The organism is Kitasatospora sp. NPDC059646, assembly GCF_042734615.1.
Lineage (GTDB): Bacteria > Actinomycetota > Actinomycetes > Streptomycetales > Streptomycetaceae > Kitasatospora.
The window spans coordinates 1-45,936 of record NZ_JBHWDS010000063.1 but is presented as its reverse complement, the minus strand read 5'-3'; the positions used below and the strand labels follow the sequence as shown (position 1 = coordinate 45,936).

Below are 45,936 nucleotides of genomic sequence, written 5' to 3'. Positions count from 1 at the left end.
TCGCCGTCAACAAGGACCCCGAAGCCCCCATCTTCGAACTCGTCGACTACGGCGTCGTCGGAGACCTCTTCACCGTCCTCCCCCAGCTCACCGACGAGGTCAAGGCCCGCAAGGGCTGACCTGTCGTCGCTGGACAGCGGTCCGGCCCCCGGGAGTCCTCCCGGGGGCCGGACCCGTCTCCGCACCGGCCGCGGGTCAGCGGCCGGCCAGGGTGCGGACGAAGCGGTTGGCGTCGACGGTGCCGAGGCCGGACGCCAGGTCGTAGCCCTTGACCGCCTGGTAGCCGGTCACCGCGTCCCACGAGTTGTCGCCCTCGGTGACGTCGGTGATGCCGCTCCACTGCGGGGGCAGCGCGGCCAGCGCGTACAGGCGCGGGTTGAGCTGGCCGAGGCGGTGCCCGGCGAGCTGGTCGGCGAGCGCCACGATGCCCGAGAAGATCGGGGTGGCCTCGCTGGTGCCGCCGGTGAGGTGCCAGCCGACCCGGGTCGGGTCGTAGGACTCGTACGTCCAGGCGGCGCCGTCCACGGCCGCGCTCATCGAGATGTCCGGGGTGCCGCGGTGGTTGCCGGTCACGCCGGCCACGCCCGCCTGGTACCAGGGGCGCTCGAAGACGCCGGAGACGCCGCCGCCGGCCGCGCCGTAGTCGTCGTGCCAGACCTTGTCCGGGGCGGTGCGGCGGCCGTCGTTGTCCAGGGTCAGCTGGGTGCCGCCGACCGAGGTGACCAGCGGGTCGGCGGACGGCCAGGAGTTGACCCGGTACGGGTACAGGTCGGTGCCGTTCTCCATCGCGTCGGTGGCGCCGTTGTCGCCGGACGCGGCGAGCACCGTCACGTCCTTGGCGGCGGCGAACCGGAAGGCGTACCGCAGGCCCTCGACGGACTTGAAGTCGCCCTTGTCGAAGCCCGGGAAGGTGTTCTCGGTCGCGCCGAAGCTCTGCGAGATCACGTCCACGTCGCGGTGCTGCATGATCGCCTTCTCGGCGTCCATCATCTCCGGCAGGCCGGTGACGCCCTCGGTCTCGGCGACGCCGGTCTCCACCAGGACGATGTGCGCGTCCGGGGCGATCGCGTGCGCGTACTCGACGTCGAGGGTGGTCTCGCCCGCCCAGCCGGTGTGCTCCTCGTTGGTCGGGTCGAACGGCGGGACGTCGCCCCACTTGACCACCTCGACCTGGGTGTCCGGGATGCCCCACTGCTTGTCGAACACCTCCAGGTCGTGCTGGATCGTCGGCGAGCCGAAGGAGTCCACGATCACGATGGTGCGGCCCTTGCCCGTGACGCCCTCCCGGTACAGCGGGTTCAGGTCGTAGGCCTGGCGGTACTGCAGCGGCGAGTAGCAGTGGATGCCGATCTGCGCCACGCAGTCCGACGTCGATATCGGCGCGACCCGGCCGACCGCGTCGATGTGCCCGGCCGAGGCGGGGCGCAGGTGGAACGCGGCCGGCAGGCGCAGGTCGGTCGCCGTGCGGGCGGTCGCGGTGGCGCCGGTCAGGGCGGTGGCACCGACGGCGAGCAGCGCGGCGGCCCGCAGCGCGTTGGAGCGTCGGGGACCCGCGGTGGCGGGGTGCATGCCCAAGGAGACTCCTCGAAGAGACGGTTCCCGGCACGACCGGCCGGGCGACCCCCATCCCATCGGCACCGGCGGGGAGCGGCCATAGTCCGAGACGGGCGGTGGGGATGGTTCCGGTCGGCCACCGGATTCGGTAAAGGAACCGGAGTGGTTCGGTAACGCCCCAGCTCAGCACGGTCGCTGACGGGCCGCCAGGGGAGGGTGTCGCGGTGTACTCCGCCCGCCCCGGCTCGTAGAGTCGGGCGGCATGGGACTGCTGACGGCATTGGACGGCGTGTACGGGGACCGCGCGGACGCGGTGGTGGCGGACGGCCGGGCGCTGTCCCGGGAGGAGTTGCTGCGCGCCGCCGGCGCGGTCGCCGAACGGGCCGCCGGCGCACCCGCGTTGGCGGTGCTGGCCCGGCCCGAGCCGGAGACCGTGGCGGCCGTGGTCGGCGGGCTGCTGGCCGGCGTCCCCGTGGTGCCGGTGCCGCCCGACTCCGGGCCGCTGGAGCGCGCGCACATCCTGCGCGACAGCGGGGCCACCCTGCTGGCGGGCACCCGGTTGCCGGAGGACGACGGCGGCCCGGCGGCCCTGCCGGTCCGGCTCACCGACCGCGCCTCCGGCCCCTGGCGGCCCGCCGCCGAGGACCCCGACCGGACGGCGTTCGTGCTGTACACCTCCGGCACCACCGGCGCCCCCAAGGGCGCGCTGATCCCGCGCCGGGCCGTCGCCGCCGGACTCGACGGCCTTGCCGACGCCTGGCAGTGGAGCGCCGACGACGTCCTCGTGCACGGCCTGCCGCTGTTCCACGTGCACGGCCTGGTGCTCGGGGTGCTCGGCGCGCTGCGCACCGGCAGCAGGCTGGTGCACACCGGCCGGCCCACCCCCGCCGGGTACGCCGCCGCCGGCGGCAGCCTGTACTTCGGCGTGCCCACCGTGTGGTCGCGGATCGCCGCCGACACCGACGCCGCCCGCGCCCTCGCCGCCGCCCGGCTGCTGGTGTCCGGCAGCGCCCCGCTGCCCGTCCCGGTCTTCGAACGGCTGCGCGCGCTCACCGGCCAGGCCCCCGCCGAGCGGTACGGCATGACCGAGACGCTGATCACCGTCGCCACCCGGGCCGACGGCGAACGGCGGCCCGGCGCGGTCGGCGTGCCGCTGCCCGGCGTGCGCACCCGCCTGATCGGCGAGGACGGGCAGCCCGCGCCGCACGACGGGGAGAGCGTCGGCGACCTGCAGGTCCAGGGCCCCACCCTGTTCGACGGCTACCTCGGCCGGCCCGACGCCACCGCCGGGTCGTGGACCGCCGACGGCTGGTTCCGCACCGGTGACGTCGCCGTGATCGGCCCCGACGGGTTCCACCGGATCGTCGGGCGCGCCTCCGTCGACCTGATCAAGAGCGGCGGCTACCGGATCGGCGCCGGCGAGGTCGAGGCCGCGCTGCGCGACCACCCGGACGTCGCCGACGCCGCCGTCGTGGGCGCCCCCGACGACGACCTCGGACAGGCTGTGGTCGCCTACGTGGTGGCCCGGCAGCCCGAGCTGACGGGCCCTCAGCTGATCGACTTCGTGGCGGGCCGGCTCTCGGTGCACAAGCGCCCCCGGCGGGTCGTGCTGGTCGACGACCTGCCCCGCAACGCCATGGGCAAGGTGCTGAAGAAGCAGCTGCTCGAACCGGACGCGTAAGCCGCTCCTTTCAGGAGCCCGGGGAGTGGGTACCACAGGGGTGGCGTGGGGGCCGGTGCCCCGCGCTGCCCGGCACACCCGCCGGGCCTGTGCGGAGGGGCAGGGGATGCTGTGATCGTCTGGGTCAATGGGGCATTCGGTGCGGGAAAGACGAGCACCTGCCGGGAGCTGACCGGGCTGCTGCCCGGAAGCGTGCTGTTCGAGCCGGACACCGTCGCGGCGCTGCTGCGCGCGACGCTGCCGGCGGAGCACCTCGCCGGGGTGACGGACCTCCAGGACCTGCCGGCCTGGCGGCGGCTGGTCGCCGAGACCGCCGCCGCGCTGTCCTGCGAGGCGGCCGGCCCCGTCCTGGTCCCGATGACGCTGCTGCGCCAGGAGTACCGCGACGAGATCTTCGGCTCGCTGGCCGGCCGCGGCCTGCCCGTCCACCACGTCGTCCTGGACCCGGTCGAAACGATCCTGCGGGCCAGGATCGCCACCCGCGAGGACGTCCCCGGCGACGCCGACGCCGCCGGCCGGCGGCAGCGCGGCCGGGAGATGCTGCCCGCGTACCTGACCGCCCGCGGCTGGCTGGCCGGCGACGCCCGCATGATCGACAACGGGGTGCTGAGCCCCCGTCAGACCGCGGAGCGGATCGCCGAACTGGTGCGCTGCGGCGCCGCGCGCTGCCCCATCGTGCGCACCGAGGGCGGGGACGGCGACACCGTCGCCGCCGCCGTGCTGCTCTTCGACGACCGCGACCGGGTGCTGCTCGTCGACCCCGCGTACAAGCCGCACTGGGAGTTCCCCGGCGGCGTCGTCGAACGCGGCGAGTCGCCGACCGCCGCCGCCGTCCGCGAGGCCGCCGAGGAACTCGGCCTGCGGCTGCGCCCCGAGGGGCTGCGGCTGCTCGCCGTCGACTGGGAGGCCGGGCAGGGCCGGGGCCGCGGCGGCCTGCGGCTGGTCTACGACGGCGGACGGCTCGGCCCGTCCGAGGTGCTGCGGCTGCGGCTGCCCGCCGGGGAGCTCCGCGACTGGCACTTCGCGACCCTGCGGGAGGCCGCGGACATGCTCCCCGAAGCCCGGATGCGGCGCCTGCTCGCCGCCCTGGAGGCGCGCGGCGAGGGCGAGTTGCGCTACCTGGAGGGCGGCCGCCCGGCGGCCACCGGGGCGGCGCCCGCGCGCTGACGCGCCCGGCTGCCGGCCCGCGCGGCCGTGGCCTGCGAGCATGGGCGCATGCCGTTCACGCTCAGTCATGCCGCGGCCGCGCTGCCCGTGCTGCGCCGGGCCCGCCGGAGGGGCGCGCTGGTGGCGGCCGGGCTGGTCGCCGGGTCGATGGCGCCCGACGTGCCGTTCTTCGCCGAGTCGGTGCTGCCCGGGGCGTACCGGCACGGCGCCCTGACGCACCGCTGGTGGGCCGCCGGGACGGTCGACGTGGCGATCGGCGCGGGGCTGGTGGCCGGCTGGTACGGGATGTGGCGGCGGCCGCTCGCGGCCGCCGTGCCCGGGGCGTGGACCGAGGTGGCGCCGGCCGGCCGGCCCGGCGCGGGCGAACTCGCCCTGACCGCGGCGGCGCTGGCCGCGGGCGCGGCCGGCCACCTGGGGTGGGACGCGTTCACGCACCACGGGCGGGCCGGCGTCCGGGCGCTGCCCATGCTGGAGCGGCGGGTGGCCGGCGTTCCGCTGTACACCGGCCTGCAGTACGGCAGTTCGCTGCTCGGGCTGGCGGCGCTGGCCCGGTACGCCGGGCCGTGGCGGGCGGCGGACCGGCGGGTCGCGGCGCTGCTGGCCGCCGCGGTGCTGGCGGGGGCGGCCGAGCGGGTGCGGCGCGGCGAGCGCGGCGCCGTCGACGAGGCGTGCTTCGGCGGCGGCGCGGGGCTGGCGGTCGGGGCGACGGTGCTGGGTGCGGCGTGGAGCCGGCCCCGGCCGGGCGGATAGTCTCTGCGGCTGCGTCCCGCGCGGTGCGCGGGGGCGTCGGTACGGACGGGGACGGGTGATGGAACAGAAGTTGGCGCTGGTCTCGGAGGCGCGGCGGGCCGTGCTGCGGATGGACGAGACCGAGCGGCCGCGGCTGGTGCTGCTGGCCGTGGGGGGAAGCGTCGTCCGGCTGATGGCGGCGCTCGGGCCGCTGCTCGGGCCGATGCTGCTGCAGGCGTACTACCTGGTGGTGACGGACCGTTCGGTGTACGTGATGAGCGGGCCGCGGAACGCCGGCGGGCCGCGCAAGCTGCTGCACGTGGCGCCGCTCGCCGAGGCGGCCGGGCTGGTCGCCAAGGTCGAGCACGGCACCGGCTGGAACTCGCTGTGGCTGCGGCTGCCCGGGCGCCGGCGGCCGCTGCGGACGAAGGTGTCGTTCCAGTCGCGGGCCGAACTCGACCGGTTCCTGGCGAAGTTCTGAGCGCCCCGGGAGCGTCCTCGGCAGCGGGGCCGCCGCCCGGGCGGGGTGTCCGGGCGGCCGACGCCGGCCGGCTACGCGCCGGGCGCGGGCAGGTACCCGTGGTCGGAGAGGTGGGCGCCGATCATGCGGTACACGGCCGGGTCGTCCGGGGTGAGGGCGGCGAGGCCGTCGACGTAGCGGTTGTACATGCAGAACGCGGACGCGATCAGCACGGTGTCGTGGATGGTGTCGTCGTCCGCGCCGAGGGCCCGCGCGGCGGCGATGTCCTGCTCGGTGACGGACAGTCCGCTCTCGGCGACCTTGCCGGCGATCTCCAGCAGCGCCCGCATCAGGTCGGAGACGGGGGCGGTCGCCAGGTCGGTCTGGACGGCCTCGACCAGGTCGAAGCCGCCGTCGAGGCGGTGCGCGGCGGTGGCGCCGTGCGCGGCCGCGCAGTAGCGGGTGCAGTTGAGGGAGGAGACGTAGGCGGCGATCAGTTCGCGTTCGCCGACGGACAGCGGGGATTCGCCGCGCAGGAGTTGTTCGGCGAGTTCGCTCAGCCGGAGGCCGGACGCGGGGTTGAAGGCGAGCAGGCCCCGGATTCCGGGGTGGGGTGCGGGGAGCGCGATGTGCGGCATGCCCATTACTGAACCGGTTCGGGACGCCCTTGGCAAGGCCTTGACCTGCGGTTGTGCCGTCACAGCCGGTAGGCGGCGGGCCGGTTCGCGGAGCACCGGCGCACGGCGGAGGGCGCAGGTTCGCGGAGTGCCGCCCGGCGGGGGCGGGTCCTGGCTGTCGGCGGGGGCGGGGAGATTAGGATGGGCGACCGTGACTGACACCGGTAGCACTCAGGACCTGGACCCCGTCGAGCCGGTCGCGGCCCCTGCCGACGACACCGGTGACGGGGCGTCGGAAGCGGCCCCGGACGGGGCGTCGGCGGAACGCGCGGGGACGGCCGACGCCCCGGCCGGCGACGTCGACGCGGACGCCGAGGCCGACGCCGAGCGGTCCGCGCTGCTCGACGGGGTGTGGGACGTGGTCGTGGTCGGCGCCGGACCGGCCGGGGCCTCCGCGGCGTACGCCGCGGCCGGCCGGGGCCGGCGGGTGCTGCTGCTCGACAAGGCCGAGCACCCCCGCTACAAGACCTGCGGCGGCGGCATCATCGGCCCGTCCCGCGACTCGCTGCCGGCGGACTTCAAACTCCCGCTCCAGGACCGGATTTCGGCCGTCACCTTCGCGCTGAACGGCAAGTGGACGCGCACCCGGCGCTCGAAGCGGATGCTGTTCGGCGTGGTCAACCGGGACGAGTTCGACCTGCGCCTGGTGCAGGCCGCCGAGCAGGCCGGCGCGGTGCTGGTCACCGGCGTCACCGCGACCGGCGTCGAGCAGCAGGGCGGCGACAGCCGCACCGTGTTCGTGACGCTGGCCGGCGGCGGGCGGGTCGAGGCGCGGGCCGTGGTCGGGGCGGACGGCTCCGCGAGCCGGATCGGCCGTCACGTCGGCGTCTCCTTCGACCAGATCGACCTGGGCCTGGAGGCGGAGATCCCCGTCCCCGAGGCCGTGTCCCGCGAGTGGGCGGGCCGGATCCACCTGGACTGGGGGCCGCTGCCCGGCTCGTACGGGTGGGTGTTCCCGAAGACCGACTCCGGGACGCTGACGGTCGGCGTCATCTCGGCGCGCGGGCAGGGCGAACTGACGAAGCAGTACCTGGCGGACTACATCCGGCGGCTCGGGCTCTCCGGGTTCACGCCGCTGGTCGAGTCCGGCCACCTGACGCGCTGCCGGGCCGAGGACTCGCCGCTGTCGCGCGGCCGGGTGCTGGTCGCCGGCGACGCGGCCGGACTGCTGGAGCCGTGGACCCGCGAGGGCATCTCGTACGCCCTGCGGTCGGGCCGGCTGGCCGGCGAGTGGGCGGTGCAGGTCGCCGAGGCGTCGGGTGCGGCGGACGTGCGGCGGCAGGCGCTGAACTACTCCTTCGCCATCAAGGCGGGCCTGGGCGTCGAGATGCGGGCCGGCAAGATCATGCTCGCCTCGTTCGAGAAGCGCCCGCACCTGTTCCACGCGGCGGTCTCGCTGGTCACCCCCGCGTGGCGGGCCTTCGCCCGCACCACGCAGGGCCACACGACCTTCGCGCAGATCATGCGCGACCACCGCGCGGCCCGGAAGCTGGCGTCGGTCGCCGGCCGCTGACCGCGCGGGCCGCGGCGCGCACGCACGGACCCGCCCGGGGAGGGAGCTCCCTCCCCGGGCGGGTCCGTTGTCGTGCGGGGCGCGGGGGTTGGGCTTCGGGGGGCTCCCCGCGCCCCTGACGGGGGGTTACTTCAGGCCGGTGTCCAGGGCGTTCATCAGGGTGCCGGTCGGGGTGTCGCCGGACATCTCCCAGACCATGGCGCCCAGCAGGTTCTTGGACTTCAGCCAGGCGGTCTTCTGGGCGATGGACCAGGCGTCGTCGAAGGTCCACCACTGGCCGCCGTTGCCGGTGTAGCCGTACGTGGAGACCGAGACCGGGTCGTGGTAGACGGTCAGGTTCGGCACCGAGGTGATCAGGTTGTGGTAGCCGCGCGTCCCGGCCTCCTCGGCGAACTGGCCGGGTGCGGCGCCGCCCGCGGCCTGCCAGGCGCCGTGGGCGCCGCCGTCGGTGACGTTCTGCCAGCCGCGGCCGTAGAACGGGAAGCCGATGGTGAGCTTGCGCGGGTTGACCCCGGCGTCGAGGTAGGTGCTGACGGCGTTCTCGATCGAGAAGTGGAACGGGTACGGGTCGGCGGGGTCGGTGCGGAGGTTGGCCTGCTGGCCGGTGCGGTTCGGCTCCCAGGAGTTGTCGCTGCCGGAGCCGTGGAAGTCGTAGCCCTGGACGTTGGCGATGTCGAGGTACTGGAAGATCTGCGAGAGGTCCCAGCCCTGGGCGATCTTGGCGGGGTCGGCGGGGGTGAAGGCGGTGAGCAGCTTGTGCGGGCCGCCGAGGGCGTCGAGCTGGCGGCGGAACTCGGCGAGCAGGAGCGTCAGGTTGGCCTTGTCGGCGGTGGACCAGTGGTTGCCGGGGTGGCCGTCGGCGGAGCCGGGCCACTCCCAGTCGAGGTCGATGCCGTCGAAGATGCCGGCGCCGGTGCCGGGGCCGCCCGCGCCGTTGTAGGAGGGCAGGTTGCCCTTGATCCAGATGTCGATGCAGGAGGAGACGAGCTTCTTGCGGGAGGCGTCGGTGGCGGCCGCGTCGGAGAAGTACTTGGAGTAGGTCCAGCCGCCGAGCGAGACCACGACCTTGAGGTTCGGGTACTTGGCCTTGAGCTTCTTGAGCTGGTTGAGGTTGCCGCGCAGCGGCGACCAGCCGTCGTCGGCGACGCCGTCCACGGACTGGGCGGCGCTCATCGGGCGGGCGTAGTCGGCGTCCGCGTCGCCCGCGCCGGTGCCCTGGTCGGGGTCCTGCGGGTTGGCGGTGGTGCCCTTGGTGACGCCGGCCAGGCAGGTCAGGTTGACCGGGTCGATGTTCTCGAAGGCGTAGTTGATGACGTCGAGCTTGGCGGCGCTGCCGGAGGTGTCGAGGTTCTTGACGAAGTACTGGCGGCCGTAGATGCCCCACTGCACGAAGTAGCCGACCCGGGAGTACTTGCCGGGTCCGGCGAGGTCGCCGGTGCTGACGGTGAGGGCGTTGGAGGCGGGGGAGTCGTTGTCGGCGGCGTCCCGGGCCTTGACGGTGAAGGTGTACGGGGTGGCGGGGGAGAGCTGCCCGACGGTGGCGGCGGTGCCGGTGACGGTCTGTACGAGGGCGCCGCCCCGGTAGACGTCGTACGCGGCGACCCGCTTGTTGTCGGTGGCGGCATCCCAGGCCAGGGCGACGCTGGTGGAGGTGACGCCGGTGGAGCGCAGGTTGCCGGGCGCGGTGGGCGGGACGGTGTCGGTGGCCGGGTCGACGGTGGAGAGGAACACCGGCGGGCTGAGCGGGCCGGTGTTGCCGCGGGTGTCCTTGGCGCGGACGTTCAGGGTGTAGGTGGTGGCCGGGGCGAGGCCGGTGAGCGTGGTGGACAGGCCGGTGGCGGAGCCGAGGACCGTCGAGCCGTTGAGGACGTCGTAGGAGGCGACCGGGAAGTCGCCCCGGGCGGCGGCCGTCCAGCTCAGCGCGAGGGTGTGCGCGGTGGCGTCGACCAGCGCGGGGGCGCCGGGCGCGGTCGGCGGGACGTCCGGGGTGCCGTCGCACTTGTCGCCGTTGACGCGGCAGTTGAGCGGTGCGGCGATCGGGCCGTTGCCGATGAACCAGAAGCTGTACGGCTCGGTGGAGCCGTTCGGCTGCACGGTCGCGTTGTAGTAGGCGTTGGTGGCGACCACGTGGCTGCCGGTGGTGGTGGCGGTGCCGTTGTAGCTGCCGGTCATGGTGACGCCGGACGGCAGGTCGAACTCCAGCGTCCACCCGGTGACGGCGGTGGCGTTCGGGTTCTTGACCACGAACGTGCCCTTCCACCAGGACCCGTAGTTGTCGCTGGTGAAGGTGGCGGTGAGCTTGGCCGCGGCGTGCGCGGGGGTGGCGGCGAGCAGGGCGATCGGCAGTGCGAGTGCGGCGAGCAGGGCCAGCAGGCGGGCCCTGAGCCATTGCCTGGAGCGGACGTGCATCGGTACTCCCTGTCTGGTGTGGGGGATTCCGTACAGGGGTGCCTGGAGCCGGCAAGAGGAGGGTAAGTGGACTGGACCAACTCGTCAACAGGTCTATACCGGACGGGGGTTGACGTCGCGGGGCGGGCATGATCCAGGACTGTCGGCGGCGGCTGGCAGGATGCCCGGCATGGGACTCGATGTGGTGGTGGGCGCGCTGATCGGCGCCGAGGAGGACACGGCGGACTGGTTCCGCGCCGAGTGCGCGACGATCCGCGCGGTGCTGGAGCGCGAGGGCCTGCCGACCTGGCAGGAGCCGGTGCAGGGGCAGCAGTTCGGCGAACGGGTGTGGGGCTACTCGGGGCTGCACACGCTGCGCCGCCTCGCCGCCCACCTGGCCGCGCACGGGCGGCTGCCCGAGCCGCTGGCGGACGGCGAACGGGCCTCCGAGGACCCGCAGTTGCGGAGCGCGTACGTCGACGTGCCGGACGACCCGCCGGGCCCGTTCGACCACCTGATCCACCACTCGGACTGCGAGGGCTACTACGTGCCGGTGGACTTCGGGCCGGTGCTGGTCGACGAGGAGCTGTCGGGCGGCGCGCTCGGCTCCTCGATGCGCCTGCTGGCCGAGCTGCGGGCGCTGGCCGAGGCGCTCGGTCTGCCGGAGGGGCTGGACCCGGACGGCCCGGAGGTCGAGGAGGCGCTCGACGGGACCGGCACGGGGTCGGCGCCCTGGCAGCGGTACGGCACCGAGTCGTTCATCTGCCTCCAGCTGATGCGGGCGGCCCGGCACTCGGTGGAGACCGGCGCGGTCATGGCGTTCTGCTGACGCCGCGTCAGGGGCCGAGCAGCTGCTCGGCGAGCGGGCTGCGGGCGTACAGCACCAGGCGGCCGTGCCGGGCGCGGGTGACCAGGCGGGTGGCGTGCAGCACCGACAGGTGCTGGCTGACGGCGCCCGCGGTGACGCCCAGCCGGCGGGCCAGCTCGGTGGTGGCGGTGGGCTCCCGGAGCAGCGCGAGCAGGCGGGCCTTGGGCGCGCCGAGCAGCTGCTCCAGGGCCTGCGGCGCGGGCGGCGGGTCGGCCGGCCCGTTCAGGTTGCCCTGGCCGCGCGCCACGTAGCTGATCGACGGGGTGCGGTCCGGGCCGATCGCGGTGATCGCGCCGCGCGCGAAGCAGGTCGGCAGCAGGGCCAGTCCGCGCCGGTCGACCGCGATGTCCAGGTCGCCCTCGCCCCAGTTCCGTTCGATCGTCAGCACCCCGTCCGACCAGCTGAGGCGGTGGTCGAGGTCGGCGAACAGCCCGGCCGCGCCGCGTTCGGCCAGCACCCGGGAGCGGTGCACGATGTCCGCGTGCAGCACCGAGCGGGCGCGCGGCCACCAGGCGGGCTCCAGCACCCGCGTCCAGTACTGCTCCAGGGCGTCCGCGATCCGCCGCACCAGCTCCGCGGGCCGGTCGTCGAAGGCCGCCAGCAGCGGGGGGACCGCCCGGTCGTGCGGGAGGAAGGTCACCTCCAACTCGCGCCGCAGCCGGGCCGGTTCGAAGGCGCGGACGACGGCCAGCTCGGCCCGGAAGTCCGGGAAGGGAATGCTCGGACGGGGCGTCAGGAAGTCCGGCACGTACTTGTTGGATGCCACCAGGGCGCGCAGCAGCGGCGCGGCCGGCAGCGCCTCGAACGCCGGGCGCATCGCCTCGAACGCGGCGCCGTGCGGGTACTGGCCGGGGTGGGTCCACATCCGCAGGCTCAGCACCGTCTCCTGCAGCGGCGAGCAGGCGAAGGAGGTGGCGGCCAGATCGGCCAGGCCCAGCCGGAACCGCAGCACCATGGTGTTCCCCCTGATCGGGCCGGTGGATTCAGGCCCGGGCTAAATCAATACCACGTTCGTTCCGCACCCGGTCTGATCGGGTCATGACCGCCACTGAACTCGCGGCCGACGAGGCCGCGTCGCCCAGCCATGCCCCGGGCCGGTTCGCCCGGCTGCTGCCCCAGGACCCGGCGCTGCGCCGGCTCTCCGTGATCACCCTGGTCAACACGGTCGGCAACGGCCTGACGATGACCCTGTCGGTGCTGTTCTTCACCCGCATCCTGGGCTTCGGGGTGGCGCAGGTCGGCGTGGTGCTCACCGTCGCGGGGGCGGTCGGGCTGGCGGCGGGCGTGCCGGCCGGCTGGCTGTCCGACCGGTACGGGCCGAAGCCGGTGCTGGTGGTGCTGCTGGTGGTCCAGGGGCTGTGCGCGGTCGGGTACGTGCTGGTGCACGACCTGGCGGCGTTCGCGGTGCTGGCCTGCCTGCTGGCCGCCGCCGACCGGGGCGGATCGGCGGTGCGCGGCGCGCTGTTCGCCGAGGTGCTGCCGGCGGACGGCCGGGTGGCGGGCAGGGCGTACCTGCGCTCGGTCACCAACATCGGCCTCGGGGTGGGCACCGTCGCCGCCGCCGTGGTGCTGCAACTCGACACCCGGGGCGCGTACCTGACGGCGCTGCTGTTCGACGGCGCCACCTACGGGGTGATCGCCGTGATGTACCTGGCGCTGGTGCACGTCCCGCCGCGCACCGCCGAGCAGGCGGCGAAGGCGAAGGCCGAGGGCGGCCTGCCGGCCGTCCTGCGGGACGGGCGCTACCTGGCGATGACCGGCCTGAACGCGGTGATCACGCTGCAGTTCGTGATGATCGAGGTCGGGGTGCCGCTGTGGGTGGTGCGGGAGACCGACGCGCCGCGCTGGATGGCGGCCGGCGGACTGCTGGTCAACACCGCGCTGGTGATCGTGCTCCAGGTGCGGGCCACCCGGGGCACCGAGGAGGTCGGCGCGGCAGCCCGGATCTTCCGCCGGGGCGCGCTGCTGGTGGCCGGCTCCTGCGCGGTGCTGGCGCTGGCCGCGGGCCTGCCCGGCTGGGCGGCGGCCCTGGTGATCGCCGCCGGCGTCGGACTCCAGGCGCTCGGCGAGGTGTACAGCCAGGCCGGCGCGTGGGCGCTGGGCTACGACCTGGCGAAGGAGCACGCGCACGGCGCCTACCAGGGCGTCTTCAACACCGGCATGTCGGGCGCACTGATGTTCGGCCCGGTGCTGATCACCTCGGTGGTGGTCGCCCACGGGACGGCCGGCTGGCTGCTGCTGGCCGCGCTGTTCGCCGCGGCGGGCTGCGGGATGACGCTGCTGGTGCGGGACCGGGGCTGAGCGGCGCGGCGGCGCGGGTGACGGTCCGTCACCCGCGCCGTGCGGTCGGTTCGTTCGGCGGTGCGCGGGCGTCAGCAGCTCAGGTTCGAGCCGGTCGGGACGCCGAGGATCGCCGCGAAGCCGGTGTAGGCGTTGATCCGGCTCTGCACCTGGGCGGGGTTGCCGCCGTTGCACTCCAGGGCGCCGTTGATGGAGCGGATGGTCTCGCCGAAGCCCTTGCCGTTGACCATCGCGTTGTGCGCGGTCATGGTGCCCGGGCCGTTCTGCGTCATCCAGTACCAGATGCCGGTCTTCCAGGCCACGGCCGCGTCGGTCTGCACCAGGTTCGGGTTGTTCAGCAGGTCGATGCCGAGGGCGTCGCCGGCCGCCTTGTAGTTGAAGTTCCAGCTGAGCTGGATCGGGCCGCGCCCGTAGTAGGCGGCCTGGCCGGCCGGGCAGCCGTACGGCTGGGTGGTGTCGCAGTAGTGCGGGTAGTTGGCGGTGTTCTGCTCGACGACGTAGACCAGGCCGCCGGTCTCGTGGCTGATGTTGGCGAGGAACGCCGCCGCCTCCTGCTTCCGCACCGTGTCGGAGCCGGTGCCGGCGAACGCCGGGTAGGCGTTCAGCGCCGCGACCAGGCCGCTGTACGTGTAGAACGGGTTCCGGCTCGGGAACATCTGGTTGAACTGCGCCTCGGAGACCACGAATCCGCCCGGGTTGGGGGTGGTGGAGCTCGGGCTGGGCGACGGCTGGTCGTCGGCGCAGTTGGACGGGCTCCAGTACCAGGTGGAGACCGTCGGGTCGTAGCCCGGGTTGTCATGGGTGGCGACGTAGAACTTGCCGTTCGGCACGTACTTGACGACCGTGCCGGTGGCGTACTGGGTGCCGGCCACCCAGATCTGGAAGGCGCAGACCGTCCCGGTGGGGGTCTGGCTCGGGCTCGGCGTGGTGCCGCCGCCGGTGCCGCAGGCGCCCTGGTCGGCCCAGACGCCGCTGCCGCCGGTGCTCGGGGTCTCGCCCTGGGTCCACCACTTGGCGTTCCAGTTGTGGCCGTTGTACGAGGCGGTCATGCCGCCGGTGTACACCTGCGAGGCCGCGTACGGGGCGGCGCAGGCGGTGGCGGCGGTCGACGAGCCCGGCACCAGGACGGCCAGTCCGGTGGCGGCCAGCGCCCCGGCCAGCAGGGCGGCGACCCGGCCGCGGCGGGAGGCGGAACGGCGGTGGGGGTGCGAACGGCGGTGGGAGAGCGTGCGGTTGGGGGACATCGGCCACTCCTTGTGGGGGGAACGAGCGGTGTCCATGCACTCAAGCGAGGTTGGCCGTTAACTGTCAATAGGTCTAGACCTTAAGAGGATTGAGGACGTGTACGACGTGTCGGGTACTGGCCAGTGGGCCCGGTGACGTGCCAGGGTGCAGGCGGAGACCGTCCGACCCACCCTCAGCCGGAAGGCAGGCCACCCCAGATGACCAGCGAAGCGCCCCTCCTGCGCCGCAGCACCGCCGACGCCGTCACCACCCTGGAGCTCGACTCCCCGCACAACCGCAACGCCCTCTCCACCCGGCTGATGGCCGAGCTCACCCGCGCGCTGGCCGACGCCGCCGCCGACCCGGAGGTCCGCGCGATCGTCCTCGGCCACACCGGCCGCGTCTTCTGCGCCGGCGCCGACCTGTCCGAGGCCACCGGCGACGACCCGACCGTCGGACCGCGCGGCCTGGTCGCCCTGCAGCGCGCCCTCGTCGACTGCCCCAAGCCCGTCATCGCCCGCCTCGACGGCCACGTCCGGGCCGGCGGGCTCGGCCTGGTCGGCGCGTGCGACCTGGCCGTCGCCGGACCCGACTGCACCTTCGCGTTCACCGAGGCCCGCCTCGGCCTCGCCCCCGCCGTCATCTCGCTGCCGCTGCGCCCCAAGCTGGAGCCGCGCGCCGCCGCCCGCTACTACCTCACCGGCGAGACCTTCGACTCCGCCGAGGCCGCCCGGATCGGCCTGGTCACCGAGGCCGCGGACGACACCGGCGCCGCGCTGAAGACCGTCCTGGACGCGCTGCGGCTGTGCTCGCCGCAGGGCCTGGCCGAATCCAAGCACCTGGCCAACGCCGCCGTCCGGGAGTCCTTCGACCGGCACACCGAGGAACTGGTCGCCCAGTCCGCGCGGCTGTTCGGCTCCGAGGAGGCGCAGGAGGGCATGCGCGCGTTCCTGGAGAAGCGGCCGGCCCGCTGGGTGCGCTGACCCCGCCGTCCGCCGGAAGTTACCGGCCGGTGTGAGTTTGGTCCCGTTGCCCGCCGCGGGAGCGCACCGGCCGATACGGTGAGCGCATGTCGATCGTCCGTACGCTGCTGGGATCCGTCCGCGAGAGGTCGCGGCGGGCCGCCGGGCGGGCGGTGCACCGCGGTTGGCGGTGGGTGCAGGACGCCGGCGCCGTCAGCAACCGCAACCCCGGGCCGTACCGGTTCGGGGAGCTCGGCGACGGCACCAAGCTCGCGTTCCCGCTCGGCACGGTGTTCAACGAGCAGTGGATCACCATCGGCCCGTTCTCCATCATCGGCGAGCGCGTCACCATCTCGGCGGGCTTCCTGCCCGGCCTCGACCTCGGTCCCGAGCCGATCGTCCGGATCGGCGGCGGCTGCGTGATCGGCCGCGGCAGCCACATCGTCGGCCACCAGCGGATCGTCCTCGGCGACGACGTGTGGACCGGCCCGAACGTCTACATCACCGACCAGGCCCACGAGTACCGCGACACCGAACTGCCCATCGGCAAGCAGTGGCCGCGCAACGAGCCGGTCTCGATCGGCGCCGGCTCGTGGATCGGCACCGGCGCGGTGATCCTCCCCGGCGCCCGGCTCGGCCGCAACGTCGTGGTCGCCGCCAACTCCGTGGTCTCCGGCGAGGTCCCCGACCACGCGGTGGTGGCCGGCGCACCCGCCCGCCAGGTCCGCACCTGGAACCCCGAGGACGGCTGGCAGCCGCCGATCCGCCACGAGGCGCCCCGGCCCGTCCCCGACGGCGTCACCGCGGAACAGCTGCGCGCCCTGGTCGGCTGGGACCTCCGCCTGCCCGGCGAGAGCACCCCCGAGGGGTGACCCGCCGGACGGGTGCCGGCCGGGCGGACACCCGGCCGGCGACGGCGAACTGACGGCCGCTCGGGTCACGGGGAGCCGTTCCGGGCGAACGGCGGGCGGGCGGGCGGGCGGAGCCGGCACCGGGTGCGACGACTGTCACAGCTGGGCAACACCGGCAACCGGGCGGGCCGGACCGGCGTGGTGAGGGCTGTCGAGCGGGGCAGGACGCCCCCTCGTGGATCTCGGGAACCGGCCGGGTCGAGCCGCGGGGGCGTCGACCGGAGCCGACCGGGGATCCGTGCCAACCGCTTCGAGCCCACCTGGAACCGACCATGCGTCTCATCCGTGTCACCGTCGCCGCACTGACGGCTGCCTCCGCGCTCGCGCTCACCGCCTGCGACCCGGACGCCGCCGCCGGCGGCAGCGCCGCGCCCGCCCCGTCCTCTCCCGCCGCGACCGGCTCGGCCCCGGCGGCGGGCAGCAACAGCCCCAAGCCGTCCGCCAGTTCGGGGAAGTCCGCCGAGGCCGGCGGGAAGCCGTCCAAGCCCGCCGCCGACTGCACCGCGAATGCCGCCCAGGTCGGCACCGTGGTGGAGGCCACCGAGAACGGCTACCTGACCCACATCTGGTTCCGCGCCAGGCCGACCAGGTTCGTCTGCGGCCCCGACGTGCCCAACGACGGCTACTTCGAGGCCGTCGGCGAGCCCAAGGTGTACGACGTCGGCAACAGCACCAAGACCCTGCTGCTGGACGAGAACCTCAAGGCCAAGGAGGTCGACGTCTTCGTCTTCATGAAGGCCCAGGAGGCGTGCATCCAGCACAAGCAGCCCGCCGCGCCGTACCGCTGCTTCGGCAACCAGTACGCCGTCAAGCTCGACTCCAAGGGCGCCCTGCTCAGCGTCACCCAGCTGTACCGCCCCTGACGGGGCATCACCGCCCGAACGGCGGTCCGGACGCCGTGGGGGCGACCGGACCGCCGTTCGGCGTCCCCGGGCGACGGGACGTCAGGCCGCCCGGCCCCGGTCCACGGCGACGGCCAGCAGGCCCGCCAGGGCCGCCGCCGCGGCGACGGTGAGCAGCGCGGCCGGCAGCGAGAGGGCGTCGGCGAGGAAGCCGATCACCGGAGGGCCGACCAGCATGCCCGCGTAGCCGAGGGTGGAGGCCGTCGCCACGCCCTGCGGGCCGGCCGCCGCGCCCGCCCGGGCGACGGCGAGCGGGAAGACGTTGGCCAGGCCGAGGCCGACCAGCACGAAGCCGGCCAGCACGGCGGGGACCGACGGGGCCAGCGCGGCGGTGGCCATGCCCGCGCAGGCGGCCAGGCCGCCGAACAGCATCAGCCGGGTCTGGCCGAGGCGTTCGGAGAGCCAGGTGCCGGACAGCCGGCCGGCCGTCATCGCGAAGGCGAACGCCGCGTACCCGGCGGCGGCCACCGGGGCGCTCGCGTGCACGTCGTCCGTCAGGTGCAGGGTCGCCCAGTCGGCGAGCGCGCCCTCGCCGTACGCGGTGCACAGCGCGACCAGGCCGAGCAGCACCACCAGCAGGCCCGCCGAGCGGCCCGCAGGGGCCCGCCCCGCAGCGGGGTCGACGGCCGGGGGGCGGACGGCGGGGGCGCGCAGCAGGGCGGCGCCGGCGGCGAGGGTGACGGCCAGTCCGAGGCCGGCGGCCAGGGCCAGCGCCCGGGCGGCGTCGATGCGAGCGGCGAGCAGGCCGCCGACCGCCGCGCCGAGCAGGCCGCCGAGGCTGTAGCCGGCGTGGAAGCTCGGCATGACGGGCCGTCGGAGTTCGGCGACCAGGTCGACGGCGGCGCTGTTCATCGCCACGTTGGCCGCGCCGTAGCCGGCGCCGAACAGCAGCAGCACGGCGCCGAGGCCGAGCACCGAGCGGGTGTGCGCGGGCAGCGCCACGGCGAGCGAGAGGACGCCGACGGAGACGACGGTGACCCGGCGGGAGCCGAAGCGCAGGCAGAGCCGGCCGATCAGGGCCATGGTGGCGACCGCGCCGGCCGAGATGCACAGCAGGGCCAGGCCCAGGGCGCTGTGCGAGGCGGCGACCTGGGCGCGGACATCCGGGATGCGGACCACCCAGGAGGCGAACAGGAAGCCGTCGACGGCGAAGAAGGCGGTGAGGGCGAGGCGTGCCGCCGACCAGGAGGAGCTGCGGCCGGACGGGGCGGTGGAGGAGGGGCGGGCTTCTGTTTTGTTCAGTAGCGGCACAAAGTCAGAATAGGGGAGTGCCGCACACGCCTTCAACCCCGAACCGGAGCCCCGCCGTGAGCACCCCGCGCCGCGCCGCCCCCGACCGCGGCCGCACCCTGCTCGGACCGGCGCTGCGCCTGATCCACACGGGCCGGGCCCCCACCCGGTCCGCGCTCACCGGCGCCCTCGACGTCACCCGCGCCACCGCCGGCGCCGTCACCGCCGAACTCGAGGCGCTCGGCCTGATCAGCGTCGACTCCCGCCCGGCCGGCGGCGGCCGGGGCCGCCCCTCGCACCGCCTCACCCTCGCCGACCCCGGCCCCGCCGTGCTCGCGGCCCAGCTGCACGCCGACGGCGTCTCCGCCGCGCTCGCCGGACTCGGCGGCCGGCTGCACGACACCGTCCACCTGCCGCTGCCCGCCGACACCGCGCCCGAGCGCCTGCTCGCCGCGGTCGCCGAGGCCGGCGCCGGCCTCGCCCGGGCGGGCCGCCGCCGGATCCTCGGCTTCGCGCTCGCCCTGCCCAACCCCGTCACCGAACCCGACGGCACCGCACTCGCCGCCCTGCACTTCGACTGGCCGTCCGGCACCCCCGTCGCCGAGCTGTTCGCCGCGCAAGTGGCCGGCGCGGACCTCGGGCCGCGCGCCCGCGGCGTGCTCCCGACCGCCGTCGCCAACGACGCCAACCTGGCCGCGCTCGCCGAACACCGGCACGGCGCCGGCCGCGACGCCCGCCACCTGCTGCTGGTCACCTCCGGACACCGCGGCGTCGGCGGCGCCCTGGTCGTCGACGGCCGCCTGCACACCGGGAGTTCGGGCCTCGCCCTGGAGGTCGGCCACCTCACCGTCGACCCGCTCGGCCGGCCCTGCGCCTGCGGCAACCGCGGCTGCCTGAACGCCGAGACCGACCCCGAGGCGCTGTTCGCCGCCGCGAAGCGGCGCCCCGACCCCGGCCGGCCGCTGCTCCCGCAGGCCCGCGAACTGGCCCGCGACCCGGAGGCCGCCGACGCCGTCGAGCACGTCGTCGACCGCCTCGGCCAGGGTCTCGCCGGGCTGGTCAACATCCTCAACCCGGACCGGATCGTGCTCAGCGGCCTGCACCTCGACCTGCTGGCCGCCGCCCCCGACCGGCTCGCCGCCGTCGTCGCCGAACGCTGCCTGTGGGGCCGCAGCGGACGCGTCCCGATCGTCCCCGCGCAGGTCGTGCACGCCGGACTGGTCGGGGCGGCCGAACTCGCCTGGGAGCCCTGCCTGGAGGACCCGCAGGCCGCCGTCGCGCCGTGAAACGCGAACGGCGCGGGCCGACGGAACGTCGACCCGCGCCGGGCGGCGCACTACTGGCGGTGCGTCACTTGCCGAAGCGGAGCTTCCACGGAGCGACCGCCGACTCCAGCTGCACGCCCAGGCTCATCTTCGACATGCCCTCGACGCGCTCCTCGAAGCGGATCGGCACCTCGGCGATCCGCATGCCGTGCTTGACCACGCGGTAGTTCATCTCGACCTGGAACGAGTAGCCGTTGGAACGCACCGACTGCAGGTCGACCTTGCGCAGCGCCTGCGCCTCCCAGGCCTTGAAGCCCGCGGTGGCGTCCTTGACCTTCAGGCGCAGGATCGCGTTGACGTAGAAGTTCGCCCACGCCGACAGCGCCTTGCGGTGCCACGGCCACTCGGACGCGGTCGAGCCGCCCGGCACGTAGCGCGAGCCGAGCACCACCGAGGCGTCGGTCGTGGTGAGCTTCTCCACCATCGCCGGGATCGCGGTGTGCGGGTGCGAGAGGTCGGCGTCCATCTGGACGACGATGTCGGCGCCGTTCTCCAGCGCCTGCGTCATGCCCGCGATGTAGGCCCGGCCCAGGCCGTCCTTGTCGGTGCGGTGCAGCACGGTGAGCGTGCCGCCCGACTCGGCGCCGAGCTTGTCCGCGACGTCGCCCGTGCCGTCGGGGGAGTTGTCGTCCACCACCAGTACGTGCAGGTTCGGCATGCCGAGCTCGCCCAGCCGGCCAACGAGGATCGGGAGGTTCTCCCGCTCGTTGTACGTCGGAACAACCACAACAACCTTCGGGTGGGCCTCAGCCATGTTTCTTCTGTCCTCGATACGGTTATGAGAGCCGGATGCGGCAGTCTAGCGTTGATCCCCGCACGTACGTTCCGGGGGTCCGCCTACGCCCCGCGCGCGGGAATGGCGGCGGTCCGCGGTCCGTTGCCCCGGCATGACCGACAACACACCGGCCGACCCCGCCGAACCGCTGCGCTACGCCGCCTTCACCGCCGACCCCGCCGGCGGCAACCCGGCGGGCGTGGTGCTGGACGCCACCGCGCTGAGCGCCGAGCAGCAACTCGCCGTCGCGGCCCGGCTCGGCTACTCCGAGACCGCCTTCCTCGGCCCGGTGCCGGGCCGGCCGCGGGCCCGCACCGTCCGCTACTTCAGCCCGCTCGCCGAGGTGCCGTTCTGCGGCCACGCCACCATCGCCGCCGCCGTCGCGCTCGGCGAGGCGATCGGCCCCGGCGAGCTGCTGTTCGAGACCAAGGCCGGGCCGGTTCCGGTCACCGTGGAGCGCGACGCGGCCGGAGAGTTCACGGCCACGTTGACGAGTGTTCCGCCGCACGTCGAAGCCGTCGCCGACGAGGACCTCGCCGAGGCGCTCGACGCGCTCGGCTGGAAGGCCGGGGAGCTCGACCCGCGGCTGCCGCCGGTGATCGCCTACGCCGGCGCCCGGCACCTGGTGCTCGCCGCCGCGACCCGGGCGCGCCTCGCCGACCTCGACTACCGCTTCGACGCGCTCGCCGCCCTGATGCGCCGTCTGGACCTGGTGACCCTCCAACTGGTCTGGGAGCAGGACGGGTCCACCTTCCACGTCCGCGACCCGTTCCCGGTCGGCGGCGTCGTCGAGGACCCGGCCACCGGCGCGGCCGCCGCCGCGTTCGGCGCCTACCTGCGGCAGCTGCGGGGCCTGGAGACCGCCCGCCTGACGCTGCACCAGGGCGAGGACCTCGGCCGGCCCGGCCTGCTCACCGTCGACCTGACCGCCGGCGACCCCCGGGTCCGCGTCACCGGCCGGGCCGTGCGCATCCCCTGACGGGCCGGCGGGCCTACGACCGGCCCGCGTCCGGGCGGGCGCGGGCCAGGTCGAGCAGCGGCGGGCCGTACTCGGGGTGCGCGAGGGCGTGCGCGAACTGCGCCACCAGGTAGGCCTGCGGGTTGCCGGTGTCGTACCAGTGGCCCTCGATGACCTGCCCGTAGACGGCGCGGCGGGCCGCGTACGCGTTCAGCGCGTCGGTCAGGTACAGCTCGCCGACCGGGTTCGCCCGGAACCGCCGGTGCTGCTCGCGCAGTTCGTCCACCACGCCGGGCGTCAGCACGTAGCCGCCGATCGCCGCGTAGTGCGACGGGGCGGCCGCCGGATCGGGCTTCTCCACCAGGCCGGTGATCCGCAGCGCGCCGTCCCCCAGGTCCTCCTTGACCACCGGGACGCCGTAGCGGTGCGACTGCGCCGGGTCCATCGGCATCAGCGCGAGCACCGGCGCGCCGGTCCGCTCGTGCGCCGTGATCAACTGGCGTGCCCGCGGCACCTCCGCCACGAACACGTCGTCGGGCCACAGGACCAGGAACGGCTCGTCGCCGAAGTCCCGGGCCGCGTTCAGCACCGGCGTCCCGTTGCCGTACGGGCCGTGCTGGAACAGGTAGGTGAGGTGCCCGCGCCGTGACAGGTCGGCGACGTCCTCCACCGCGTCCGCGTACGCGTCCTTGCCGTCCGCGCGCAACTGCGCGACCAGCGCCGGGTTCGGGCGGAAGTGGTCCTGGATCAGCGACTTGTCGCCGGACACCACGACGGTGATGTCGGTGATGCCGGAGTCGATCAGCTCCCGCACCGTGTGCTCGATCACCGGCCGGTCGCCGACCGGCAGCATCTCCTTCGGGATCGCCTTGGTGAGCGGCAGCAGCCGGGAGCCCAGGCCCGCGGCGGGGATGACGGCTCGGCGGAGGGTGGCGCGCATGGGCCTCTTCCTGTTCCTGGACGGACGCGGTGCCGGTCGGCACCGACCGTACCAGGCGTGACGGTGCGATCACTCCGGGTCGCGGAGCCTCCTGCGGGCCGCGGCCGCCGGCCGAGGGTCCGTCGGCGGGGCGTCCGGCGGGCCCCGGCTCCCCATAAGCGGAAGCTGGGGCCCCCGTAACCGTCACTTATCGTGATCACCTGTTACAGTGGGTGGGTATTCGGCGGGTGCGAGGAGAGTGCGCGATGACCGTTCCGACCCTGGACGTGGACCGTTCCGACCCCGAGTACCGGGCCTGGCTGAAGGAGTCGGTGCGGCGCGTCCAGGCCGACGCCAACCGCTCCGCCGACACGCACCTGCTGCGCTACCCGCTGCCCGCCGAGTGGGGCATCGACCTGTACCTGAAGGACGAGTCCACCCACCCCACCGGCAGCCTCAAGCACCGGCTGGCGCGCTCGCTGTTCCTGTACGGCCTGTGCAACGGCTGGATCCGTCCCGGCAAGCCGGTCATCGAGGCGTCCAGCGGCTCCACCGCCGTCTCCGAGGCGTACTTCGCGCAGCTGATCGGCGTGCCCTTCGTCGCGGTGATGGCCCGCTCCACCAGCCGGGCCAAGATCGAGCTGATCGAGTTCCACGGCGGCCGGTGCCACCTGGTGGACAACCCGTGCGAGGTGTACGAGGCGGCCACCGCGCTGGCGGCGGAGACCGGCGGCCACTACATGGACCAGTTCACCTACGCGGAGCGGGCCACCGACTGGCGCGGCAACAACAACATCGCCGAGTCGGTGTTCGCGCAGCTGCGGATGGAGCCGCACCCGGAGCCGGCCTGGATCGTCGCCACCGCCGGCACCGGCGGCACCTCCGCCACCATCGCCCGGTACGTGCACTACATGCAGTACGACACCCGGATCTGCGTCGCCGACCCGGAGAACTCCTGCTTCTTCGACGGCTGGGTGCACCGCGATCCCGGTGCCACCTGTCCCACCGGCTCCCGGATCGAGGGCATCGGCCGGCCCCGGATGGAGCCGTCCTTCGTGTCCGGCGCGATCGACCGGATGATGCGCGTCCCGGACGCCGCGTCCATCGCCGCCGTCCACCTGCTGGAGGGCGTCCTCGGCCGGAAGGCCGGCGCCTCCACCGGCACCGGCCTGTACAGCGCGCTGAAGATCGTCGCCGAGATGCGGGCCGCCGGCCGCACCGGCAGCGTCGTGACGCTGATCTGCGACCCCGGCGACCGCTACCTGGACAAGTACTACTCGGCCGAGTGGCTGGCCGCGCAGCGGATCGACCCGGCGCCGCACCGCGCCGCCCTGGAGGCGTTCCTCGCGGGCGGCGACTGGTCGGACGGCTGAGGCGGCGTCAGCTGCTTCTCCCGGCCTTCTCGGTGAGCACGAGCCCCGCGACGAGCAGCATGACCGCGGCCGTCGCGTAGTGGACCCCGAACGCCATGGCGGTGCTGCCGTGGTGGGTCAGGATCGTGGTCGCGTCGCCGATCGGCACGGCCGCGATGACCAGCATCGCCCAGCCGGAGGCGCGGCGGTGCCCGAGCAGCAGCAGGGCCAGCGGGACGAGTCCGGAGACCACGTCGCGGATGCCCTTGGTGATCAGGAAGGTCGCCGCGTCGCCGTGCGGCCAGGCCGGCATGCCGAAGCCGGCGGCGGTGGACTCCGGGGAGACGATGTAGCTGAGGCCGAACCAGAGCGGGAACAGGCCCAGCAGGACCGTGCCGACGGTGGCGAGGCGGACCCGCAGGCGGCCGGCGGTGGCGGGCGCGGTGGTGGCGATGGACATGGTGGTTCCCCCAAGAACGGTGTGAAGTGGTCCGCGCCGCCCGCTGGTTAGCGGCGCTAGCGACGTGAACAACGCTAGACCGACGGACCGTCAGTTGTCTAGCGCTGCTAGGATTCCGGGCATGGCTATCAAAGAACGCAGGGCGCGCGAACGCGCCGAACGCGAACAGCTGATCGTCCGGGCCGCCCGCGAACTCGCCGAGGCCGAGGGCTGGGACGCCGTCACCACCCGCCGCCTCGCCGAACGCATCGAGTACAGCCAGCCCGTCCTGTACAGCCACTTCGCCGGCAAGGACGCGATCGTCGCCGCCGTCGCCGTCGAGGGCTGCGCCGAACTCGCCGTGGAGCTGCGCGCCGCGGCCGCCGGCGCCGCCGAACCGCGGGCCGCGTTCGCCGCCGTCGCCCGCGCCTACCTGGCGTTCGCGGAGGCCAATCCCGCGCTGTACGACGCCATCTTCACCATGGCCGTCCCGCTGCCCTTCGGCACCCCCGAGGCGCCCGCCGCCCTGCACGAGGCGTTCGCCGCGATCGCCGACCCCGCGACCGCGAGCGCCGCCGCGGCGGGCCTCGACCCGGCCGGCTACACCGAACTCGCGTGGTCCGCCCTGCACGGCATGGCCACCCTCGCCCGCGGCGGCCGACTGCGCCCCGAACTCGACGACAGCCGCATGGCGGCGTTCACCGCCGTCTTCTGACGGCCCGTCGGGCGCAACCGCCCGGGCGCGCCGCCCGTCCGAGCAGACGGGCGGGCGCACCCGGCGCCGCCCGCGAAGGGGAGACGCCATGAACATGCTCGGACGCCCGGCCACCGCGATGCTCGGGGCGGCGGGTTCGGCGGTCGCCGCACTCGCCACCGTCGCGATCCTGGCCGGCAACTGGCGGGGCTGCGACGCCCACCTCGAACCCGGCTCGCTCGCGGCGCTGAACCTCCTGCTCCCGGTCCTCTTCGCCGCCCTGGCGTTCGGCGGCGCGCTGACCGGCTCCCTCACCGACTGGACCGGGCTGCGCCGGCGCTCCGGCAATCCGGAGCTGGTCCGCCTGCTGGGCGTCGGGGCCGGCATCGTCCTCACCGCCGTGGTCCTGCTGGCGGTGCTCACCGTCCCCGCCGACCCGTCCGGCTGCCCCGTCCCGTAGCGGACGCTGGTTACGGAGCGTCAGGTGTCAGGGGCGCAAAGAGACGGTATAGGTCCGTGATCAAAGAAGTAAACAAGTCATGAAGATCGCATGAGAGCATGTCCAGTCAGTCCGGGTACGCACCGAGCCCGGTGGCTGGGAGGACGCTCGACCCATGGCGCAGACTGACGGGATGTCGGCCGCACCGGAGACCGCACCGGACGCCCCTGCGGCCGCACCGGGCCGGGCCCCGAAGCCGCGCCGCCGGGGCCGGCGGATCCTGCTGATCGGCGGCGGCGTGGTGCTCGCGCTCGCCCTGGCCGCCGGCGGCACCGCACTGTGGACGTACCGGCACCTGGAGGGCAACCTCGACACCGTCGACATCGACAAGGCGCTCGGCGCGGACCGGCCGGCCGTACTGCCCACCGGCGCGCAGGACATCCTGGTGCTCGGCTCGGACTCCCGCAGCGGCGACAACGGCGAACTGGCCGGCGGCGACGTCGGCGGCACCGCGCGCTCCGACACCGCGATGCTGGTGCACATCCCGCAGGGCCGGGCCGACGCCACCGTGGTCAGCATCCCCCGCGACACCATGGTCGCCCGCCCCGCCTGCACCACCGCCGCCGGCAAGCAGGTGCCCGCCGCGCCCCGGGTGATGTTCAACTCGATCTACACCACGGCCGGCCCGGCCTGCGTGGTGAAGACCGTCGAGACCATGACCGGGCTGCGGATGAACCACTACGTGGAGATCGACTTCGCCGGGTTCAAGGAACTCGTGGACGCGATGGGCGGGGTCGAGGTCACCACCGACGCCCCGATCGACGACAAGTACAGCGGCCTGCACCTGCCGGCCGGCACCCACACCCTGGACGGCACCCAGGCGCTCGCCTTCGTCCGCACCCGCCACGGCATAGGCGACGGCAGCGACCTCGGCCGGATCGGCCTGCAGCAGAAGTTCCTGCTCTCCGTCCTGTCCCAACTCCAGCGCAAGGGCACCCTGTCCAGCCCCACCAAGGCGTACGGCGTGGCCGACGCGGCCACCAAGGCCCTCACCACCGACACCGACCTCGGCTCGCTCAACGGCCTGCTCGACTTCGCGCAGAGCATGAAGGGCCTCCGGCCCGAGCGGATGAAGACCGTGATGCTCCCCGTCGTCACCGACCGGATCGACCACAACCGGGTGGTCGCCGACGAGGCCCGCGCACCGAAGCTCTGGCAGGCGCTGCGCGAGGACAAGCCGGTCCCGGCCGCCGCCGGCTGACGGAGGAACGGATCCGTGCCCGCCCACCGCCCCAGGCTGAGCGTCGTCGTCCCCTTCCAGGACGTCGAGGCGTACCTCGCCGAATGCCTCGAATCCATCGCCCGGCAGTCGTTCCGCGACTTCGAGGCGATCCTCGTCGACGACGGCTCGACCGACGCGTCCACCGACATCGCCCGGGCGATGTGCGCCCGCGACCCGCGCTTCAAGCTGATCCGGCAGGACCCGCACGGCCCGGGCCACGCCCGCAACACCGGCCTTCGCGCCCTGCACCCCGACGCCGAGTTCCTGGTCTTCGCCGACGGCGACGACGTGGTGCCCGAGCACGCCTACGAGGTGCTGCTGCGCACCCTGGAGGAGTCCGGCTCGGACTTCGTCTCCGGCAACGTGCAGATGATGAACTCCACCAAGAAGTGGCAGTCCCCGCTGCACAAGGGCCCGATGGCGGCCAACCGGCGCGGCACCCACATCACCAAGTTCGACAAGCTCATCTACGACCGCACGGTGTGGAACAAGCTGTTCCGGCGCAGCTTCTGGGACTACTACTTCATCGAGTTCCCCGAAGGCGTCCTCTACGAGGACTCCTGGGTCAACATGTTCGCCCACTTCCGGGCCGCCAAGGTCGACACCATCACCGACGTCGTCTACTACTGGCGCCGCCGCGAGGGCAACGCCGCCCCGTCCATCACCCAGCGCCACCACGAACTCGACAACCTGCGCGACCGGGTCTCCGCCGTGCTGTCCGTCAGCCGCTTCCTCGGCGGCCACCGCTCCCGCACCTTCGCCGAGTCCAAGCGCAAGTACGACCTGGCCTGCCTCACCTCCGACCTGATGCTCCATCTGAAGGCGCTGCCCGACGGCGACGAGGAGTACCGGCACTCCTTCGTCCAGTGGGCCAACGAGTTCCTCGACGAGGCCGGCGAGGACCTGATCGACGAACTCCCCGCCGAAGCCCGCGTCAAGTGGTGGCTGGTGCGCCGCCGCAAGCTCCAGGAACTCCTCGACGTCGTCGAGTTCGAACGCCGCGGCGGCCCGATGCCGGTCCAGCGGCGCTTCCACCGCTACCTCAAGTACCCGCACCTCGGCGACCGCCGGGTCGGCATCGGCCGCAAGGCGTACCGGCTCGGCAAGGAACTCTCGCTGCACGGCTCGATCGGCGAAGTCCGATGGGACGGCGACCGGTTGGAGCTCTCCGGCAGCAGCTACATCCGGTTCGTCAACGTCCACAAGCGGCACATGTCGGTCAAGGCGCTCGCCCTGCGCAACAAGAAGCAGGGCCGGATGCTGCTGGTCCCCGCCCGCACCGTCTACGCCCCGCAGGCCACCGAGCACTCCAACCAGAACCGCTACTGCTACGACTGGTCCGGCTTCACCGCGGTCTTCGACACCGGCCGGCTCAAGCAGAAGGGCCAGTGGGTCGAAGGCACCTGGGACGTCGCCGCCGGCGTGCTCAGCCGCGGCCTGTTCCGCTACCGCGGCCTCGACCGGGGCACCGTCGGCAGCGCCGCCAACCCGCCCTACCGGTACGTCGACAAGAACACCCGCGTGCTGCCGCTGTTCGTGCAGAACCGGCTCAAGCTCCGCGTCGAGATCGTCCGCTGCCGCATCACCGGCCACCGCATCACCGGCGAACACCTCGAACTGCGCGGCGTCCACCTCGGCCCCGCCGTCCCCGAGAGCGGCCAGCTCCGGCTGGTCAGCCTCGGCGGCGCCGGCCGCACCCAGGCCCCCGTCCGGTTCACCCCCGGCGGCGACGGCTGGTGCACCTTCACCGTCCGCGTCCCGCTGCGCAGCCTGGTGCCCGCCCACCGCAGCGACGCCGCCGACGACGCCGTCCCGCAGTCCTGGGACCTCGGCGCCAACGGCTGGAAGACCACCTTCCACGTCGCCGGCCGCAAACTGACGATGTACCCGGTGATGGCCGAGGAGACCCCCGACGGCCACCACCGCCTCCCCGACAGCCTGCAGACCCCCGACCGCGACCGCGAACTCGTCGTCCACCGCAACGGCGCCGGCTACCTCGTCCTGTTCGAACGCGCCACGCTGCCGCTCACCACCCGCTACGGCTGGGAGGACGACGGCACCCTGGAGATCGTCGGCCGCTACCACGCCCTGCACCTGGTGCCCGCCGACCGGCGGCACGAAGTCCACCTGGTGCTGCGCTCCCGCGCCCAGGGCACCGAACGCGCCGTCCCGCTCGAACTCGCCGGCGAACACTTCCGGGCCCGCTTCGCCCCCGCCCGGATCCGCACCCTGGCCGGCACCGTCCCGCTCGCCGCCGGCCGCTGGGACCTCTACCTGCGCCGCCAGGACCCGGCCCGCACCGCCCCCGAGGACCGGCTGCCCGACCTGATGCTCAAGCTCGACCAGGACGCCATCCCCGGCCTCCCGCAGGCCGCCGAGAGCGACGGCCGCGGCTACGAACTCCAGGCCGAGAGCTACGACCGGCTCTCCCTCCAGGTCCACTCCGCGATGCCCGACCACGCCCGCGGCCCCTACCGGCAGAAGCTGCTGCGCACCAAGGCCTACCCCGCCGCCCGCCAGCAGCCGGTGAAGCCCGCCGTCCTGTTCGACGCCTTCAAGGGCACCCAGTACTCCGACAGCCCGCGCGCCGTCCACGAGGAACTGGTCCGCCGTCAGGTCCCGCTCGACCACCTGTGGGTGGTCAAGGACGACCAGGTCGACGTCCCCGGCACCGCCCGCGCCGTGCGCATGTGGTCGCCCGAGTGGTACGACGCCCTCGCCACCAGCCGCTACATCGTCGCCAACAACCACCTGCCCGACTGGTTCCGCAAGCGCCCCGGCCAGGTCGTCGTCCAGACCTGGCACGGCACCCCGCTGAAGAAGATCGGCCACGACATCGAAGCCGTCCACTTCGCCGACAAGCGCTACCTCGAACGCCTCGCCGTCGAGGTCGAGAACTGGGACCTGCTGGTCTCCCCGAACACCTTCTCCACGCCCATCCTGCGCCGCGCCTTCGGCTTCCCCGGCGAGATCGTCGAATCCGGCTACCCCCGCAACGACGTGCTGCGCAGCCCCGACGGCGGGCGCCGCGCCGCCGCCGTCCGCCGCCGGATCGGCATCCCCGACGGCAAGCGCGTCGTGCTGTACGCCCCCACCTGGCGCGACGACCAGTACTACGCGCCCGGCCGGTACAAGTTCGACTTCCGGATCGACCTCGACGACGCCCGCGCCCGGCTCGGCGACGACCACGTGCTGCTGGTCCGCCGCCACCCCAACGTCGTCGACCCCGTCCCCGGCGCGGGCGACGGATTCGTCCACGACGTCTCCGACTACCCCGACATGGCCGACCTGTCGCTGATCACCGACGTGATGATCACCGACTACTCCTCGCTGATGTTCGACTTCGTCAACACCGGCCGGCCGATCCTGTTCTTCACCTACGACCTGGAGCACTACCGCGACACCCTGCGCGGCTTCTACTTCGACTTCGAGAGCAGCGCACCCGGGCCGCTGCTCGCCGAGTCCGCCCAGCTGATCACCGCGATCCGGCACGCCGACGAGGTGCGGGCCCGCTACGGCGAGCGCTACCGGCGCTTCCGGCGGGACTACTGCGACCTCGACGACGGACACGCCGCCGCCCGGCTCGCCGACCGCCTGCTGGCCGCCGGCGGCGACCTCGACGCGCCGGCCGCGCCCGCCCCGGCCGGGCCGCCGGCCGTGCCCGACACCTTCGAGGGCATCCCCTGGCCGCTGCCCGCCCACCTCACCGCCGAACCCGACCCCGAGGGAGCCGCCGACCGGCTCCGCGACCTGCAGAGCATGCGCAGAGGAACGGAATCCCACCGTGTCTGACCAGACCCGCCCCAGCCGCCCCGTGGTCGAGGGCCGGGACGACAGCGGGCCCGTCCCCGTCGAGTACCGCTTCAGCCACGCCCGCAACGGCACCCGGCACCTCGTCGTGGTGTTCGCCAACTTCTCCGCCCGCGACGAGTACGGCTTCTCCAACGGGGTCCTCGACCAGGTCCGCGCCAACATCCTGTGGATCCGCGACCTGTTCGACGGCGGCAACACCTACTACCTGTGCAAGGACATGGACTTCGGCGTCGAACGCTCCGTCGCCGCGCTGATCGCCAGGTTCGCGCACGCCCTCGGCCTCACCGCCGACCAGGTCACCATGTTCGGCGGCTCCAAGGGCGGCACCGCCGCGCTCCAGTTCGCGCTCCGGCACGGCTGGGGCAACGCCCTCGCCGTCGTCCCGCAGTTCCGGATCGGCACCGCCCTGCACGAACGCCGGCCCGCGGCCGCCGCGCTGATGATGGGTCAGGTCACGCCCGAGAAGATCGCCGCCCTCGACGCCGTGATGCCCGAACTGGTCGCCGGCAGCCCGCACCGGAACACCAACGTCTACCTCGTCACCTCGCCGCAGGACGAGCACTACGGCCGCCAGGTCGCGCCGTACGTCGACCTGTTCCGCGACTACCCGAACTTCAACCTGGTGTTCAACGACTCCCCGCTGATCACCGGCCACGACACCGTCACCGCCCGCACCCTGCCGCCCGTCATGGGCCTGCTCAACCTGCTCGTGGCCGGCATCGCCCCGCGCTTCGGCCAGGTCCGCACCGGCGGCGAACAGCCCGACCGGGACACCGCCCCGATCGACGCGCTGCTCGCCGCCACCGAGCGCTTCCCCCGCCCCCGGGTCACCCACCCCGCCCCCGGCACCACCGTCCCCGGGCACGCCGTCGCCGTCGGCGGCCACGCCCCCGGCGCGGCCCGGGTCAGCATCTGGCTGAACGGCAAGTACATGGGCTCCGCCCAGACCGACGCCGAGGGCCGCTGGGAGCGGCGCTTCAGCCGCCCCTGGGAGGCCGGCGAGTACACCCTCAAGCTGTTCGGCGTCGCCGCCGACGGCGAGCAGAGCCCCCGCACCCGGCACACCCTCACCGTCACCGAACCCGCCCCGCCGCTCGCCGCGCCGGTCGTCACCGAGCCCGCCGACCACAGCTACGTCCCCGGCCCGGCGGTCCGCCTCACCGGCCACGCGATCGACGCCGAACGGGTCGAACTCGCCATCGGGGACCACGCGTTGGGCTCGGCCCCGGTCGAGGACGGGCTGTGGACCTGGCAGCCCGCCTGGGAGTGGCGCGGCGGCGGCCACACCGTCGACGTCCGCGCCGTCGCCCCCGACGGGCGCGTCTCGCCGCCCGGCCAGGTCACCTTCGTGGTGGCCGGGGCGCTCGCCCGCAACGCCAAGCTGCAGGAGCGGTACGGGGACTGACCGCCCGTCGGGCCCCGGGTTCGGTCAGAGGGCGGCGGCGACCGTGAGCAGCTCCGCCCGGTGGTCGGAGAACCCGGTGTCCACCTGGGAGCAGCCGTGCCGGGGCAGCGCCGTGAACAGGTAGTCCAGCTTCAGCCCGTTCTCGTGGGTGGCCGCGAAGCCCGACCGCTGGCCCGCCGACTCCTGGTCGCACTCCCGGACCGCGTCGAAGTAGCCCGCCGGCCAGATCCAGGCGTCCTTGTTGCGCGGGCCCGGCGGCGAGGAGTTGAAGTCGCCGCCGAACACCGAGCCCGCCGCGCCGGCCGCCGCCAGCAGCGCCGCCAACTGGTCGTCCCGCAGCTCCGCGGGGCGGTCCGAGCGGTCGGCGGGCGGCAGCGACAGGTGCGCGACGCACACCCGCAACGGGGGCGCCGCCGGCGCCGCCGGGACGGCGGTCGCGCACAGGATGCCGCGGTGCAGGCCCGGCGCGGGCTGCGGGGACTCCACCGGGGCGACGTCCGTGAGCGGAACGGCCGCGAGGATGCCGAACCCGGCCTCGCCGCGCCCGGCGCCGCAGTCGACCGGCGTCTCCGCGCCCGCCGCGTCCACCTGCCGGTACGGCTCGAACGCCAGCTGCCAGGCCGCGCCGAGCCCGGCCCGCGCCCGGTCCAGGTCCCCCCGGCACGCCTCCTGCACCAGCACCACCCGCGCCCCGTGGTCCTGCGCCAGCGACCGCAGCGCCTTCGCCTTCTGCTCCCCGCCGCCGTACTCGCCGCAGCCCCAGGCGGCCACCCCGCACGTGTTCCAGGTCGCCACCGTCAACCGCGGCCCGTCCGGCCCGTCCGCCCCCACCAGCGACCGGGCGCCGTGCCGCACCGCGGGCACCAGCCCGAGCAGCAGCACCCCCGCCACCGCGCCGAGGAACACCCGGCGGCGGCGCCGCGGACGCGGCCCCGAGATGCTGGCGTAGTAGGGCGGCACGACATCCCCCGAGCGCTGAACGGTGACGGCGACCAGCATAACTTCGATCCCGAACCGTCCCGCCGCCGGTCCTCCGCCCCTTCCGCCGCCGGCGCCCGCCGCCGCACCCCTGCCCGGCCCGGACGGCAACGCCCCGGCCGGGCAGGCGGGTTGGGGATCTCAGCGGGGCGGGCCGGCCGGCCGGGTGCAGGCGGCGAGGGTGTCGGCGAAGGCGGTGGTGAGGCGGTCGGGGCGGGTGCGGGTGTAGGCGGCGAACGGGCGGCGGATCGGGGGGTCCGGGCGCAGGACGGCGGCGTCGAGGGTCGGCGGGAGGACGGTGGCGGGGACGAGGGCGGGCCCGAGGCCGGCGGCGGCGAGCATGGGCGCGGCGGAGGTCTGCTCGGTGCGGACGGCGGCGCGGGGGTGGAAGCCGGCGCGGGCGCAGGACTGGTCGAGGAGTTCGGCGAGGCCGTGCCCGGGGGCGTAGTGGACCCAGTCCCGGTCGGCGAGGGCGGACAGCGCGAGGGCGCCGCCGGGAGAGTCGGCGAGCGGGTCGTCGGCCGGCAGCACCAGGGCGAACTCCTCGACGCCCAGCTCGCGGACCGGGCCGTCCCAGTCGGCGGGGACCGGCCCGACGGCGAGGTCCGCGCCGCCGGCGGCCATCGCGGCGCGCAACTGCTCGGCGTGCGGGTACTCGCGCAGCCGGATCCGGACCTCGGGGTGCTCGCGGCGCCAGGCCCGCAGGACCGCCGGGAGGATGCCGAGGGCGAGCGAGTGGATGGTGGCGACCTCGAGTTCGCCGTCCTCCAGGCCGGCGGTGCGGCGGGCCGCCGCGTGCAGGCGCCGGGCGTCGGCGAGGACGGCGCGGGCGTGCGGCAGGACCGCCCGGCCGAGCGGCGTGGGGCGGACGGCGCGCGGGAGGCGCTCCAGCAGCGGGCCGCCGAGCGCGGATTCGAGGGCCCGGACCTGGTGCGACAGCGCGGGCTGGGTGACGTGCAGCTGCTCCGCGGCCCGGGTGAAGGAGCCGGTGTCGACCACGGTGACCAGGTACTCGAGCTGTCGGAGCGTTGCCATGCAGACAGTTTATGGGAGTGGTGAAGAAGAAGCCTTGGACGCATGGGCCGGGCCCGGCGAGGGTGGAGGGGTCCCCGAACGAAGGAGTTGCCCCATGTCCGAGTCCCTCGCAGGCCGCCGCGTCCTCGTGGTCGGCGCCGGTTCGCGCACCGGCCGGGCGGTCGCGCACGCCGCGTCCGCCGCCGGCGCCGAACTGGTGCTCGCCGGGCCCGACCCGCGCAAGCTGGAGTGGACCGCCGGCGAACTGGCCGGCCCGTCCGCCGTGGTGCCCGTGGACCTGTCCGACGAGGCGTCCGTCGAGGCGCTGGCCGCCTCGGCCGGGCGGCTCGACCACCTGGTGTCCACCGCGGGGATGCCCGCAAACGGCCCGCTGAAGGACCTCGAACTCGCCGACGTCCGGCGGGCGTTCGACGCCAAGGTGATCGGCCCGCTGCTGCTCGCCAAGCACCTCGCCGGGCAGTTCGCCGAGGGCGGCTCGATGACGTTCTTCTCCGGCGTCGCCGCCTGGCGCCCCGCGCCCGCCCGCACCGTGATGGCCACCACCAACGGCGCGCTGGCCTTCCTGGTGCAGGCCCTCGCGGTGGAACTCGCCCCGCTGCGCGTCAACGCCGTCTCCCCGGGCATCGTCGACACCGGCTCCTGGGACGGCCTCGGCGCGGGGAAGGACGAGTTCCTCCGGCAGGTCGCCGCCCGCAACCCCGCCCGCCGGGTCGGCGCCCAGGAGGACCTGGTCAAGGCCGTCCGGTACGCCATCGACAACCCGTACGTCACCGGCACCGTCCTGCACGTCGACGGCGGCGGCCGGCTGGCCTGACCGGGCCCGTCAGCCCGGCAGGTCGGCGGGCACCAGGAGCTGGAGGTCCTCCGTGGTCGGGTCGGCGAGCTGGGCGACCCGGGAGGCGTGCCGCTCGATCATGCTCTCGAAGACCTGCCGGGCGGTGCGGCCGTTGCCGAAGCCCGCGCCCCGGTCCAGGCCGGTGAAGTGGGCGTGCAGCGCCGCCTCGGTGGCCTCGTCGAGCTGGTACTCGTGCTCGGCGGCCTGCGCCCGGGCGATGTCGAGCAGCTCGTCGGCGGTGTAGTCGGGGAAGGTGACGGTCCGGGAGAAACGCGAGGACAGGCCGGGGTTGGCGGCGAGGAAGCGCTCCATCTCGGCGGTGTAGCCCGCCACGATGACCACCACCTCGTCCCGGTGGTCCTCCATCAGCTTCACCAGGGTGTCGATCGCCTCCCGGCCGAAGTCCCGCCCGCCGTCCTCCGGGGCCAGCGCGTACGCCTCGTCGATGAACAGCACCCCGCCGCGCGCCTTGTCGAACGCGGCGGCCGTGCGGATCGCGGTCGAACCGATGTGCTCGCCCACCAGGTCCAGGCGCGCCACCTCCACCAGGTGCCCGCGCTGCAGCACGCCCAGCGCGGCCAGGATCTCCCCGTACAGGCGGGCGACCGTGGTCTTGCCGGTGCCCGGGGAGCCCGTGAACACCAGGTGCCGGCGCGGCGACGAGGCCTTCAGGCCCGCCCGCTGCCTGGCCCGGCCGACCGAGATCAGGTCGATCAGCGTCCGCACCTCCTGCTTGACCGTCGCCAGACCCACCAGCGCGTCCAGCTCGGCCAGCACCACCTCCGCCGGACGGCAGTCCGGAATCGGCGCGATCACCGCCGACGACGGCGAGGACGGCGACGACGGCGATGACGACGTCAGCACGGCCGGCGCCAGCGCCGCCAGCGGCGGAACCGGATCGGTCGTCCGCGGTGCGGGGACGGCCGCCGGGGCCGGAGCGGGCGCCACGTCGTCCGAGGTGCAGCCCTCGGCGACCGGGCCCGGCTCGGAGAACTCGAACCCGGACCGGGCGTTGCGCTCCGCCCGGCAGCGCACCAGCCTGGTCCGGCAGCCGTCGATCACGTGGAAGCCGAAACCGCCGCCCTGCGACACCCGCACCGCGTCGAACTCGCCGCGCCCCTGCGCCGACACGTACACCCCGGCCTCGCTCGCGCCGCGCACCGTGCACTCGCGCAGCACCGGATCCGCGCCCTTGGTGACGATCACGCCCGTGGCCACGTCGGCGATCTCACAGTCCGTCAGCAGCCCGCCCGAACCGTGGTCGCGGAACCACAGGCCGGTGCCCGCGCCCTGGATCCGGCACCCCGACAGGTCCGCACTCGCCCCGCCCGACACCGACACCGCCGAGGAGCGGACCGCCGTGAACGAGCAGTCCCGGGCCGACGCCGACGACCCCTGGTCGAGGACGAACAGCGCGTCCGGCAGGTCGTCCAGCGCGCAGTCCACCAGCTCCAGCGCGGCGCCGTCGCTCACCCACAGCGCCGGGTAGTCGCCCTGCGCGGAGTGGAACCGGCAGCCCTCCGCGAGCACCTTCGTCCCGCCGTCCCACACCGACAGCGCACCCCGCCCGAACGCGTGCACCACCGACTGGCGCATCGTCAGCTTCGCGCCGCCCCGCAGGTCCGCCGCGTTCTCCGGCACCTCGTGCACCCGGCAGGACGACAGCTCCAGCTCCGCCCCGGTGTCCAGGCTCAGCCCGTTGCCGGCCACCCGGTGCACCGTGCAGTCCGCCAGCCGCCCCACCGCCTGCGCCTCGGCCTGCACGCCCGAGCCGCGCACCTCGTACACCTCGCAGCCGGTCAGCTCCGCCAGCGACCCCGGATCGGCCAGCAGCACTCCCGCGCCGCCCGCGTGATGCACCCTCAGCCGCTCCGCCCGCACCCGAGAACCGGACAGCACCGCCAGACCGCTCTGCCCGGCCGCCGAGATCTCGCAGTCCAGCAGCTCGGCCTGCGACCGCGCCCGCAGCCGCACACCCAGGCCGGACGGGTTCTCCACCGTGCAGGACACCAGCTGCGCCCGCGCGCCGTCGGCGAGTTCCACGCCCACCGCCGACGAGGTCTCGATCCGGCAGTCCGCCAGCACCGCGCCGTCCGCCCCCGCCACCAGCACCGCCGGGGCGCTGCGGTCCGAACCCTCCACCGTCAGGCCGCGGACCGTCGCGCCCGCCGTCACCGTCAGCGCGGTGCCGCCGCGCACCGCGCTCTCCGGCGGCGAGATCCGCACACTGCCCGGGCCCTGCTCGGCGACCAGCGTCACCGGCTTGTCGACCAGCACGGCCTCGTGGAACAGCCCCGCCCGGACCGTCACGGTGTCACCCGGCTCGGCCACCTCCAGGGCCTCGCGGAGCGTCGCGTACTCGCCGCTGCGCCGCCGCCACCGGGAGGCGCTGTCCTGCGTGACCCGGACCCTGAGCTCACCCATGACGATCTGTCATCCCCGCCTTCGTCGTGCGTCGAGACGCTGCGCGATCACCCCCACCGTAGCGCGCGAGGCGGACCGGACCGTCGCCCGGTTCAACGAACGAGCCGGGGGGTGGTTCCGGGTGTCCGCCCGGGCCGCGGCGGGGGCCGGTCAGCGGCGGTCCGGCAGCGGCGCCTCGACCGCCTCCAGGACCTCCACCTCGTCGCCGACCGTCACCGTGCCCAGCACCTCGGCCGCCGGGACCGGACGGACCGGGACCAGGTTCTGCCCGAACACCAGCTTCTGGCCGAACCGGTGGTGCCGGCCCAGCGCGCGCAGCGGCTCCGGGCCGCGGCGCTCCCCGGTCTCCTGGTCGGTGGTGGTCACCACGCAGCGCCCGCACGGCTTCGCCACCCGGAACTCCAGGCCGCCGACCCGGATCCGCCGCCAGCCGTCCTCCGCCCACGGCTCGGTGCCCGCGACCACCAGGTTCGGCCGGAACCGCTCCATCGGCAGCGCCGCGCCCTTCCGCCCGTCGCCCGGGTGGTCCTCGGCGATCCGGGCGTTCAGCTCGGCCAGCGAGGCGGTGGTGGTCACCAGCAGCGGGTAGCCGTCCGCCATCGACACCGTCTCGTCGGGCGCCGCGTACTCCGGGTTGATCGGGCGGCTGACCTCCGGCCGGTCCAGGTGCACCAGCCGCACCTCGCCGAGCTTCGCCGGCAGGTGCTCGGCCAGCCACGCGGAGGTGTCCGCGGCGGCGGCCGCGGCGGAGAAGACGGTGCCGAACACCGAGACCGTCGCCTCCGGGGCGCCCCCGGCCAGCGTCGGCACGGCGAGCGTGTGGGTCGCGCCGTCCGGCGCGGTCAGGGTGAGCGAGGCGCCGTCGGCGGACGGCAGCGGGCGGAACTGCCCGATCGACGGCTCGTCCCGCTGGGTGAGCGCGACGCCCTCCGCGTCCACCAGCATCCAGCGGCGGTCGCCCGCCAGCCCCCAGGGCTGGACGTCGGCGGACGACGGGCTGAGGCGGTACATCGACTTGACCGGGTACAGATGGAGGGAGGCGAGGTGCGGCATGCGGCCCATCCTGCCAGAGTCCCTCCGGGCCACGGGGGTTGCCGGCGCCCCGCCCCGGATGCGCGGAACCCCGCGCCCTGGTGGGGACGCGGGGTTCCGTGTCGGACCTATGAGACCTTGCCCCCGTGGGGAGGGGTGCTGCCGTTCGCTCCCGGTCAGCCCGCCTGCGGGTACTGGCGGTACTGCGGGTACTGCTGCGGGGCGTTCGGCTGGGCCGGGCGCAGGGTGTTGCCGCCGAAGGACTGGTCGGCGAACGTCTGCTGCTGGCCGGCCGGCTGGGCGCCGAACTGCTGGGCGCCGAACGGCTGCGGGGCCAGGTTCGGGGCGAAGCTCTGCGGCGCGGAGGCGAAGGAGTTCGCCGGCGCGGCCTGGTACGCCTGGGCCGGCTGCGGGTAGGCCGGGGCGACCGGGCGCTGGCCGGGCAGGAACGGCTGCGGCGGCACGGGCGCGGCCGCGTAGCCGGGCTGCACCGGGATGTGCGGGGCGGGCGCCGGGGCGCTGCTCGGGCCGGGGCCGAGGGCGAGTCGGGCCGGGGGCAGCGCCGGCAGGTTCGACCCGGGGGAGTCGAAGCCGGAGCCGAAGCCACCGGAGCCGAAGCCGTCGGTGAGCCCGCTGCCGTAGGCGGAGGACCAGGAGGTGGCCGGGAGGGCCGGGGGCACGTTGATGGGTGCGATCTGCGGGATGCCGCGCTCTGCGACCAGGCTGTCGTAGATGGGCGTGCCGGAGGAGAAGGACGGAGAGGGGTAGCCGACTCCGTCGTAGGAGCGGGGCGAGGTCATGGGGCATACCGTAAGCCCACAGCATGCCCGCTGAGGAGAGCGGGACGGCCTGGAGTTCAACTGTTTACAGACTCTTCGCGCGCTCAAATCGGACAATACTGGAGCTAGTTGGGCGAAGGGGTGGTCCATTTCGGCCATCCCCGGCGTACCGTCCGTGGACGATCCGCAGGTGGTCGTGATCCAAAAGGCTCCCCTGGGCGTAGGAAAAGGATCAGTAAAGGTCGTGTTAAGGCTGGAGCGGTCGTCATCGGGCGGTGAACGGCCGGTGGGGCCGGACGCCGGTGAGCTTGCGCCAGCGCTCGCACGCGGACTGCCAGGCCTCTTCGGCCTCCGCGATCGCGGGGTCGGCGTCCTGCTCGGCCCGGACCTCCGCCAGCCGCCGGTGGGCCCGGTCCACCTCCGCGGTGTCCGCGCGGACCTCCGCGAGCGCCGCCTCGGCGGCGGGGAGCTTCGCCTCGCACTCCAGCCGGTAGCGCTTGGCGTCCGCCACGCCGTCGTGCACGGCGACGACGAAGGCCCGCACCTTCGCCGAGGTGAATTCGTCGTGCGGGAACTCCAGTTCGCGCTGCCGGCCGTCGGGGAGCACCAGGTGGACGCGGGTGGCGCCCGCGGACTCGTCGGTGCGCAGCGAGATCCCGTCGAGCGGATGGTCGGCGGCCCGCCCGTCGGTGGTCAGCACCAGCTTGTGCTCGAACAGGCGCAGCGCGCCGAGGGCGCCGCGCTCGGCGCCCCGGCCGGGGTCGCGCAGCCGGTCGACCTCGGCCTGCGCGGCGGCGATCCGGCGACGGTGCGCGTCGGCGGCCCGGTCGGCGTCGCCGCGGGCGGCGGAGACGGTGCGCCGGGAGGCGTGCAGGACCTCGCACAGGTGGTGGCGGGCGGCGTCCAGCCGGTGCCGGTCGGCGGCGTACCGGGGCTCGAAGGCGTAGCGCCACGCCCCGGGGTACTGCAGCCAGCGCCACAGGACCGCCGCCGCCAGGGCCGCCGCGATCACGGCCAGCCAGCCCAGTACGCCCATCGAGCCCTCCCCGCACGGTGGTTGACGCCCCTTCGGCCGGGGCGCCGACCGTGACGACTACCGGCATCCGGCCGGGGGCGTCAAGCCGCGGCGATCCGGGGCGCCGGGTTCCGGACAGGCGTCGGCCCGGGCGGCGGGGCCGTCCGGGCCGGGGGGTGCGGGGCAGGGACTCAGCGGGTGGCGGTCGCCGCGGCGGCGGCGGCCTCCGCGGCGGCGACGGTCGCGGCGGTGGCCTGGGCGGGGAAGCCCGGCCGGCCGGCCAGTTCGCAGGTGCAGTGCGCGCAGCGGGTCGCCGCGGCCGGCACCGTGCTGAGGCACTCGGGGCAGTCGGCCTTGGCCACCGGGGTGTCCTTGACCGGGTTGAAGCGGTTCTGCAGCTTGCCGACGGGCATCACGACGGCGAAGTAGATGACGGCGGCGACCAGCACGAAGCTGATCAGCGCCTGCAGGAAGGCGCCGTAGGGGAAGGTGACGTCGGCGACGGTGAACGCCTCCTTGCTGAAGTCGCCGACCGCGCCGGAGGCGACGCCGACGAGCGGGGTCAGGAAGGCTGCGACGAAACCGGTGACGACGGCGGTGAACGCGGCGCCGATGACGATGCCGACCGCGAGGTCGACCACGTTGCCGCGCAGCAGGAAGCTGCGGAATCCCTTGAACATGCTCGCCATCCTGACGGGCCAACCTCCCGGCGGTCCAACCGAGTTCACCTGATCCGACTAACGGCCGAACCGCTTTGCGAGGCTCGGTCAGACGTCGTGCAGCGCGGCCCGCACCTCCGGCGCGAAGGACCGGACACGGACCACCGCGTCGGCGACCCGGCGAACGGTCGCCGCGTTCATGTGCGACCACAGCGGGACGGTCAGCACGGCCTCGGCCAGCCGGTCGGTGCGCGGCAGCTCCTCGGCCCGGCCGAGGTGGGCGTAGGCGCGCTGCCGGTGTACGGGCGGGTGGAAGTAGCGGCGGGTGTCGATGCCCTCCGCCTTCAGCGCGACCGCCAGCTGACGGCTGGTCAGGCCGAACGCGCCGGCGTCCAGGATCAGCGTCAGGTCCTTGAAGGTGGAGGTGTCGCCGTCCTCCGGCAGGGCGAGGCGCAGCCCGGGCAGGCCGGCGGTGGCGCGGGCGAACCCGGCGACCAGCGCGCCCCGGTGGGCGACCCGCTCGGGCAGGCCGGCCAGCCAGGCCAGGCCGACTGCGGCGTGCAGTTCGCTCATCCGGGCGTTCAGGCCGGGGAACAGGGTGTCGTAGTCGCCGGGGTTGCCGTAATCGCGGGCGGTGCGCAGGGTGGCGGCCAGGGCCGCGTCCCGGGTGGCGACCAGGCCGCCCTCGCCGGCCACCGCGACCTTGGTCGGGCTCATCGAGAACACCTCGGCCAGGCCGAAGCCGCCGATCGGCACGCCGCGCCGCGCCGAGCCGAGGCCGTGCGCGGCGTCGTACACCAGCGGCACCCCGGCGGCGTCGGCGACCCGCTGCAACTCCTCGACCTGGCAGGGCGTTCCGTACACGTGGGTGGCCATCATCGCGGCGGGCGCGTCGGCCGCCTTCAGCCGGGCCTCGGCGTCCGCCGGGTCGAGGGTGATGTCCTGCTCGCGGGCCTCCGCGAACAGCGGGGTGCCGCCCGCCCAGTGCGCGGCGTGCGCGGTCGCGGAGAACGTGAAGCCCGGCATCAGCACCGGGCGGCGGCCGTCCACCCCGGCGGCCTGCAGGACGAGCATCAGGCCGGCCGTGCAGTTGGACACCGCCACCACGTGCGGCACGCCCAGCAACTCGGCCGCCCGCTCCTCGAGTTCGCGGACGGTGGGCCCGTTGGTGAGCATCCCGGAGTCGAGCACCTCGGCGAGCCGGCCGAGCAGCCGTTCGCGGTCGGGCACCCGGACCCGGGTGAGCGGCAGGCCGTCGGGGAAGGCGGGCGCGCCGTCGAGGACGGCGGGGCGCAGCTGGTCGGTCGTCATGTGGTCGATCCCCCCTGGGTTCGTGACACGGTGTCCGGTGCGCCGACGGCGACCGGCGGTTCGGGCCCTGGGCCGCCGCCCCACTGGCCGGGCTGCACCCGCCACACCGGCGGCCGCCGGCGGCGCGCCACCGGGCCGGAGCCGGCCGGCCGGGGGATCGCCAGGAGCACCAGGACCAGCGGCAGCACCTGCACCCGTTCGCGGGACAGGATGCCCATGTTGTTGATGGTGGAGAACGCCCAGCAGAACAGCAGCGTGTACACCACCGTGAAGGCGACGTAACTGCGCCGGACGAAGAGCTTCGGAACACGCGCCAGTTGGGGCCAGGCGCGGACGAACATCACCAGCAGCGCGAAGCACTCCACCGACTGGACCAGGTTCTGCACGTTGGACGCCTCGAACGGGAACGGCCGGAACAGCACGCTGACCACCGACACCGGCAGCCGCGCCGGGTTCAGGCTGAACGCGGGCGCCGGATCCTCCGCCGTCGCCGCGTTGATCACCGAGGACCCCTGGGAGGTGCGCCGCGAGGTCTCCGACAGCACCTGGTTGACGGCGTCCCCGCCGGTCCCGTCGGTGCCGAAGAACGTCGACACCTGCTGCAGCATCAGCATCACGCCGGCGCCCAGCACCGCCACCGTCAGCACCGTGCGCAGCGGCCCCAGCGCCGACACCTGCCGCGGCCGCTTGCGCAGCACGTACGCCACCGTCAGGCCCGCGCCCGCCAGCACCGTGACGTGCGGGCGGACCATCGCGGTGCCCAGCGAGCCCGCCGCGATGCACACGAACGCGCCGAACCGCCGGTCCAGCAGCCGGGCCACCCCGTACGTGGTCAGGCCCAGGCAGAACATCATCCAGGCGTCCTTGCCGATGCTGGACGGCCAGAACAGCAGCGACGGCAGGAAGAACACCAGCTTCGCGTAGCGCCGCGAGTCGGCCTCCGGGAAGGCGATCTGCAGCGCCCGCCAGAAGAACAGCAGCCCCCAGAAGCCCAGCCAGGAGAACACCAGGAACCCGCCGACCAGGGTCGGCCCGGTGACCGCGTAGACCACGCCGGTGACGATGACGACGAAGCCGGTCCCGGCGACCTTCATGCCCAGGTCGTAGTGCAGCCCGCCGAGCAGGTCGGTGGTGGTCAGGTACTCGGCGAGCTCCGAGCCCTTCCGGTCGTACATCTTGGCGTCCGCCGCGCCGCCGTACAGCACGAACGCCATCAGGTAGCGCGGGAACGCGCAGAACAGCTTGGCGCCCATCGCCACGATCAGCAGCTTGAACACGCCCCGCTCCGGGTTGCCCGCCGCCACCCGGGCCAGGATCGGCGTACCGATCGCCATCAGCGCCGGCGCGACCAGCAGCGCCCCCCAGGTGTCGTACGTGGTGTGCACCATCGCCAGCACGAACACCGTCACGTAGCCCATCACCAGCGCCCAGGCCAGCGCCGTCAGCCGGCCGCGCCGCACCGCCGCGCGCAGCCGCAGGACGGCCGGCCGCGCCGCCGCCATCAGAAGACCTCCAGGTCGCCGAGGCTGAACCGCCAGTCGGCGAGGGTGCGTTCGGCCGGCAGCGGACCGGTCGGGGTGCGCGCCGCCAGCACCATGCCGGTGCGCGGCGCGGTCACGCAGCCCGCCCGCAGGCCCGCCAGCGCGGCCTCGGTGCCCGGCGCCAGATGGGTCGCGGCGTGGTCGCAGCCGGAGCCCGCCGCGGCCCGCAGCAGCGCGGCGGCGGCCGACCGGTCGCCGGGGCGGACGATCAGCTCGGCCAGCGTGAACTCCGCCAGCGGCCCGCGCCGCCGGGGCCGGCCGAACGCCAACCCGACCAGCTCGCCGCCCCGTTCGACCGTCACCACCCGGTAGTCCAGACCCGGCGCGGCACCGTACCGCCACGCCAGGTACCCGGCGGTGCGCACCGTGTGCAGCCGGCTCTCCGCGGCGTCCGCCAGCGCCCGCTCCGCCAGCAGCTCCGGCAGCCGCGGATCCGGGAACGCGAACCAGTCGGCGGCGGAGGGCAGTTCGCAGCGCGGCGGCCCCGAAGGACCGGGCCGGCGGGCCAGCGCCGCCCGCGCGCCCCGGGCGAACGACACCGGCCGGGCCACCCGCAGCGCCACCGGCACCCGGCCCAGCTCCCGCCAGCCCATCCGCAGATAGCCCGGCAGGCTGTCGCGGTTCGGCGTGTTGAACACCAACTCGGCCTCGCCCGCGACCTGTTCGAGCAGCGCCAGGGTGAGCCCGCGGAAGATCCCGCGCCCCCGGAAGTCCGGATGCGTCGCGGTGTCCACCGGCCGCACCGCCGCCACCTCGCGGCCGCCCGCGCCCCGCCACGACCAGCGCAGGAACAGCCGCACCCCCGCGATCCGCCCGCCCGGGGCGACCGCGACCAGCCCCGGGCTCGACCCGAACGGGTTCGCCCGGTGCTTCCAGTCGAAGAACTCGGTGCTGCGCCGCCCCGTCGGGCCGCCCGCCAGCGACGCCGTCAACAGCTCAAGGACCGCCGGAACGTCCGCCGACTCCAGCCCGCGGTACGTCAGTTCAGCGCTCACGTCGTGCTCGTCCCCTCCGGACTCAGCGGGCCAGCACCCGTGCGTACACCCGCTCGATCGCCCGCTGCGCGCCCGCCACGTCGAACGACTTCGACCGCTCCCGGGCCGCCGCGCCCATCCGCTCCCGCAGCCCCCGGTCGGCCGCCAGGCCGTCCAGCGCGGCCGCCAGCCGCGCCGGATCGCCGGGCGCGACCAGCCGGCCCTCCACCCCGTCGTCCAGCACCTCCGGCATGCCGCCGACCCTGGTCACCACCGACGGCAGGCCGGAGGCCATCGCCTCCATCAGCGCCACCGGCAGGCCCTCCTGGCGGGAGCTCAGGCAGAACACGTCCCAGCCCGGCAGCAGCGCCGGCACATCGGCCCGGGAACCCGCGAACAGCACGCCGTCGCCCGCCAGTTCGCGCAGCCGCGGCTCCAGCGGGCCGGTGCCGACCAGCACCAGCCGGGCGTCCGGGCGCCGGCGGCGCAGCAGCGCGAACGCGGCCAGCAGCGACGCCTGGTCCTTCTTCGCCGTCAGGTTGCCGACCGTGCCGACCACCAACGCCTCCTCCGGGAGGCCCAGTTCGGCCCGGGCGGCGCGGCGCGCGGCCGGGCCGGACGGCGCGTCGCCGAGGTCCGGGCCGTGGTGCACCACGGTCAGCCGGCCGCCCGGGAGGCGGCGTCCGATGCCCGCCGCCACCGCGTGCGAGACCGCGATCACCGCGTCGTTGCGCCCGTAGGTGAGCGCGTTCGCCCAGCGGGTCGGCAGCCGGTAGCGCTCCCACAGGTTGTGCTCGGTGTGCACCAGGCGAGGCGTCCGCCGGCCGGCCGTCAGCAGGCGGGCGGCGACGGCCGGCACCGGCATGTGGGTGTGCACCAGGTCGTACCGGCGCTCCGCCAGCAGCGCCCGCAGCCGCAGCGGCCAGCGCCGGCCCGGCGCGCCGCCCAGGCAGTGCACGGCGACGCCGGCCGCCTCCAGCGCGGGCGCCAGCGCGTCCTTGTGCGGCAGCACGTACGCCACCTCGACCGCCCAGCGCGAACGGTCCGCGTGGCGGGCGCAGTTGACCAGCAGCTGCTCCGCCCCGCCCCGCCCCAGGCCCTTGGCCAGCCAGAGCACCCGGGCCGGGCCGGTCACCGGTCCTCGCCCAGGCGCAGCTGGAGCGTTGTCTCCACCGGCTCCTCCGGCGGCAGCTCGGCCGGCCGGCGGCCCCAACTCGTCGCCCCGTCGCGGCGGTCCGGGCCCTCGCCGTACACCGGCGGGCGCGGCTCGGCCGGCCGCTGGTGCTCGCCCGGGCGGCGCTGCGGCTCCACCCGGTGCGGCGGCTCCCCGCGGCGCGGCGGCTCGGTCCGGCGCTGCGGCTCGGCGCGGCGCGGCGGCTCGGCGC

General features: G+C 74.7%; 39 protein-coding genes and 2 pseudogenes. 20 read left to right on the top strand and 21 right to left on the bottom strand.

Features of this window, described 5'->3' with window-relative positions; all coding sequences use genetic code 11:
- Nucleotides 1–119: pseudogene (locus ACFV1L_RS31785) on the top strand (electron transfer flavoprotein subunit alpha/FixB family protein); the annotation flags it as partial.
- A gap of 76 nt (nucleotides 120–195) precedes the next feature.
- Here ACFV1L_RS31785 and ACFV1L_RS31780 read toward each other — a convergent pair.
- On the bottom strand, nucleotides 196–1,569 hold the full coding sequence (locus ACFV1L_RS31780) for a S8 family serine peptidase (protein ID WP_380372541.1): 1,374 nt from the start codon (nucleotides 1,567–1,569) through the stop codon (nucleotides 196–198).
- 247 nt (nucleotides 1,570–1,816) lie between these two features.
- Between ACFV1L_RS31780 and ACFV1L_RS31775 the strand changes: the two genes are divergently transcribed.
- The 4 genes from ACFV1L_RS31775 to ACFV1L_RS31760 all read left to right on the top strand — a co-directional run bounded on the left by ACFV1L_RS31775 (nucleotide 1,817) and on the right by ACFV1L_RS31760 (nucleotide 5,612).
- Nucleotides 1,817–3,235 (top strand): acyl-CoA synthetase, encoded by a 1,419-nt coding sequence (locus ACFV1L_RS31775; RefSeq protein ID WP_380372538.1) that lies wholly within the window; start codon nucleotides 1,817–1,819, stop codon nucleotides 3,233–3,235.
- A 111-nt stretch (nucleotides 3,236–3,346) separates the two neighbouring features.
- On the top strand, nucleotides 3,347–4,402 hold the full coding sequence (locus ACFV1L_RS31770; RefSeq protein WP_380372536.1) for an NUDIX domain-containing protein: 1,056 nt from the start codon (nucleotides 3,347–3,349) through the stop codon (nucleotides 4,400–4,402).
- A gap of 48 nt (nucleotides 4,403–4,450) precedes the next feature.
- Nucleotides 4,451–5,152 carry a DUF4184 family protein gene (locus tag ACFV1L_RS31765; protein ID WP_380372534.1) on the top strand — a complete coding sequence of 234 codons (702 nt, stop codon included), beginning with the start codon at nucleotides 4,451–4,453 and terminating at the stop codon, nucleotides 5,150–5,152.
- A gap of 58 nt (nucleotides 5,153–5,210) precedes the next feature.
- Entirely contained in the window at nucleotides 5,211–5,612 is a 402-nt protein-coding gene (locus ACFV1L_RS31760; protein ID WP_380372532.1) for a hypothetical protein, read from the top strand.
- Nucleotides 5,613–5,683: 71 nt separating this feature from the next.
- On the opposite strand, the gene ACFV1L_RS31755 is transcribed toward ACFV1L_RS31760, so the two are convergent.
- A complete protein-coding gene (locus ACFV1L_RS31755; RefSeq protein ID WP_380372529.1) occupies nucleotides 5,684–6,229 on the bottom strand; it encodes a carboxymuconolactone decarboxylase family protein in 546 nt (181 codons plus the stop codon).
- A gap of 190 nt (nucleotides 6,230–6,419) precedes the next feature.
- On the opposite strand from ACFV1L_RS31755, the gene ACFV1L_RS31750 reads away from it, so the two are divergent.
- Nucleotides 6,420–7,781 carry a geranylgeranyl reductase family protein gene (locus tag ACFV1L_RS31750; RefSeq protein ID WP_380372526.1) on the top strand — a complete coding sequence of 454 codons (1,362 nt, stop codon included), beginning with the start codon at nucleotides 6,420–6,422 and terminating at the stop codon, nucleotides 7,779–7,781.
- 126 nt (nucleotides 7,782–7,907) lie between these two features.
- Here the strand turns inward: ACFV1L_RS31750 and ACFV1L_RS31745 are convergent, their stop codons facing one another.
- Entirely contained in the window at nucleotides 7,908–10,190 is a 2,283-nt protein-coding gene (locus ACFV1L_RS31745) for a glycosyl hydrolase family 18 protein (protein ID WP_380372523.1), read from the bottom strand.
- 169 nt (nucleotides 10,191–10,359) lie between these two features.
- Here ACFV1L_RS31745 and ACFV1L_RS31740 point away from each other — a divergent pair, with 169 nt between their 5' ends.
- Entirely contained in the window at nucleotides 10,360–10,998 is a 639-nt protein-coding gene (locus tag ACFV1L_RS31740; protein ID WP_380372521.1) for a hypothetical protein, read from the top strand.
- A 7-nt stretch (nucleotides 10,999–11,005) separates the two neighbouring features.
- Here ACFV1L_RS31740 and ACFV1L_RS31735 read toward each other — a convergent pair whose 3' ends face one another.
- Complete coding sequence (locus ACFV1L_RS31735; protein WP_380372518.1) at nucleotides 11,006–11,992, bottom strand: ArsR/SmtB family transcription factor; 987 nt, start codon at nucleotides 11,990–11,992, stop codon at nucleotides 11,006–11,008.
- An 83-nt stretch (nucleotides 11,993–12,075) separates the two neighbouring features.
- Between ACFV1L_RS31735 and ACFV1L_RS31730 the strand changes: the two genes are divergently transcribed.
- Nucleotides 12,076–13,338, top strand: coding sequence for an MFS transporter (locus ACFV1L_RS31730; protein WP_380372515.1), 1,263 nt, complete (start codon nucleotides 12,076–12,078; stop codon nucleotides 13,336–13,338).
- Between the two features lie 71 nt (nucleotides 13,339–13,409).
- On the opposite strand, the gene ACFV1L_RS31725 is transcribed toward ACFV1L_RS31730, so the two are convergent.
- Nucleotides 13,410–14,582: a glycoside hydrolase family 19 protein gene (locus ACFV1L_RS31725; RefSeq protein WP_380372512.1), complete on the bottom strand. Its 1,173-nt coding sequence runs from the start codon at nucleotides 14,580–14,582 to the stop codon at nucleotides 13,410–13,412.
- 198 nt (nucleotides 14,583–14,780) lie between these two features.
- Between ACFV1L_RS31725 and ACFV1L_RS31720 the strand changes: the two genes are divergently transcribed.
- From ACFV1L_RS31720 to ACFV1L_RS31710, 3 genes are all read left to right on the top strand, one after another.
- Nucleotides 14,781–15,545 carry an enoyl-CoA hydratase family protein gene (locus tag ACFV1L_RS31720; protein ID WP_380372509.1) on the top strand — a complete coding sequence of 255 codons (765 nt, stop codon included), beginning with the start codon at nucleotides 14,781–14,783 and terminating at the stop codon, nucleotides 15,543–15,545.
- An 86-nt stretch (nucleotides 15,546–15,631) separates the two neighbouring features.
- On the top strand, nucleotides 15,632–16,396 hold the full coding sequence (locus ACFV1L_RS31715) for an acyltransferase (RefSeq protein WP_380372506.1): 765 nt from the start codon (nucleotides 15,632–15,634) through the stop codon (nucleotides 16,394–16,396).
- A gap of 311 nt (nucleotides 16,397–16,707) precedes the next feature.
- On the top strand, nucleotides 16,708–17,298 hold the full coding sequence (locus ACFV1L_RS31710) for a hypothetical protein (RefSeq protein WP_380372503.1): 591 nt from the start codon (nucleotides 16,708–16,710) through the stop codon (nucleotides 17,296–17,298).
- Between the two features lie 81 nt (nucleotides 17,299–17,379).
- Here ACFV1L_RS31710 and ACFV1L_RS31705 read toward each other — a convergent pair whose 3' ends face one another.
- Nucleotides 17,380–18,588, bottom strand: coding sequence for an MFS transporter (locus ACFV1L_RS31705; protein WP_380372501.1), 1,209 nt, complete (start codon nucleotides 18,586–18,588; stop codon nucleotides 17,380–17,382).
- A 56-nt stretch (nucleotides 18,589–18,644) separates the two neighbouring features.
- On the opposite strand from ACFV1L_RS31705, the gene ACFV1L_RS31700 reads away from it, so the two are divergent.
- A complete protein-coding gene (locus ACFV1L_RS31700) occupies nucleotides 18,645–19,853 on the top strand; it encodes an ROK family protein (RefSeq protein WP_380372500.1) in 1,209 nt (402 codons plus the stop codon).
- Nucleotides 19,854–19,917: 64 nt separating this feature from the next.
- On the opposite strand, the gene ACFV1L_RS31695 is transcribed toward ACFV1L_RS31700, so the two are convergent.
- Complete coding sequence (locus ACFV1L_RS31695; protein ID WP_380372498.1) at nucleotides 19,918–20,646, bottom strand: polyprenol monophosphomannose synthase; 729 nt, start codon at nucleotides 20,644–20,646, stop codon at nucleotides 19,918–19,920.
- 133 nt (nucleotides 20,647–20,779) lie between these two features.
- Here ACFV1L_RS31695 and ACFV1L_RS31690 point away from each other — a divergent pair, with 133 nt between their 5' ends.
- On the top strand, nucleotides 20,780–21,646 hold the full coding sequence (locus ACFV1L_RS31690) for a PhzF family phenazine biosynthesis protein (RefSeq protein ID WP_380372495.1): 867 nt from the start codon (nucleotides 20,780–20,782) through the stop codon (nucleotides 21,644–21,646).
- Nucleotides 21,647–21,659: 13 nt separating this feature from the next.
- Here ACFV1L_RS31690 and ACFV1L_RS31685 read toward each other — a convergent pair whose 3' ends face one another.
- Complete coding sequence (locus ACFV1L_RS31685) at nucleotides 21,660–22,565, bottom strand: UTP--glucose-1-phosphate uridylyltransferase (protein ID WP_380372492.1); 906 nt, start codon at nucleotides 22,563–22,565, stop codon at nucleotides 21,660–21,662.
- Between the two features lie 245 nt (nucleotides 22,566–22,810).
- Between ACFV1L_RS31685 and ACFV1L_RS31680 the strand changes: the two genes are divergently transcribed.
- Nucleotides 22,811–23,917: a PLP-dependent cysteine synthase family protein gene (locus ACFV1L_RS31680; protein WP_380372489.1), complete on the top strand. Its 1,107-nt coding sequence runs from the start codon at nucleotides 22,811–22,813 to the stop codon at nucleotides 23,915–23,917.
- Nucleotides 23,918–23,924: 7 nt separating this feature from the next.
- Here ACFV1L_RS31680 and ACFV1L_RS31675 read toward each other — a convergent pair whose 3' ends face one another.
- A complete protein-coding gene (locus ACFV1L_RS31675) occupies nucleotides 23,925–24,356 on the bottom strand; it encodes a DUF4267 domain-containing protein (RefSeq protein ID WP_380372486.1) in 432 nt (143 codons plus the stop codon).
- A gap of 121 nt (nucleotides 24,357–24,477) precedes the next feature.
- Between ACFV1L_RS31675 and ACFV1L_RS31670 the strand changes: the two genes are divergently transcribed.
- The 5 genes from ACFV1L_RS31670 to ACFV1L_RS31650 all read left to right on the top strand — a co-directional run bounded on the left by ACFV1L_RS31670 (nucleotide 24,478) and on the right by ACFV1L_RS31650 (nucleotide 31,968).
- The gene (locus ACFV1L_RS31670) at nucleotides 24,478–25,050 is read left to right on the top strand and encodes a TetR/AcrR family transcriptional regulator (protein ID WP_380372483.1); all 573 of its coding nucleotides are present in this window, start codon (nucleotides 24,478–24,480) and stop codon (nucleotides 25,048–25,050) included.
- Between the two features lie 88 nt (nucleotides 25,051–25,138).
- The gene (locus ACFV1L_RS31665; RefSeq protein WP_380372480.1) at nucleotides 25,139–25,489 is read left to right on the top strand and encodes a hypothetical protein; all 351 of its coding nucleotides are present in this window, start codon (nucleotides 25,139–25,141) and stop codon (nucleotides 25,487–25,489) included.
- Between the two features lie 154 nt (nucleotides 25,490–25,643).
- Nucleotides 25,644–26,729 carry an LCP family protein gene (locus tag ACFV1L_RS31660; protein WP_380372479.1) on the top strand — a complete coding sequence of 362 codons (1,086 nt, stop codon included), beginning with the start codon at nucleotides 25,644–25,646 and terminating at the stop codon, nucleotides 26,727–26,729.
- Nucleotides 26,730–26,744: 15 nt separating this feature from the next.
- On the top strand, nucleotides 26,745–30,542 hold the full coding sequence (locus ACFV1L_RS31655; RefSeq protein WP_380372476.1) for a CDP-glycerol glycerophosphotransferase family protein: 3,798 nt from the start codon (nucleotides 26,745–26,747) through the stop codon (nucleotides 30,540–30,542).
- Nucleotides 30,535–31,968, top strand: a complete 1,434-nt coding sequence (locus tag ACFV1L_RS31650) for a hypothetical protein (RefSeq protein WP_380372473.1) — start codon at nucleotides 30,535–30,537, stop codon at nucleotides 31,966–31,968. Before ACFV1L_RS31655 ends, ACFV1L_RS31650 begins: the two co-directional genes overlap by 8 nt.
- A gap of 24 nt (nucleotides 31,969–31,992) precedes the next feature.
- Here the strand turns inward: ACFV1L_RS31650 and ACFV1L_RS31645 are convergent, their stop codons facing one another.
- The gene (locus ACFV1L_RS31645; protein ID WP_380372471.1) at nucleotides 31,993–32,967 is read right to left on the bottom strand and encodes an endonuclease/exonuclease/phosphatase family protein; all 975 of its coding nucleotides are present in this window, start codon (nucleotides 32,965–32,967) and stop codon (nucleotides 31,993–31,995) included.
- A gap of 120 nt (nucleotides 32,968–33,087) precedes the next feature.
- Entirely contained in the window at nucleotides 33,088–33,981 is an 894-nt protein-coding gene (locus ACFV1L_RS31640) for a LysR family transcriptional regulator (RefSeq protein ID WP_380372468.1), read from the bottom strand.
- Nucleotides 33,982–34,075: 94 nt separating this feature from the next.
- On the opposite strand from ACFV1L_RS31640, the gene ACFV1L_RS31635 reads away from it, so the two are divergent.
- Nucleotides 34,076–34,795, top strand: coding sequence for an SDR family oxidoreductase (locus ACFV1L_RS31635; RefSeq protein ID WP_380372465.1), 720 nt, complete (start codon nucleotides 34,076–34,078; stop codon nucleotides 34,793–34,795).
- 9 nt (nucleotides 34,796–34,804) lie between these two features.
- On the opposite strand, the gene ACFV1L_RS31630 is transcribed toward ACFV1L_RS31635, so the two are convergent.
- From ACFV1L_RS31630 to ACFV1L_RS31585, 10 genes and pseudogenes are all read right to left on the bottom strand, one after another.
- Nucleotides 34,805–37,240: a right-handed parallel beta-helix repeat-containing protein gene (locus ACFV1L_RS31630; protein ID WP_380372464.1), complete on the bottom strand. Its 2,436-nt coding sequence runs from the start codon at nucleotides 37,238–37,240 to the stop codon at nucleotides 34,805–34,807.
- Nucleotides 37,241–37,390: 150 nt separating this feature from the next.
- Nucleotides 37,391–38,293, bottom strand: coding sequence for an MOSC domain-containing protein (locus ACFV1L_RS31625; RefSeq protein ID WP_380372461.1), 903 nt, complete (start codon nucleotides 38,291–38,293; stop codon nucleotides 37,391–37,393).
- 155 nt (nucleotides 38,294–38,448) lie between these two features.
- Nucleotides 38,449–39,072, bottom strand: coding sequence for a DUF6643 family protein (locus tag ACFV1L_RS31620; protein ID WP_380372458.1), 624 nt, complete (start codon nucleotides 39,070–39,072; stop codon nucleotides 38,449–38,451).
- Between the two features lie 244 nt (nucleotides 39,073–39,316).
- Nucleotides 39,317–40,087, bottom strand: coding sequence for a hypothetical protein (locus tag ACFV1L_RS31615; RefSeq protein ID WP_380372456.1), 771 nt, complete (start codon nucleotides 40,085–40,087; stop codon nucleotides 39,317–39,319).
- 170 nt (nucleotides 40,088–40,257) lie between these two features.
- Entirely contained in the window at nucleotides 40,258–40,746 is a 489-nt protein-coding gene (gene mscL / locus ACFV1L_RS31610; protein WP_380372453.1) for a large conductance mechanosensitive channel protein MscL, read from the bottom strand.
- A gap of 87 nt (nucleotides 40,747–40,833) precedes the next feature.
- Nucleotides 40,834–42,036 carry a DegT/DnrJ/EryC1/StrS family aminotransferase gene (locus ACFV1L_RS31605; RefSeq protein ID WP_380372450.1) on the bottom strand — a complete coding sequence of 401 codons (1,203 nt, stop codon included), beginning with the start codon at nucleotides 42,034–42,036 and terminating at the stop codon, nucleotides 40,834–40,836.
- Complete coding sequence (locus ACFV1L_RS31600; RefSeq protein ID WP_380372448.1) at nucleotides 42,033–43,538, bottom strand: hypothetical protein; 1,506 nt, start codon at nucleotides 43,536–43,538, stop codon at nucleotides 42,033–42,035. Before ACFV1L_RS31600 ends, ACFV1L_RS31605 begins: the two co-directional genes overlap by 4 nt.
- The gene (locus tag ACFV1L_RS31595) at nucleotides 43,538–44,572 is read right to left on the bottom strand and encodes a GNAT family N-acetyltransferase (protein WP_380372446.1); all 1,035 of its coding nucleotides are present in this window, start codon (nucleotides 44,570–44,572) and stop codon (nucleotides 43,538–43,540) included. Before ACFV1L_RS31595 ends, ACFV1L_RS31600 begins: the two co-directional genes overlap by 1 nt.
- Before the next feature lie 22 nt (nucleotides 44,573–44,594).
- Entirely contained in the window at nucleotides 44,595–45,686 is a 1,092-nt protein-coding gene (locus ACFV1L_RS31590; protein ID WP_380372443.1) for a glycosyltransferase, read from the bottom strand.
- Nucleotides 45,683–45,936: pseudogene (locus ACFV1L_RS31585) on the bottom strand (hypothetical protein); the annotation flags it as partial. The gene ACFV1L_RS31590 and the pseudogene ACFV1L_RS31585, both read right to left, overlap by 4 nt.

Bases quoted from the DNA above. Each gene is read 5' to 3' on its own strand.
- ACFV1L_RS31630 (WP_380372464.1), bottom strand. From the start codon at position 37,240: ATGGGTGAGCTCAGGGTCCGGGTCACGCAGGACAGCGCCTCCCGGTGG.
- ACFV1L_RS31605 (WP_380372450.1), bottom strand. From the start codon at position 42,036: ATGACGACCGACCAGCTGCGCCCCGCCGTCCTCGACGGCGCGCCCGCC.
- ACFV1L_RS31660 (WP_380372479.1), top strand. From the start codon at position 25,644: ATGGCGCAGACTGACGGGATGTCGGCCGCACCGGAGACCGCACCGGAC.
- ACFV1L_RS31685 (WP_380372492.1), bottom strand. From the start codon at position 22,565: ATGCGCGCCACCCTCCGCCGAGCCGTCATCCCCGCCGCGGGCCTGGGC.
- ACFV1L_RS31675 (WP_380372486.1), bottom strand. From the start codon at position 24,356: ATGTCCATCGCCACCACCGCGCCCGCCACCGCCGGCCGCCTGCGGGTC.
- ACFV1L_RS31600 (WP_380372448.1), bottom strand. From the start codon at position 43,538: ATGGCGGCGGCGCGGCCGGCCGTCCTGCGGCTGCGCGCGGCGGTGCGG.
- ACFV1L_RS31715 (WP_380372506.1), top strand. From the start codon at position 15,632: ATGTCGATCGTCCGTACGCTGCTGGGATCCGTCCGCGAGAGGTCGCGG.
- ACFV1L_RS31745 (WP_380372523.1), bottom strand. From the start codon at position 10,190: ATGCACGTCCGCTCCAGGCAATGGCTCAGGGCCCGCCTGCTGGCCCTG.
- ACFV1L_RS31725 (WP_380372512.1), bottom strand. From the start codon at position 14,582: ATGTCCCCCAACCGCACGCTCTCCCACCGCCGTTCGCACCCCCACCGC.
- ACFV1L_RS31640 (WP_380372468.1), bottom strand. From the start codon at position 33,981: ATGGCAACGCTCCGACAGCTCGAGTACCTGGTCACCGTGGTCGACACC.
- ACFV1L_RS31665 (WP_380372480.1), top strand. From the start codon at position 25,139: ATGAACATGCTCGGACGCCCGGCCACCGCGATGCTCGGGGCGGCGGGT.
- ACFV1L_RS31735 (WP_380372518.1), bottom strand. From the start codon at position 11,992: ATGGTGCTGCGGTTCCGGCTGGGCCTGGCCGATCTGGCCGCCACCTCC.
- ACFV1L_RS31620 (WP_380372458.1), bottom strand. From the start codon at position 39,072: ATGACCTCGCCCCGCTCCTACGACGGAGTCGGCTACCCCTCTCCGTCC.
- ACFV1L_RS31755 (WP_380372529.1), bottom strand. From the start codon at position 6,229: ATGCCGCACATCGCGCTCCCCGCACCCCACCCCGGAATCCGGGGCCTG.
- ACFV1L_RS31775 (WP_380372538.1), top strand. From the start codon at position 1,817: ATGGGACTGCTGACGGCATTGGACGGCGTGTACGGGGACCGCGCGGAC.
- ACFV1L_RS31710 (WP_380372503.1), top strand. From the start codon at position 16,708: ATGCGTCTCATCCGTGTCACCGTCGCCGCACTGACGGCTGCCTCCGCG.
- ACFV1L_RS31670 (WP_380372483.1), top strand. From the start codon at position 24,478: ATGGCTATCAAAGAACGCAGGGCGCGCGAACGCGCCGAACGCGAACAG.
- ACFV1L_RS31760 (WP_380372532.1), top strand. From the start codon at position 5,211: ATGGAACAGAAGTTGGCGCTGGTCTCGGAGGCGCGGCGGGCCGTGCTG.
- ACFV1L_RS31635 (WP_380372465.1), top strand. From the start codon at position 34,076: ATGTCCGAGTCCCTCGCAGGCCGCCGCGTCCTCGTGGTCGGCGCCGGT.
- ACFV1L_RS31730 (WP_380372515.1), top strand. From the start codon at position 12,076: ATGACCGCCACTGAACTCGCGGCCGACGAGGCCGCGTCGCCCAGCCAT.
- ACFV1L_RS31690 (WP_380372495.1), top strand. From the start codon at position 20,780: ATGACCGACAACACACCGGCCGACCCCGCCGAACCGCTGCGCTACGCC.
- mscL (WP_380372453.1), bottom strand. From the start codon at position 40,746: ATGTTCAAGGGATTCCGCAGCTTCCTGCTGCGCGGCAACGTGGTCGAC.
- ACFV1L_RS31695 (WP_380372498.1), bottom strand. From the start codon at position 20,646: ATGGCTGAGGCCCACCCGAAGGTTGTTGTGGTTGTTCCGACGTACAAC.
- ACFV1L_RS31615 (WP_380372456.1), bottom strand. From the start codon at position 40,087: ATGGGCGTACTGGGCTGGCTGGCCGTGATCGCGGCGGCCCTGGCGGCG.
- ACFV1L_RS31740 (WP_380372521.1), top strand. From the start codon at position 10,360: ATGGGACTCGATGTGGTGGTGGGCGCGCTGATCGGCGCCGAGGAGGAC.
- ACFV1L_RS31780 (WP_380372541.1), bottom strand. From the start codon at position 1,569: ATGCACCCCGCCACCGCGGGTCCCCGACGCTCCAACGCGCTGCGGGCC.
- ACFV1L_RS31720 (WP_380372509.1), top strand. From the start codon at position 14,781: ATGACCAGCGAAGCGCCCCTCCTGCGCCGCAGCACCGCCGACGCCGTC.
- ACFV1L_RS31645 (WP_380372471.1), bottom strand. From the start codon at position 32,967: ATGCTGGTCGCCGTCACCGTTCAGCGCTCGGGGGATGTCGTGCCGCCC.
- ACFV1L_RS31680 (WP_380372489.1), top strand. From the start codon at position 22,811: ATGACCGTTCCGACCCTGGACGTGGACCGTTCCGACCCCGAGTACCGG.
- ACFV1L_RS31765 (WP_380372534.1), top strand. From the start codon at position 4,451: ATGCCGTTCACGCTCAGTCATGCCGCGGCCGCGCTGCCCGTGCTGCGC.
- ACFV1L_RS31625 (WP_380372461.1), bottom strand. From the start codon at position 38,293: ATGCCGCACCTCGCCTCCCTCCATCTGTACCCGGTCAAGTCGATGTAC.